The sequence below is a fragment of the Rheinheimera sp. genome (assembly GCF_030690345.1).
Taxonomy (GTDB): Bacteria; Pseudomonadota; Gammaproteobacteria; order Enterobacterales; family Alteromonadaceae; genus Alishewanella.
Genome location: NZ_JAUYGV010000001.1, coordinates 855,970 through 913,640, shown reverse-complemented (window position 1 = coordinate 913,640; position 57,671 = coordinate 855,970). Strand labels below are relative to the sequence as shown.

General features: G+C 50.4%; 50 protein-coding genes (2 of these 50 only partly in view). 36 read left to right on the top strand and 14 right to left on the bottom strand.

Annotated features, from left to right (window positions below; genetic code table 11):
* The 4 genes from Q8O77_RS04350 to Q8O77_RS04335 form a co-directional block, all read left to right on the top strand.
* A protein-coding gene (locus Q8O77_RS04350) for an EAL domain-containing protein (RefSeq protein ID WP_305551642.1) crosses the window boundary here: on the top strand, positions 1 to 2,614 show its 3' portion. Its footprint begins 350 nt before the window's first position; 2,614 of the gene's 2,964 nt are visible here — the last part of the coding sequence; its start codon lies beyond the left edge, outside the window; its stop codon occupies positions 2,612 to 2,614.
* A gap of 14 nt (positions 2,615 to 2,628) precedes the next feature.
* Complete coding sequence (locus tag Q8O77_RS04345) at positions 2,629 to 5,757, top strand: amidohydrolase family protein (protein ID WP_305551641.1); 3,129 nt, start codon at positions 2,629 to 2,631, stop codon at positions 5,755 to 5,757.
* A gap of 11 nt (positions 5,758 to 5,768) precedes the next feature.
* On the top strand, positions 5,769 to 7,073 hold the full coding sequence (locus Q8O77_RS04340; protein ID WP_305551640.1) for an amidohydrolase family protein: 1,305 nt from the start codon (positions 5,769 to 5,771) through the stop codon (positions 7,071 to 7,073).
* Between the two features lie 67 nt (positions 7,074 to 7,140).
* Positions 7,141 to 8,823, top strand: a complete 1,683-nt coding sequence (locus Q8O77_RS04335) for a M28 family metallopeptidase (protein ID WP_305551639.1) — start codon at positions 7,141 to 7,143, stop codon at positions 8,821 to 8,823.
* A gap of 164 nt (positions 8,824 to 8,987) precedes the next feature.
* Here the strand turns inward: Q8O77_RS04335 and Q8O77_RS04330 are convergent, their stop codons facing one another.
* Positions 8,988 to 9,398, bottom strand: coding sequence for a translation initiation factor (locus Q8O77_RS04330; RefSeq protein WP_371133435.1), 411 nt, complete (start codon positions 9,396 to 9,398; stop codon positions 8,988 to 8,990).
* Between the two features lie 148 nt (positions 9,399 to 9,546).
* Here Q8O77_RS04330 and Q8O77_RS04325 point away from each other — a divergent pair, with 148 nt between their 5' ends.
* On the top strand, positions 9,547 to 10,257 hold the full coding sequence (locus tag Q8O77_RS04325; protein ID WP_305551638.1) for a GAF domain-containing protein: 711 nt from the start codon (positions 9,547 to 9,549) through the stop codon (positions 10,255 to 10,257).
* A gap of 41 nt (positions 10,258 to 10,298) precedes the next feature.
* Positions 10,299 to 11,495: an amino acid aminotransferase gene (locus tag Q8O77_RS04320; RefSeq protein ID WP_305551637.1), complete on the top strand. Its 1,197-nt coding sequence runs from the start codon at positions 10,299 to 10,301 to the stop codon at positions 11,493 to 11,495.
* 44 nt (positions 11,496 to 11,539) lie between these two features.
* Here the strand turns inward: Q8O77_RS04320 and Q8O77_RS04315 are convergent, their stop codons facing one another.
* Positions 11,540 to 12,412, bottom strand: coding sequence for an alpha/beta fold hydrolase (locus Q8O77_RS04315; protein WP_305551636.1), 873 nt, complete (start codon positions 12,410 to 12,412; stop codon positions 11,540 to 11,542).
* Between the two features lie 14 nt (positions 12,413 to 12,426).
* Positions 12,427 to 12,798 (bottom strand): DUF6746 family protein, encoded by a 372-nt coding sequence (locus tag Q8O77_RS04310; RefSeq protein ID WP_305551635.1) that lies wholly within the window; start codon positions 12,796 to 12,798, stop codon positions 12,427 to 12,429.
* 428 nt (positions 12,799 to 13,226) lie between these two features.
* On the opposite strand from Q8O77_RS04310, the gene Q8O77_RS04305 reads away from it, so the two are divergent.
* A complete protein-coding gene (locus tag Q8O77_RS04305; RefSeq protein ID WP_305551634.1) occupies positions 13,227 to 13,379 on the top strand; it encodes a hypothetical protein in 153 nt (50 codons plus the stop codon).
* A gap of 162 nt (positions 13,380 to 13,541) precedes the next feature.
* Positions 13,542 to 13,895, top strand: a complete 354-nt coding sequence (locus tag Q8O77_RS04300) for a VOC family protein (RefSeq protein ID WP_305551633.1) — start codon at positions 13,542 to 13,544, stop codon at positions 13,893 to 13,895.
* Between the two features lie 65 nt (positions 13,896 to 13,960).
* Here Q8O77_RS04300 and Q8O77_RS04295 read toward each other — a convergent pair whose 3' ends face one another.
* The gene (locus Q8O77_RS04295) at positions 13,961 to 14,218 is read right to left on the bottom strand and encodes a hypothetical protein (protein WP_305551632.1); all 258 of its coding nucleotides are present in this window, start codon (positions 14,216 to 14,218) and stop codon (positions 13,961 to 13,963) included.
* A gap of 266 nt (positions 14,219 to 14,484) precedes the next feature.
* Here Q8O77_RS04295 and Q8O77_RS04290 point away from each other — a divergent pair, with 266 nt between their 5' ends.
* On the top strand, positions 14,485 to 15,225 hold the full coding sequence (locus tag Q8O77_RS04290) for an ABC transporter substrate-binding protein (protein ID WP_305551631.1): 741 nt from the start codon (positions 14,485 to 14,487) through the stop codon (positions 15,223 to 15,225).
* A gap of 58 nt (positions 15,226 to 15,283) precedes the next feature.
* On the opposite strand, the gene ettA is transcribed toward Q8O77_RS04290, so the two are convergent.
* Complete coding sequence (gene ettA, locus Q8O77_RS04285) at positions 15,284 to 16,945, bottom strand: energy-dependent translational throttle protein EttA (RefSeq protein ID WP_305551630.1); 1,662 nt, start codon at positions 16,943 to 16,945, stop codon at positions 15,284 to 15,286.
* 161 nt (positions 16,946 to 17,106) lie between these two features.
* Here ettA and Q8O77_RS04280 point away from each other — a divergent pair, with 161 nt between their 5' ends.
* From Q8O77_RS04280 to purF, 14 genes are all read left to right on the top strand, one after another.
* Positions 17,107 to 17,460 carry a DUF2750 domain-containing protein gene (locus Q8O77_RS04280; protein WP_305551629.1) on the top strand — a complete coding sequence of 118 codons (354 nt, stop codon included), beginning with the start codon at positions 17,107 to 17,109 and terminating at the stop codon, positions 17,458 to 17,460.
* Positions 17,461 to 17,603: 143 nt separating this feature from the next.
* Entirely contained in the window at positions 17,604 to 18,248 is a 645-nt protein-coding gene (gene folE / locus Q8O77_RS04275) for a GTP cyclohydrolase I FolE (RefSeq protein WP_305551628.1), read from the top strand.
* Between the two features lie 127 nt (positions 18,249 to 18,375).
* Entirely contained in the window at positions 18,376 to 19,005 is a 630-nt protein-coding gene (locus Q8O77_RS04270) for a PepSY-associated TM helix domain-containing protein (RefSeq protein WP_305551627.1), read from the top strand.
* Between the two features lie 33 nt (positions 19,006 to 19,038).
* On the top strand, positions 19,039 to 19,536 hold the full coding sequence (locus Q8O77_RS04265; protein ID WP_305551626.1) for a DUF2271 domain-containing protein: 498 nt from the start codon (positions 19,039 to 19,041) through the stop codon (positions 19,534 to 19,536).
* Positions 19,537 to 19,579: 43 nt separating this feature from the next.
* A complete protein-coding gene (locus Q8O77_RS04260) occupies positions 19,580 to 20,380 on the top strand; it encodes a DUF4198 domain-containing protein (protein ID WP_305551625.1) in 801 nt (266 codons plus the stop codon).
* A 105-nt stretch (positions 20,381 to 20,485) separates the two neighbouring features.
* Positions 20,486 to 21,607: a 4-phosphoerythronate dehydrogenase gene (locus Q8O77_RS04255; RefSeq protein ID WP_305551624.1), complete on the top strand. Its 1,122-nt coding sequence runs from the start codon at positions 20,486 to 20,488 to the stop codon at positions 21,605 to 21,607.
* A 14-nt stretch (positions 21,608 to 21,621) separates the two neighbouring features.
* Positions 21,622 to 22,641: an aspartate-semialdehyde dehydrogenase gene (locus Q8O77_RS04250; RefSeq protein ID WP_305551623.1), complete on the top strand. Its 1,020-nt coding sequence runs from the start codon at positions 21,622 to 21,624 to the stop codon at positions 22,639 to 22,641.
* A gap of 236 nt (positions 22,642 to 22,877) precedes the next feature.
* Complete coding sequence (locus Q8O77_RS04245) at positions 22,878 to 25,439, top strand: FimV/HubP family polar landmark protein (RefSeq protein ID WP_305551622.1); 2,562 nt, start codon at positions 22,878 to 22,880, stop codon at positions 25,437 to 25,439.
* Between the two features lie 65 nt (positions 25,440 to 25,504).
* Entirely contained in the window at positions 25,505 to 26,290 is a 786-nt protein-coding gene (truA, locus tag Q8O77_RS04240) for a tRNA pseudouridine(38-40) synthase TruA (protein ID WP_305551621.1), read from the top strand.
* Positions 26,291 to 26,442: 152 nt separating this feature from the next.
* Entirely contained in the window at positions 26,443 to 27,318 is an 876-nt protein-coding gene (gene accD, locus Q8O77_RS04235; protein ID WP_305551620.1) for an acetyl-CoA carboxylase, carboxyltransferase subunit beta, read from the top strand.
* A 6-nt stretch (positions 27,319 to 27,324) separates the two neighbouring features.
* Positions 27,325 to 28,602 carry a bifunctional tetrahydrofolate synthase/dihydrofolate synthase gene (folC, locus tag Q8O77_RS04230; RefSeq protein WP_305551619.1) on the top strand — a complete coding sequence of 426 codons (1,278 nt, stop codon included), beginning with the start codon at positions 27,325 to 27,327 and terminating at the stop codon, positions 28,600 to 28,602.
* Entirely contained in the window at positions 28,599 to 29,192 is a 594-nt protein-coding gene (locus Q8O77_RS04225) for an SPOR domain-containing protein (protein WP_305551618.1), read from the top strand. The genes folC and Q8O77_RS04225 overlap by 4 nt, the downstream gene beginning before the upstream one ends.
* A 59-nt stretch (positions 29,193 to 29,251) precedes the next feature.
* Positions 29,252 to 29,740 (top strand): CvpA family protein, encoded by a 489-nt coding sequence (locus tag Q8O77_RS04220; protein WP_305551617.1) that lies wholly within the window; start codon positions 29,252 to 29,254, stop codon positions 29,738 to 29,740.
* A gap of 20 nt (positions 29,741 to 29,760) precedes the next feature.
* A complete protein-coding gene (gene purF, locus Q8O77_RS04215; protein WP_305551616.1) occupies positions 29,761 to 31,272 on the top strand; it encodes an amidophosphoribosyltransferase in 1,512 nt (503 codons plus the stop codon).
* A 67-nt stretch (positions 31,273 to 31,339) separates the two neighbouring features.
* Here the strand turns inward: purF and Q8O77_RS04210 are convergent, their stop codons facing one another.
* Positions 31,340 to 31,939, bottom strand: coding sequence for a Yip1 family protein (locus tag Q8O77_RS04210; RefSeq protein ID WP_305551615.1), 600 nt, complete (start codon positions 31,937 to 31,939; stop codon positions 31,340 to 31,342).
* A gap of 199 nt (positions 31,940 to 32,138) precedes the next feature.
* Here Q8O77_RS04210 and Q8O77_RS04205 point away from each other — a divergent pair, with 199 nt between their 5' ends.
* The gene (locus Q8O77_RS04205; protein ID WP_305551614.1) at positions 32,139 to 32,909 is read left to right on the top strand and encodes a tRNA-(ms[2]io[6]A)-hydroxylase; all 771 of its coding nucleotides are present in this window, start codon (positions 32,139 to 32,141) and stop codon (positions 32,907 to 32,909) included.
* 42 nt (positions 32,910 to 32,951) lie between these two features.
* Here the strand turns inward: Q8O77_RS04205 and Q8O77_RS04200 are convergent, their stop codons facing one another.
* From Q8O77_RS04200 to Q8O77_RS04180, 5 genes are all read right to left on the bottom strand, one after another.
* Positions 32,952 to 36,095, bottom strand: a complete 3,144-nt coding sequence (locus tag Q8O77_RS04200) for an efflux RND transporter permease subunit (protein WP_305551613.1) — start codon at positions 36,093 to 36,095, stop codon at positions 32,952 to 32,954.
* A gap of 9 nt (positions 36,096 to 36,104) precedes the next feature.
* Complete coding sequence (locus tag Q8O77_RS04195; RefSeq protein ID WP_305551612.1) at positions 36,105 to 37,346, bottom strand: efflux RND transporter periplasmic adaptor subunit; 1,242 nt, start codon at positions 37,344 to 37,346, stop codon at positions 36,105 to 36,107.
* The gene (locus tag Q8O77_RS04190; RefSeq protein WP_305551611.1) at positions 37,330 to 38,631 is read right to left on the bottom strand and encodes a TolC family protein; all 1,302 of its coding nucleotides are present in this window, start codon (positions 38,629 to 38,631) and stop codon (positions 37,330 to 37,332) included. The genes Q8O77_RS04195 and Q8O77_RS04190 overlap by 17 nt, the downstream gene beginning before the upstream one ends.
* A 52-nt stretch (positions 38,632 to 38,683) precedes the next feature.
* Positions 38,684 to 39,022, bottom strand: coding sequence for a cobalt transporter (locus Q8O77_RS04185; protein WP_305551610.1), 339 nt, complete (start codon positions 39,020 to 39,022; stop codon positions 38,684 to 38,686).
* An 80-nt stretch (positions 39,023 to 39,102) separates the two neighbouring features.
* Positions 39,103 to 40,038, bottom strand: a complete 936-nt coding sequence (locus Q8O77_RS04180) for a sensor domain-containing diguanylate cyclase (RefSeq protein ID WP_305551609.1) — start codon at positions 40,036 to 40,038, stop codon at positions 39,103 to 39,105.
* An 86-nt stretch (positions 40,039 to 40,124) separates the two neighbouring features.
* On the opposite strand from Q8O77_RS04180, the gene Q8O77_RS04175 reads away from it, so the two are divergent.
* On the top strand, positions 40,125 to 41,837 hold the full coding sequence (locus Q8O77_RS04175) for a triacylglycerol lipase (protein WP_305551608.1): 1,713 nt from the start codon (positions 40,125 to 40,127) through the stop codon (positions 41,835 to 41,837).
* Between the two features lie 318 nt (positions 41,838 to 42,155).
* Positions 42,156 to 44,645, top strand: coding sequence for a TonB-dependent receptor (locus Q8O77_RS04170; RefSeq protein ID WP_305551607.1), 2,490 nt, complete (start codon positions 42,156 to 42,158; stop codon positions 44,643 to 44,645).
* Between the two features lie 91 nt (positions 44,646 to 44,736).
* Here the strand turns inward: Q8O77_RS04170 and Q8O77_RS04165 are convergent, their stop codons facing one another.
* A complete protein-coding gene (locus tag Q8O77_RS04165) occupies positions 44,737 to 45,738 on the bottom strand; it encodes a LacI family DNA-binding transcriptional regulator (protein WP_305551606.1) in 1,002 nt (333 codons plus the stop codon).
* A gap of 131 nt (positions 45,739 to 45,869) precedes the next feature.
* Here Q8O77_RS04165 and Q8O77_RS04160 point away from each other — a divergent pair, with 131 nt between their 5' ends.
* The 4 genes from Q8O77_RS04160 (at position 45,870) to Q8O77_RS04145 (ending at position 51,291) form a co-directional block, all read left to right on the top strand.
* A complete protein-coding gene (locus tag Q8O77_RS04160; RefSeq protein WP_305551605.1) occupies positions 45,870 to 46,382 on the top strand; it encodes a gluconokinase in 513 nt (170 codons plus the stop codon).
* A gap of 67 nt (positions 46,383 to 46,449) precedes the next feature.
* Positions 46,450 to 47,844: an MFS transporter gene (locus Q8O77_RS04155; protein ID WP_305551604.1), complete on the top strand. Its 1,395-nt coding sequence runs from the start codon at positions 46,450 to 46,452 to the stop codon at positions 47,842 to 47,844.
* A 22-nt stretch (positions 47,845 to 47,866) separates the two neighbouring features.
* A complete protein-coding gene (locus Q8O77_RS04150) occupies positions 47,867 to 50,251 on the top strand; it encodes a GH36-type glycosyl hydrolase domain-containing protein (protein ID WP_305551697.1) in 2,385 nt (794 codons plus the stop codon).
* A 17-nt stretch (positions 50,252 to 50,268) separates the two neighbouring features.
* Positions 50,269 to 51,291: a Gfo/Idh/MocA family protein gene (locus Q8O77_RS04145; RefSeq protein WP_305551603.1), complete on the top strand. Its 1,023-nt coding sequence runs from the start codon at positions 50,269 to 50,271 to the stop codon at positions 51,289 to 51,291.
* A gap of 40 nt (positions 51,292 to 51,331) precedes the next feature.
* Here Q8O77_RS04145 and Q8O77_RS04140 read toward each other — a convergent pair whose 3' ends face one another.
* Both Q8O77_RS04140 and Q8O77_RS04135 read right to left on the bottom strand, forming a co-directional pair.
* Positions 51,332 to 52,087, bottom strand: a complete 756-nt coding sequence (locus tag Q8O77_RS04140) for a UDP-2,3-diacylglucosamine diphosphatase (RefSeq protein ID WP_305551602.1) — start codon at positions 52,085 to 52,087, stop codon at positions 51,332 to 51,334.
* A 9-nt stretch (positions 52,088 to 52,096) separates the two neighbouring features.
* On the bottom strand, positions 52,097 to 52,591 hold the full coding sequence (locus Q8O77_RS04135) for a peptidylprolyl isomerase (RefSeq protein ID WP_068229883.1): 495 nt from the start codon (positions 52,589 to 52,591) through the stop codon (positions 52,097 to 52,099).
* A 157-nt stretch (positions 52,592 to 52,748) separates the two neighbouring features.
* Between Q8O77_RS04135 and cysS the strand changes: the two genes are divergently transcribed.
* The 6 genes from cysS to Q8O77_RS04105 form a co-directional block, all read left to right on the top strand.
* Positions 52,749 to 54,128 (top strand): cysteine--tRNA ligase, encoded by a 1,380-nt coding sequence (gene cysS / locus Q8O77_RS04130; protein ID WP_305551601.1) that lies wholly within the window; start codon positions 52,749 to 52,751, stop codon positions 54,126 to 54,128.
* Positions 54,129 to 54,585: 457 nt separating this feature from the next.
* A complete protein-coding gene (locus Q8O77_RS04125; protein ID WP_305551600.1) occupies positions 54,586 to 55,407 on the top strand; it encodes a hypothetical protein in 822 nt (273 codons plus the stop codon).
* A gap of 134 nt (positions 55,408 to 55,541) precedes the next feature.
* Positions 55,542 to 55,943, top strand: a complete 402-nt coding sequence (locus tag Q8O77_RS04120) for a hypothetical protein (protein WP_305551599.1) — start codon at positions 55,542 to 55,544, stop codon at positions 55,941 to 55,943.
* 86 nt (positions 55,944 to 56,029) lie between these two features.
* Positions 56,030 to 56,524 carry a hypothetical protein gene (locus Q8O77_RS04115; RefSeq protein WP_305551598.1) on the top strand — a complete coding sequence of 165 codons (495 nt, stop codon included), beginning with the start codon at positions 56,030 to 56,032 and terminating at the stop codon, positions 56,522 to 56,524.
* 457 nt (positions 56,525 to 56,981) lie between these two features.
* The gene (locus tag Q8O77_RS04110; RefSeq protein ID WP_305551597.1) at positions 56,982 to 57,476 is read left to right on the top strand and encodes a gamma-glutamylcyclotransferase family protein; all 495 of its coding nucleotides are present in this window, start codon (positions 56,982 to 56,984) and stop codon (positions 57,474 to 57,476) included.
* 98 nt (positions 57,477 to 57,574) lie between these two features.
* On the top strand, positions 57,575 to 57,671 hold the 5' end (the start) of the coding sequence (locus Q8O77_RS04105; protein ID WP_305551596.1) for a hypothetical protein. 584 nt of this gene lie beyond the right edge of the window; only the first 97 of its 681 coding nucleotides appear in the window; the start codon lies at positions 57,575 to 57,577; the stop codon falls past the right edge of the window.

The window sequence follows — 57,671 nt, the reverse complement described above, 5'->3', positions numbered from 1 at the left end:
TGCCGCAACAAATTACAACAGTCGCACCTCAGCCCTGTTTGAACACACTGCTACTTTATGGCAACAACTGTCGCCGTTACTGCTGCAGGATTTTTTTAATTTCTATTTTATCTCTAAAGAGCAGTTTATCCGCATTGCGCCCGGTGATTGGGCATTGCAGGTAGAAGCCGGGCACGACTTTTCTAAAGACCTGTTTTACCAAGTTGCCACCCCGGAGCAAAACCCCGCCAGACAGCCACGCTGGACACCGCTGTACTATGACAGCATCTGGCAAAAGTGGATGACCAGCTTAATTATTCCGTTGTATATCAACGATGAGTTTATCGGCGTTACCGGTAGCGATTTTGTGTTGGATGATATTCTGGCAGGTTTGCCGCACTCCGGACCTGGCCAGTATCACAGCAAGGCCTTTTTGTTTGACCATCAGGGTATGATTATTGGCTTGCGCCAGCAAAGTATCGCCGAAAATGTGCCGATGAACACCCGTTATAGCGGCGTAACGCTGGATAACAAGGTGTTACAGCAGTTTGCACAGCAGGCGGCGGCTAGCCCTAATCAGCTGTCGCAGCTGTCAAAAGCCATTCCGCAGCAACTGGTGTCAGCGGCATTAGTCGAGCGGATTAACTGGCACGTAGCGGTATATATTGACAAAGCGGTGGTAAAGGCATCGTTAAGTGAATTTCGCAGCAAACTGCTGGTGGTTTTTGTACTGGTAGCGCTGTTAGTCGCGTTGTTGCTGCAACTGGTGATTTATCAATTTGTACTCAAGCGGGTAAACCGCTTGTCGGCGGCTATTTATCGTTTGTCGCGCGGTGACTTGCAAAAGGTAGAGCTTGATCATAAAGCCGATGAAATTGGTTTGTTAAATCAGGCATTTGGCCGTATGTCAGATGAGATATCCGGCCTGGTTAGTGGTTTAAACGCCCGTATTGAAGAAAAGGAGCTGGCAGAGCGCTCTGCCCGCAAGTTAAGTAAAGCCGTGTCTTTTTCCAGCTCCGGCATAGTAATAACGGACCAATTTCTTAGTATTGAATATATTAATCCGTTTTTAACCGAAATTATCGGTAGCAGTGCCGAGCAGTTGCAACAAAAGCCGTTACACAGTTTATTTGCGGAAGAAATGCATCACGTCGGTGAAGAAATTGCCGAAACCCTGAGCGAGCGTCAGCATTGGCGCGGTGATATGTTGTTGCAGCATCAGGAACGTCAGCTGTGGGTGTCGCTGGCAATAGCGCCGATACGTGATGAAAAAGGCGATATCAGCAACTATGTATGCGCCATGCAGGACATCTCGTTTATCAAGCAAAGCCAGAAAAAGATGGAGCAGCTGGCGTACTATGACGTGTTAACCGGGCTGGCGAACCGCAGCTACTTTCGCGATCAGCTTCGCAAAGCTATTGCCATGTCGCACCGTGGCTATTACAGCTTTGCCTTGTTGTATTTTGATTTAGACGAATTTAAACGCATAAATGATACCCTGGGCCACGATGCCGGTGATGAATTATTAAAAGAAGTGGCCAAGCGTTTAATCAGCCGCTTACGCGAAGAAGACACTATCGCCAGGTTGGGCGGCGATGAATTTGCCGTTATTTTAAGCGGCATTAAAGACCGCGGCCAGGCGTCTACCATTGCCGCTAACCTGCAACAGGCGTTTGCCGCCCCGGTAAAGCTGGGTAACCATGAAGTGTCAATCAGCGCCAGTATTGGTATTACCGTGGCGCCGGAAGACGCTTCCGAAGAAGAGCTGTTGCTCAAACATGCCGATTTGGCCATGTATGAAGCCAAGGCCCGTGGCAAAAACATGTTCCACTTTTTCAGCCCTGACTTAAATGAAGCGGCCAATGAGCGGCTGTTAATTGAAAATCAGCTGCGCGAAGCTATTCGTGAGCATCAGTTCCTGCTGTATTACCAGCCGAAAGTAGATATCCGCGACAACACTATTATCGGCTATGAAACCTTGCTGCGCTGGCTGCGGCCGGATAACACCCTGGTACCGCCGCTGCGGTTTATTTCTGTTGCGGAAAGCACCGGGCTGATTGTACAAATAGGCGAGTGGATTATTTGGGAAGCCTGCCGCTTTTTGTCACGCCAACATAGCCGCGGCCATAATATTACTTTGTCGATTAATCTATCCGTGCGGCAATTTAATGATGATAATTTGCCGGAAATTGTTGAACGGATTTTATTGCGCACCGGCGCCAATCCTAAATGTTTAATCTTTGAAATTACCGAAAGTATGCTGATGGGTGATACCGATGCGGCTATTAACCAATTAAATCAGTTAAAGCGTCTCGGTGTGTCTTTATCTATTGATGACTTTGGTACAGGCTATTCTTCGCTTAGTTATTTAAAGCGTTTCCCGGTAGACGAGCTGAAAATAGATCGCTCGTTCGTCAAAGATATCCCGGATGATCGTAACGACATGGATATTGTCGCGGCGATTATAGCCATGGCGCAGAAAATGAATCTGCGCGTAGTGGCTGAAGGGGTAGAAACTGCCGAACAAGTTGAATTTTTAAGAAAAAATGCTTGCTACCTGGTTCAGGGATACTACTTCAGCATGCCGTTAGCGGAGCAGGAGTTGAGCCGGCTGAACTACGTTGTTAACTCTTAATTCAGGAACATGTTATGACTCAAGCCCGTTTGTCGCTGTTAAGCACAGCGCTGTTGACGGTTTTTGCTGCGAGCAGCCACGCCGATCAAACTTCGCCTTTGCAAGGTATCCAGGATAAAACCCCTAATTTAATCGCCTTAACCGGTGCTACTGTGTATACCGAACCCGGCAAAAAGCTGGAAAATGCCACCGTATTAATAGCGGATGGCCGTATCAGCGCTGTAGGCACTAAAGTGAGTGTGCCGGCCGGTTATCAGCAAATTGACGCCAGCCGTTACACCTTGTATCCGGGTTTTATTGACCCTTATACCCAGTACGGCATTGCAGCAGCTAAGCCGGCAAAACCCGGCAGTTACCGCGATGCGCCGGTATATCAAAATGAGCGCAAGGGCGGCAATGCTAATAATGCCGCTATTCATGCCGAGCTGAGCTGGGTAAACGAATTTAAACCTGATGCCAAAGCAGCAGAAGAGTTGCGCAAGCTGGGCTTTACTGCCGCGCAGTCGGCGCGGTTTGACGGTATTTTCCGTGGCCGGGCCTTTGTCAGTGCCTTAGGCGACGGCTTGCCAAACGAGCTGGTGTTAAATGCTGCCGGGCCACAGTTTATGGCCTTTAGTAAAGGCACGTCTAAACAAAGCTACCCGTCATCATTAATGGGCAGTATGGCGCTTATTCGCCAAACCTTAAGTGATGCTAATTGGTATAACCAGGCTTATGGCAAAACCGATGTGCGTTATTTTAACCAGCCGGTTGAATTTAACGCCGCACTGCAAAGCTTGAGCAATATCGGGCAGCAGGGCACGATTTTTGAAACATCAGACGACAGATCCCTGTTACGCGCGCACCTGCTGTTAAACGAATTCAGCCTGGCTAATGCTGCTATGGTGGGCTCGGGCTACGAATATGTGCAACTGGACGCGGTTAAAGCGATGGACCGCAAGCTGATCCTGCCACTGAATTTCCCTGCCGCGCCGGCAGTGCAGCAGCTATCCGACCAACTGGATGTGAATCTGGCGGATCTGCGCCATTGGGAACGGGCGCCGGCTAATGCGGCAGCCCTGGCTAAAGCCGGAGTGCCTTTTGCGCTGACCACCTTTAAGTTAAAAGACAAAAAAGATTTTTGGCCTAATTTGCGCAAAGCCGTACAGCACGGGTTGTCTGCCGACACCGCTTTGGCAGCGTTAACCACAGTGCCTGCCGGCATTGCCGGTGTAGCGGATAAACTGGGTAAAATTGCGCCGGGTTATCAGGCCGACTTAGTGCTGGCCAGTGGCGATTTATTCGCCGACGGCGAAATTGTTGCGACCTGGGTACGCGGCCAACAACACAGTATTAAAAGCGTGACACCGGTTGAATTTGCCGGTGATTATCAGTTAGCTGTTGCCGGTAAAGCGCTGCAGATTACCCTGAAGGGTGAGGCTGATAAACTCAGCGGCAGTGCGGTGTTACTGGCCGGTGCAGCTGATGCCAAAGCGGTTAAGCTTGAACACGTGCACAGCCAGCAGCAGCAACTGCAGTTTAACCTGAACCTGTTTGAGCTGACCGGGGATAAGCAAGTAGCGCAGTTTAGCGGCCAGCTGCTGGACAATCAGTTAAGCGGTAAGTGGCAATTAAGCGGCCGCACTGAAGTGGCAAGCGCACAGCGCCAGGCACTGGCTGCGGATAGCAAAAATGCGGCGGCAGAGGCTAAAGCCGATATCAGCTTTATATCGCAGTTAACCTTTCCTAACCGCGCCTACGGCTTACCTGCCTTAGCCAAACAGCAAAACGTGCATATTAAAAATGCTACGGTATGGACGGCAGAAAAAGACGGTGTGCTGCAAAATACTGATGTGCTTGTGCGTAACGGCAAGTTCGACAAGATTGGTAAAAACTTAAGCACGCCACGCGGCTTTGATGTGATTGACGCCACAGGTATGCACCTGACACCGGGCATTATTGACGAACATTCGCATGTGGCGATTGAAGCCGGCGTTAACGAAGGTACCGATGCGGTAACCTCTGAAGTGCGCATTGGTGATGTGTTAAACCCGGAGGATATTAACCTGTACCGTGGTTTAGCCGGTGGTACTACTACCGCGCAACTGTTGCACGGCAGTGCCAACCCGATTGGCGGCCAGGCGCAGGTTATTCAGTTCCGTTGGGGCGAAAATGCCTCAGGCCTGAAAATGCAAGCGGCGCCACCGAGCATTAAATTTGCACTGGGTGAAAACGTTAAGCAGTCAAACTGGGGCGATGCCTTTACCGAGCGTTATCCGCAAACCCGTATCGGCGTTGAAACCACTATCCGTGATGCCTTTGTCGCAGCAAAAGAGTACAAAGCCAAACTGGCCTCGTACAACAAGCTGTCGAAGCGCCAGCGTGAACAGGTAGCGGCACCGCGCATCGACTATCGTTTAGAGGCCCTGGTAGAGATTCTGGATAAACAGCGCTTTATTCATACTCACTCTTATGTGGCGTCAGAAATTCTGATGCTGATAGAGCTGGCCGATGAGATGGGCTTTAACATCACCACCTTTACTCACATTCTGGAAGGTTATAAAACGGCAAAAGAGATGCAGGCCCATGGCGCCAGTGCATCAACCTTTGCTGACTGGTGGGCCTATAAGATGGAAGTGCAGGATGCTATCCCGACCAATGCCTGTTTAATGGCAGAGCAGGGTATGAACGTCAGTATTAACTCGGATGATGCCGGCTTACAGCGCCGCCTGAATCAGGAAGCGGCCAAATCGGTAATGTACTGTGGTATGGATGAGCACGACGCGCTGAAAATGGTGACTATTAATCCGGCAATGCAGCTGAAAATAGACAGCGTAACCGGCTCAATCAAAGCCGGTAAACAAGCGGACTTTGTGTTGTGGAATACTCACCCGTTATCGGTATACAGCCAGGCACAACAAACCTGGATTGACGGTACCAAGTACTTTGATATCGATACTGATAAGCAGCTGCAGCAGCAACTGGAAAGCGAGAAAGCGGCCCTGGTGCAAAAAGTGCTGAGCGCCGGTGATAAAGCCAAAGCCGGTGATAAAGACGCTTATAAACAAGATGAACCCGAGTGGCACTGTGAAGATCAGGGCGACTGGTGGAATATCGGTAGCCATATTCACGGCCAGGCCCATAACCACAACCATAGCCACTAAGGAGCTGCAGCATGAAATTTAGCAAAACCTGTTTAAGCCTGTTGGCTGCCTTAGCCGCCAACCTGAGCGCCACTACTGCCATGGCACACGATATGGTGCCCGGCAAAGCCCAAACTGCGCCGCTGTTATTAACCGGCCTGACGATACACACCGTAACCGACGGCGTTAAAGCCGACAGCGATGTATTAATCGTGGAGGGTAAAATTGCTGCCGTAGGTAAGGATTTAACTGCACCGCAGGGCGCTACTGTGTTGGCGCTGGATGGCAAGCATTTGTATCCCGGCTTAATCGCGCTGGCGAACCAGCTGGGCTTAATTGAAATTGAAGCGGTACGGTCAACCGATGACTCAACCGAGGTGACACAAACTAACCCGGATATTAAAGCCAAGCTAGCGTACAACGCCGACTCTGAGGTGATCCCGACCATTCGCAGCAACGGCTTTGCCTACAGCATGGTGTACCCGGCAGGCAGCATGCTGATGGGGCAATCAAGCTTAATGCAACTGGACGCGTGGAATTATCAGGACGCGGTAGTAGCTGATGGCACCGGCTTACACGTACGTTGGCCTAACGCCAGTACACTGGGCTCGCGCTGGAACCCGAAACCGGCTGACGAAGTACGTAAAGCCAATGCTGAACAGCTGGAGAAACTGCAGCAATACTTCAAAAACGCCAAAGCCTATTATGACGCTGAACAAGCAGGTTTAAACAAAGGCGTAGACTCGCGCTGGCATGAAATGCTGACCGTGTTTAGTGGCAAGCGGCCGCTGTTTGTGCATGCCGATGACGAGCGGCAAATACGTCAGGCGATGTTATTGGCCAAAGAGTACGCCCTGCAACTGACCATTGTTGGTGGTCGCGACAGCTGGCGCATGGCCGATGAACTGGCGGCCGCTAAGGTTGCGGTAATTTATACCGCTCCTTACGGTTTACCCAGCCGCACTGACGAGAACTACAGCCAGGCGTTTATAGCGCCGAAAACTCTGCAGGATGCCGGCGTGCAGTATGCGTTGTCGCTGGACGGCTATTGGGATACGCGCAACCTGGTGTTTGCTGCCGGCCAGGCTATCAGTTATGGCTTAACGCCGGAGCAAGCGTTACGTTCTGTTACCATTAATGCCGCGCAAATTGCCGGTGTTGCCGATAAAATTGGCAGTATAGAGGTGGGTAAAGCGGCCAGCCTGGTGGTGTCTGAAGGCGATATCTTCGACTATCTGAGCCATAAGGTAACCCATCTGTGGATTGACGGCCGCGCGGTAGATTTAAACAACCGCCATAAGCAACTGCACGATAAATATCAGCAGCGGATAAACTAAGGTTAAGCTGTTGCCGTAATGTCAGTGCCAGCTTTAGTGCTGGCACTGCTGTTTTTAAGGAAAACCAATGAAGAAAAACCTAATCGCGGGCGCTCTGGCCTTCACTGTTATCGTCGGCTGCGCCGGCACCACTGCATCCAAACCAGGCGCTACTGTTTCTACCGCCAATGCACAGGCGATAGAAGCACATATGCAGTTTCTGGCCGCTGATGCGTTGGCTGGGCGGGAAACCGGCAGCAACGAGCACGAAATTGCCTCGTTATATATTGCGACGCAACTGCAGGCTTTAGGCCTGAAACCGGCCGGCGATAACGGCAGCTATTTGCAGCGCGTACCACTGCGTAAAGCGCGGCTGGCGCAGGACAGCGCTAAGTTTACCTTGCATGCAGATGGCAAAAACACTGAGCTGAGCTATCCGAAAGCCTTTTTCACCGGCCCGAGCATGCAATTTGCCGAAACTAAAGTTACCGCGTCGCTGGTGTTTGCCGGCTATGGTCTGGTATCAAAAGAGTTCGGTCTGGATGATTATGCCGGGCTGGATGTGTCGGGCAAAATTGTTGTGCTGTTAACCGGCCGGCCGGACAGCTTGCCAAGTGAGGAAGCGGCGCATTTAAGCAGCCTGAAAACTAAATTGGCGGCAGAGCGCGGTGCTGTGGGCATTATTACCGTGCATACCCCGCAGCAGGAAAAAGTGCGGCCCTATGCCAGCAGCCTGCTGTATTTAAATACGCCTTCGATGGAATGGTTAGATGCGACCGGCACACCGGCTGACAGTTATCCGAATTTAAAAGGCGGCGCCTATGTACATCATGAGGCTGCTGCGGCTTTATTCAGCAACGCTGCCACGTCGCTGGCGGATATTTTTACCCAGTTAGACAACCAGCAAAGCCCTGTAGGCTTTGAGCTTGGTGTATCGGCTACCTTAAGCCGTAACAGCAGCCATGAAGATATCTCCAGCCCGAATGTGATAGCAGTGCTGGAAGGTTCTGACCCGGTATTAAAAGATGAGTATGTGGTGGTTACCGCGCACTCTGATCATATAGGTTACAGCAACGACTTACGTAACGACGATAAAATAAACAACGGCGCTATGGATAACGCAGCCGGTGTCGCCATACTGCTGGAAACCGCGCGCTTGTTCGCTCAGTTACCGGAGAAACCCAAACGTTCTGTCTTGTTTGTGGTGGTAACCGGTGAAGAAAAAGGTCTGCTCGGTGCTGATTACTTTGCCAATAACCCGACGCGGCCGATTGATAAACTGGTAGCCAACGTTAACCTGGATATGCCGGTATTATTGTATCCGTTTGCCGATATGATTGCCTTTGGTGCTAACCATTCGTCGCTTGGCAAGGTGGTTGAACAAGCCGCCGCTAAAGAAGGCATAGCCCTGAGTGCCGACCCTATGCCGGAGCAGGCAATTTTTACCCGCTCAGATCACTATACACTGGTGAAAAAGGGTGTGCCGGCGGTGTTTTTAATGACCGGTTTTAAATCGAAAGATCCAAACCAGGATGGCGGTAAAGTTTGGGGCAGCTTTTTTGCCAAGCATTACCATAAGCCGTCGGATGATATTCCAAGCTTGATCAAGGATTACGGCGCTATCCGTTATGATGCCGGTGCGGTATTTGCCGATATTAACTTTAATATTGCGCTGGATGTGGCTAATACTGAACAGCGGCCATACTGGCTAAAAGACAGCTTTTTTAACGGCGTTTTTGGCCAGCCGTATAACCGTGAAGCGGTGAAGTAAGGTTTTATTCAACAATACTGATATAGAGAACCGGTTTGCTCTAAGCTAACCGTTGAAGCCCCGAACGGGCTGAGACGAGCCCCCAGGGATGGGTTTACGGCGTGTTAGCGTGAGCAAACCGGTTCGGCTTTACTGCGCAGGTGTTTGACGTTCAGGATGTAGCATCAACCACCGGCCCATTTGGTTTTAAAGCCCTCAGCTTGCAGCAACTGCTCTACCAGCTCGCGCTTATCACCCTGAATTTCAATCACGCCGTCTTTTACCGCGCCACCACAGGCACATTTCTTTTTCAGTTTCGCCGCCAGCAGCACCAGCTCATCATGTGGTTTAGCAATACCGCTGATAGTCAGCACTGCCTTACCACCGCGGCCTTTAGTTTCGCGCCTTATGCGCACAGCACCATCAGCAAACGCTTCTGCCACTGCTTTAGCGGGGGGCTTAGCGCTGATTTTTCCGCTGTCGGTGCTGTACACCAAATTGGCATCGTCTTTTACTGCCGTTTTTGCATCAGTAGTACTGCCTTGCGGCTTAAGTTGGGCCTGCCAGTCGGCCAATGAAATTTTATTGCCTGCCATAAGTTGGGTCTGTTGCTTTACAATAGCGTCAGCTTAAACATCCGCAGCAGTGGCAGCAACAATTTCCTTAACTTGTACTGTGTTGGCTTGGCTTTTTAGCCGCTTCTGGTAAAATGCCTGTCAAATTTTAGAAATCTGGATGGCTATAATGTCGCAAGCTGATATTTCTGTGTCTGAGTATCTTAACCGTGCCGGGTTAGCTCAACACTTGGGCGCCGTTACTGTGACTGCCTTTGTCGAAACGGTGCAACAGTGGCAACTCAAGCTGCAGCACTTTTTACAGCATTCCGGCTCAGCACAAGTGCAGTGGCAGTACAAAGTGCCGGAGCTGGGTGAGGGCGGTGCCTGTTCACTGTTTGGCCAGCTGGCCGAAGAACCCTATGATTTAACGGCTATTCTGGGTGGACGCAGTGAGCATAATCAGCTGGCGCTGCAAGCGCTGAGTAATATAGCGGCATTTTATCGCGAACATTCAGGGCTGGACTGGTTTGGTATTTATCAGGCGCGGGCCAATATTGACGCTGAGCCGGTGCTGGTAAAACTGGCCTATTATGGCGCAGCGTCACGGGCTGAGTTTCCGCTTAACAGCGAATTCGCCAAAATCAGCAATAACAGTACTGTTGGTTTAAGCGGTAAAGCCAAAGTAATTAACGACGTAACAGCCTATTTGGGTGGCGGCGGTGAATATTACACCTGTGACCCTAAAGTGCAGGCTGAAGCCTGTTTGCCTCTGTTTGACCAATCAGGCAAAATAGCCGGCATTGTCGATGCCGAAGATTTTAATAAAAACGTATTTACTGCGAATGCTATGGCATTGTTGGTGGCGGTGTGTTTAACCGTACCGGCATATTTACCTTAAGCGCAGCCTTTTTCATGCAACTTTAACTCAGGTAGAACATTATGTTTGCTCAGTTACAACCGGTGGCCACCGATCCGATTTTAGGTTTGATGGCAGCGTACAAAGAAGACCCGAACCCGAATAAAGTCGACCTTGGTGTAGGTGTATATAAAGACGAGCAAGGCCACACGGCAGTACTGAAATGCGTAAAAGAAGCCGAAGCGCTGCGCCTGAAGCAGGAAGACAGCAAAACCTATATCGGTATGGCCGGTGATTTAGGCTTTAACGCTCATATTGAGAAGCTGGCATTTGGCATTGGCCATAAAGTGCTGCTGGCCAACCGTGTTACCACGGCGCATACGCCAGGCGGCACCGGCGCACTGCGGGTAGCGGCAGAATTTATTAAAAAGGCTAACCCGAATGCGACTATCTGGGTAACCAGCCCTACCTGGGCGAACCATATTTCTATGTTTAAGGCCGCCGGCCTGAATGTAAAAGAATATACCTACTACGATTACGACACTAAAGGCCTGAACGAAGAGGCAATGTTTGCCGATTTAGCTACAGTGCCGGCCGGTGATGTGGTGCTGGTGCATGCCTGCTGTCATAACCCCAGCGGTATGGATTTAACCTTCGCCCAGTGGCAGCGTTTTACTGAGCTGGCCAAAGAGCGTGGTTTTACACCGTTAGTGGATATGGCTTATCAGGGCTTTGGCAGCGGGCTGGATGACGATGCCAAAGGTTTACGCCACCTGGCAGATAACGTTGATGAGATGATCCTGTGCAGCTCGTGCTCGAAAAATTTTGGCTTATACCGTGAGCGTATCGGTGCGGTATCAATTGTTGCAGCTGACAGCAAAGTGGCCGACGTTGCCAGAGTAAACCTGCTAAGCGTAGTGCGCAGCATTTATTCAATGCCACCGGCACATGGTGCCATTATTGTTGCCAATATTCTTGATAGCAAAGAGCTTACTGCGCTTTGGCACGAAGAGCTGGCCGAAATGCGTAACCGTATTAACAGCTACCGTCAGCTGATCATCGATAAACTGGCAGCTGAAGGTGTTACTCAGGATTTCAGCTTTATTACCCGCCAGCATGGCATGTTCAGCTTCTTGGGTATTAACAAAGCACAAATTGACCGCCTGCGTAGCGAGTTCAGCATTTATATGGTGGGTTCCAGCCGGGTTAGCATTGCCGGGTTAAACCACAGCAATATTGATTACTTTGCTAAATCTGTCGCCACGGTGTTGAAAGGCTAACTACCTAAGCTACAAAGAAAAAACCGCAGTTCGCTGCGGTTTTTTTATGCTGCTAAAAAGCGCTGAATATGCTGTGCTACCACAGCAGCTTGCGTCATATGGCAGTGATGGCCGCCGCTGACTTCTGTCAGATGCAATTGCCGATAATGCCTGGCAAACTGTTCAGCTCTGCTGGCGAAAGGGCTGTCGTTGGCGATAAGCCCCAGCACCGGACACTGTACGGCGGATATCAGCGATTTGGCTTGCTCTGCGCTTAAACGATACACCGAGCTGTGGCGCAGGCGCATATCTGCACGCCAGCTTACGCCTTGCTCTGTGGTACTCACGCCTGGCGCTGCGGTAATAGTACCGCGCTCAGCCAATAGCATGGCTTCGGTTAGGCTAAAGTCGCTTTGTTTTTGTCTGGCGGCTGCGGCATCTGCCACGCTGGCATAATAAGGCTTACGTGACGGCGCTTTTAAGCGTGAATTAATACCGTCGCGCAGCTGCTTTGCTGCGTTTGCGGCATCATCAGTAACAAAGCCTAAGCTGTCTATCAGCACCAATTTGGCCACCAGCTCAGGAAAAGCCGCCGCCAGGGCTGTTGCCACCATAGCGCCCATAGAATGGCCGATAATGCTCAGCTGTTGCCATTGCTGTTGGCGGCACAAGGCCACCAGATCCTGCACCCAATCAAAAAAATAATAATGGGCATCAGCGCTGCGATGGCCGGAGTGGCCGTGGCCCGGGAATTCCAATGCCAACAACGGTTGCTGCGGTAAATGCTGCGCCAGCGGTATAAAGCTGGCGGCATTATCCAGCCAGCCGTGCAGACACAACACCGGCTGGCCGGGCTCAAGCTGATAGTCTTGATTACTCAGCGCTGCCAGTATTTGCTTGCCGATGCGAAATTGTTGCGCAAACTGCAGTTGTGCCATCACGGATAAACGGCTTATTTCACCAGCGTCTGCGCGGCTTTAATATAGGCATCACCACGCGCTTTTGCTGTGGCAGTATCCATATGCTCAGACGCAACATGCACTTCTTCCAGTACGTCTTTCAGTTTACCCGTTTCGGCATGAATTTTCTCCAACGCTACTTCGATGGTGTAGGTTAGTTCATGTATTTCTACCATTGCCAACGGTGTCAGTTCACCGGCTAATACTGTTTTTAATTTCTGATTATATTCACTGAAATTGGCAACGGCCTGCTGCAAGGTGTCTGACGGCTTACCTTTATAATGGTCCGGCCGCTCGTCAGCCAGTGCAACAACAGATACTAACAGGGCACTACCTAACATCACAGCAGATAACAGAGATTTCATACTAAACTCCAAAAATGTAAATGAGAACGCTTCGCAATTAATTTAGCATATAAGCCTGCCGCAGCATACTGCTAAACGTAAAAAGCTGTGCTTTTTGCTTTATCGGCGTTTAATGCTGAATTTTTGATTAGAATAACTAACTGGAATATCTGCTTTATCATTCAGTTTTTACTGCATGAATTCTATGTTCTATATGCCTCTATGTCATTTTTATTGCATAAATAGCTATTTTAAAAGCAGTAAATAGCGCTTTGTTGTATGGAAAGCTGAAAGGTAACACTCAGCCTGGTTGAATGCAAAATGAAGAGTAGATGATTTATCGATTAGTTTTACTTATGCCTGGGTGGTAATTTATCTCGTTCGTGTGCTGTGCAAAAAGTCGGCATAATGTGCAACATATAAGCAGGGCTTAAATACAGAGGTGAAGCATGACGACGTTAAATACCACAGCAGCGAAACACAATGTTACCGTTAACAACAGTAATGCCGTTGGTCGTGCTTTGCTGGTTCGTAAATTAAACCGCTTGCTGGCGCAGATGGGCCGGGCATTGAATACCGCCAGTCTGGTTCGCAGCAAATAAGCTCAGCGCTGCTGCAAGTAGCAGCCTGTTGCAGCCAACCTGTTGCTACCGCAAAGCCACGCCGTGTAGAAGCCGCGTGGCTTTTCTGTTTTAGTCGCTTGTTAGAGTTTCGCGCTTGCATTAGAGTAATATCCGGACATAACAGAAGCGGGAGCCCGGGATATGAGCGGACATGAAAAAATTAACTATGTAGAGCTTCCGGCCGCGGATCTGGCGGCAGTGAAAAAGTTCTATGCACAGGTATTCGGCTGGGTGTTCGCGGACTATGGTCCGGATTATATTGCTTTTGCTAATTCCGGCCTGGATGGCGGTTTTTATCGCTCAACAAAGCAGTCGTCAACTGCGCAGGGCGCGGCGTTGGTAGTGTTGTATAGCAAAGATTTGGCAGAGACAGAGCGTAAAATTGTTGCTGCAGGTGGCAATGTCGTCAAGCCGGTGTTTTCATTCCCCGGCGGGCGTCGTTTTCACTTCAATGATCCGCATGGTAACGAATTGGCAGTCTGGTCAGAGCAATAGCAGGATGTCGCTTACGCCGTATGCCGGCGTAAGCGAGCGCTGAATATACTGCATAATACCGGCCTTTATTGCTGCTTAGTTGTTACTGCAGCTGTAGTTTGGGCAACATTTTGTTCAGCCTGTTCGCTACCGACGGCAAAAAGCAGCTCGGCAATAGTTTGTTCCAGTGCAGTTTTCGCTTGTTGTTTAATATTGCTGCTTAGCTCAGTCAGCTGGTTGCTGACAGTTTCGGTTAAGGTGTCGGTAATAGTGTTGGCTTGAGCCGGTGCAGCAAAGCCGACAGTGATAACAACAGCCAGAGTGAGAGCAGATAAGGTTTTCATACTTTGTCCTTGGGTTTCAGGTTAGGGTTAACAACACTCTGACTATTACAAGCACTGTGCCACTTTTTACCAATCATGCAATTGCTTGAATTAAATCAATTTTATTTTTTTGCTGTTGCGTTTTAGCGTTTGCTTAATGCTAGCTGAAAATTGAATTTAGCGAAATTGACTAAAAATTAGCTAATTTTGTTATAGATGCGGCAGCTGGCGGCAAAACAGAACTAAGCTATGCTTCAACACATAGTTTCTGTTGGTTCAAGAGCCTTATGTTGAAGTTGTTTTTGTTAGTTGTCAGTTGTTTGAGTTGTAATGTGGCGGCGAAAGCTTCATTGCGTGTGGTTACCGAGTTGTCGCCGCCGCACCAAACCCTGGTGGCGGGGGAAGTAGCCGGGTTAAGTACCGAACTGGTACGGGCGACGTTAGCCAAAGCCGGTGTAACAGCGTTAATAGAGATATACCCGTGGGCCCGCTCTTTTCGTATTGCCCAAAGCCAACCTGATGTACTGATATATAATATGGCGCGTACCACAGAGCGTGAGTCACAGTTTCACTGGATAGGTACTGTTGCGGCTTATCAGTTGGGGTTTGTTGCGCTGAGTCATCGCAGTGATATCCGTATCAGCTCGTTAAAGGATGCCGCCGGCTATACCATAGCTGTGCAGCGGGATGATTTAGCGGCCAACTTTCTCATGAAAAACGGCTTTGAAACCGGCGTACAACTGGTGCTGGCGGCCGATATTGCCGAGTCCTGGCAGCTGTTGCTGAATGGTAAAGTAGACCTGGTGATTGACGATGCCGTAGCCTTAACTGCAATGGCTGAGGCATTGGGTGTACCGCGCAAGTACCTGCATTTTGTTTACGCTATACCGGAACTGGCACAACACACCTGGCTGGCTGCCAGCCTGGAAACATCAGCGGAGTTGGTGAAGCGGCTGCAGCAAGCCCATAGCGAGGTAGCCGCCACGGAGCGCTATAAGCAGATAATGTCGTCCGGCTATCTTGAGTAAACTACTTTGTCAGGCTAAAAAAACGCCCGTTATTACGGGCGTTTTACATTGATTTACATCAGATTTTTTTGTATTTAATCCGGTGTGGCTCTAAGGCTTCAGCCCCATAAGTGGCTTTTAACCAAGCTTCATAATCTGAGTAGTTACCCTCAAAGAAATTCACTTTGCCTTCATCGCGGTAATCCAGAATGTGAGTGGCGATGCGGTCAAGGAACCAGCGGTCATGCGAGATAACCATGGCACAGCCAGGGAAATCAAGCAGAGCATTTTCCAGCGCCCGCAGCGTTTCTACATCGAGATCGTTGGTGGGCTCATCCAGTAATAACATATTACCGCCGGCTTTGAGCAGGGCGGCTAAATGTACGCGGTTACGTTCACCACCGGATAACTCGCCGATAAACTTCTGCTGATCATTGCCTTTAAAGTTAAAGCGGCCAACATAAGCGCGGCTTGGGATCTGGAAGTTACCGATTTGCAGCATATCCTGACCGTTGGAAATTTCCTGCCAGACAGTGTTTTTCGGGTTCATACTGTCGCGGAACTGATCCACACTGGCCAGCTGCACGGTGTCACCAACGCTGATATCACCCGAGTCAGCTTGCTCTGCGCCACTGATCATTTTAAACAGCGTGGATTTACCGGCGCCGTTCGGGCCGATAATACCCACGATGGCACCTTTGGGAATACTGAAGCTTAGATCATCAATCAGCAAGCGGTCGCCAAAGGACTTACGCAGGTGATTAACTTCCAGCACTTTGTCACCCAGGCGTGGCCCCGGCGGAATAAACAGCTCGTTGGTCTCGTTACGCTTTTGAAATTCCTGGCTTTGCAGCTCTTCAAACCGTGCCATCCGCGCCTTACTCTTGGCATGGCGGCCTTTGGGGTTAGTGCGCACCCACTCCAATTCCTGCTTAATAGAGCGCTGGCGGGCATTTTCAGCTTTTTCTTCCTGTTGTAGACGGGCATCTTTTTGCTCCAGCCAACTGGAGTAATTGCCTTCCCACGGAATACCGTAGCCACGGTCCAGCTCTAAAATCCAGCCGGCAACATTGTCGAGGAAATAACGGTCGTGGGTAATGGCTACCACGGTACCCGGGTAATCGTGCAGGAAGCGCTCCAGCCAGGCGACAGATTCGGCGTCCAGGTGGTTAGTCGGTTCGTCCAGCAGCAGCATGTCCGGCCGTTCCAGCAATAAGCGGCAAATAGCCACGCGACGGCGTTCACCACCGGACAGGTGCTCAATTTTGGCATCCCATGGCGGCAGGCGCAGTGCATCTGCGGCGCGTTCGAGGGTGTTGTCCAGGTTATGGCCTTCTTTGGCCTGAATTAACGCTTCCAGTTCGCCTTGTTCACGGGCTAAGGCATCAAAGTCGGCGTTCTCTTCGGCATAGGCTGCGTACACTTCATCTAACCGCGTCAGGGCGTTTTTTACGTCGCTGAGCGCTTCTTCGACAATTTCCCGTACTGTTTTAGCCGGGTCTAATTGCGGCTCTTGCGGCAAATAACCAATTTTGGTGCCGGCCAACGGTTTGGCTTCGCCTTCAAACTCGGTATCAACACCGGCCATAATGCGCAGCAGGGTAGATTTACCTGAACCGTTTAAACCCAGTACGCCTATTTTAGCGCCCGGGAAAAAGGATAACGAAATGTCTTTTAAAATAGTGCGTTTAGGTGGAACCACCTTAGAAACGCGAAGCATAGAATAGATATATTGAGCCATAATCGGGCGCTTATCCTTAACTGAAACAATGCCGCAGATTGTACGTTATTTTTCGTCGCCAGGGAAAGCCAGGCGCCCGGTAAACAAGATAAAACTCGCTTTTACGCCGTGCTTTCTGGTCTAATAGCAACCAATTCCTTTACCTGTGGTGGAAAGTAAATATGAGTCAATTTGCACAAGATCCGAATTTTCAGCGTTTCGTTGAAGAAGCCAAAACCAATGGCGTAGTTTATGTATTAGCCGAAGGTGAAGACTTACTGGTAGTTGAGTCAGTTGAATTTGAAGAAACCGACGTTATGCCGTTCTGGTCTGACGAAGCGGCGGCCAAAGCGCATTGCTCAGAAGAGTGGGCGGTATATAAGCCGGAAGCTATTGCACTGGATGTATTTTGCGACGGTTGGTTAAAAGAGATGTATGACGATGGTGTATTAATTGGCCTGAACTGGGACGAAAGTTTGAATGGCCCTGAAGTGGAACCACGCGAATTGTTAGAAGCCCTGTCTTTGGTGCAATAAGCTGTGTTGGCCGGGCGTAGCATGCTGCAAAGGCATATAGTGCAGCAGCAACGTCATAAAAATGGCAAAAAACTGACTTTATCCGTAAACTAGCGGCTAAGGCGGCACGTACTAGTGTTATCACAGCCGGTTTGGAATTAGTTATGTTATCAGAAGAAGCAATATTGGTACGCAGTGCGTTGGAAGCGCGTGGGTTGGAAACGCCTATGCTGGACAACGGTTTGTCGCGCGACCAGAAGTACAACAAGATAAGCAGCCTGATGAGTGAAGTGGTCAGCACTTTGGGGCTGGACTTGAGCGATGACAGTTTAAGTGAAACGCCGCACCGCATTGCAAAAATGTATGTCGACGAGATTTTCGGCGGTCTGAACTATACCAATTTCCCCAAAATTGCACTGATTGACAATAAAATGCAGGTGCAGGAAATGGTAAAAGTAAAAGATATAAGCTTTACCAGCACTTGTGAGCACCACTTTGTCACTATTGATGGCTACGCCACTGTGGCTTATATCCCGGAAAAACGCATTATAGGTTTATCTAAAATTAACCGCATAGTGCGCTTTTTTGCTCAGCGGCCGCAGGTACAGGAACGTTTAACACAACAGGTACTGGTTGCCATGCAAACCTTGCTGCAAACCGACAATGTTGCGGTGACGATGGAAGCGGTGCACTACTGCGTAAAATCGCGTGGTGTAATGGACGTAAACTCCAAAACCCAAACCACGGCTTTGGGTGGCATCTTTAAAAACGATGGCCGTACCCGCGCCGAGTTTCTTGCCCGTTATTAATGCTTTAGCTGTACGCTGAATAAGGCGCCTGATGGCGCCTTTTTTTATGGCTGAATAGCAGGTTTAGTTGCAAATGCGAATTGTTATCAGTATTATGCCGGTCAGGTTTTTTGTGGGTTGAGTGGTAATGACTGAGTTTCGGCGCGGGCCTGCGCTAAATAAATTAATGCGTGTGATCCACAGCTACAGCTCGATGTTGGTGCTGGTATTGTTGCTGTTTTTTGCCATTACCGGCATTACATTGAATCATCCGGACCTGCTTTACAGCAAAGCCGGACAGCTTAGCTCGCAGCAGGTACTGAGTTTACCCGAGCCACTGCGCTACAGCAGTTTGCCCGAATCTGAACCACAGCAGGCACAAATCGCTGCGCAGTTTCGTGACTGGCTAAGCACTGAACATCAGGTTAAGGCGTCAGTGTTCAGCTATATGTTTGAACCGGATGACATGGTGCTGGAGCTGGATTTTAAGCGCCCGGCCGGTTATGCCACCGCCATTGTCGATTTCTCCGCCAACACCGCAGAGCTGGAGCTGGAATTTAACGGTTACCTGGCACTGCTGAATGATTTGCATAAAGGCCGTAATGCCGGCACCAGCTGGATAGTGCTGATTGATGTAACGGCGGTAGCCTGCATTATTTTTGCCCTGACCGGGTTTTGGTTGATTTTAAAGCAGCCATCAAGGCGCAGCATGGGCAATAGTCTGGCCATGTTGGGTATTTTTATCAGCTTGTTTGCTTATATTTTGTCGTTGCATTAGCGCCGGTGACGGCGCGTTAACAGAGGAACCACTATGAAGTTAACCTGGGCGTTGTTAGTCGTTTGTGCCACTGCAGTGTGCTGGCACAGTGCGGCAACCGCAGCACAAAGTAACATTAAACTGGAATTGCCGGCCATAGAAACCAGCCAGTATCACCGGCCTTATGTGGCGGTATGGGTGGAAAATGCACAACAACAACCGGTAAAGCTGATTGCGCTGTGGGTAGAAAAACCGGACTGGTTAAAAGATTTACGCCGCTTTTGGCGCAAAATCGGCCGCAGTAATACCGCCCTGGTTGATGCAGTCAGCGGTGCCACGCAAAAGCCCGGCAGCTATACGCTGCAATGGGACGCTAAGGATGACAGCGGCGCAGCGCTAAGTGCAGGCCGCTACACACTTTTTGTTGAGGCTGCACGTGAGCAAGGCGGGCGCAGTCTGGTCAAGCATGAATTTAACCTGCCAGCACAAGGCGCCGTTATTGACATAGCGGCAGAGGGTGAATTAGGTGCTGTTAAAGCCACTATTCGTTAAGCGCGGTTACACCGCATTCAGAGTTTAAAAAGGACGCTTCACTATGATAAAAACAGCCGCAGTTTTACTATCTACCTTATTGGTTAGCAGCAGTATCAGTGCTCACACCTTATGGCTGGTGCCAAGCCATTACGTATTGTCGAAGCATGACAGCTGGGTAAGCGTGGATGCCTCTGCCGCCAATATGACCTTTGTACCGGATAAAGGCATTGGTTTAACCAGCCTGAAACTGTATTTGCCGGATGGTAAAGTGCAGGATGTGACTTCAGTGTATCAGGGCAAGCGTAAATCGATGGCAGATGTACAACTGGCCGGTGATGGTACTTACAAGCTGGAAATGGCTAACCCGCTGCGCTTTTTTACCAGTTATGAGCTAAACGGTGAGCGTAAACGGCTGATGGCCAATAAGCAGGAGCGCACGGCGCAACTGCCTGCAGGCGCCACCAAGGTAGAAACCACACAGATGCGCAGCCGCAACTTTGCTTATATTACGGTAAACAGCCCAACCGATACGGTAGTAAAACTGCAGGGGGCCGGGCTTGAGATCAGCAGCAATCTGCATCCGGCCGATGTGGTAGCCGAAGAAAGCCTGGAGTTAGTGTTTAACCTGGATGGTAAACCCCGCGCCGGCGTAAAAGGTGTGTTGTCGTATGAGGGCGAGCTGTACCGCAACGATGCCGGCCGGGTTGAGTTTGAAACCGGCGCTGATGGCCGTTTTAGTTTTACGCCACAAACCGCAGGGCGTTATTTAGTGGAAGCCTCCTATGCTGCAGAGACGGCATCAACGCTGGCCGACAAGGTACGCGAGTCCGTCACTTATACCTTTGAAGTAGCGCTGCCTTAACGCAAAACGGCGTCAAACTAACAAAGCCAGCCAAATTCAATAGGCTGGCTTTGTGCTATTTGTTACACTGCCGGCCATCTTTTCAGGCGTTAGCAGGACCGGGTAATGCGCATTTTTGCCGATGAAAACATGCCGTTGGTGCAACAATTCTTTAGTCAATTTGGTGAGGTTACGCTGTTCGACGGCCGCAATGTCAGCGCGGCGCAATTGCAGAATGCTGACATTTTATTAGTGCGCTCGGTGACTAATGTGAATGCGCAGCTGTTGCAAAACAACACCAGGCTGCGGTTTGTCGGTACCGCCACTATTGGCATGGACCATATTGACCAGAGTTATCTGGCTGCGCGCAATGTCGCCTTTTCCAGTGCGCCCGGTTGCAATGCGCAGTCGGTGGTGGAGTATGTGCTAAGCAGTTTGTGGTGCTTAGCGGATAAATATCAGTGGCAGTTAGCGCAGAAAACCGTAGGTATAGTCGGCGTTGGTAACATCGGCAGCCGGTTGGCCAGGGCGCTGCAGGCGCTGAATATTCGTGTGTTGCTGTGTGATCCGGTGCGCGCACGTCACGAAGCCGGTTTTAGCCATACCGATTTTACCGCGCTTTGCCAACAAGCCGATATTATCAGCTTTCATACCCCGCTGATTAGCAGCGGCAGCGACGCTACCAAACACTTACTGAATGCGCAGAACTTAGCGCTGTTAAAGCCGGATTGTGCGCTGATTAATGCCTCGCGTGGCGCGGTGATAGATAACCAGGCCTTGCTGCAGGACCTGAGCACCGCCGCTCAGCGCCGTGCCGTGGTGTTGGATGTATGGGAAAATGAGCCCGACATTCTTACTGCACTGCTGCCTTATGTTGATATTGCTACCGCACACATTGCTGGCCATAGTATCGAAGGCAAAGCCCGCGGTACCGAAATGCTGTATCAGCGCTGCGCCGCCTTACTGCAACAGCCACTACAACAACAGCTACAGCAGTTATTACCGGTACCAGCGATGGAAAAACTGCAAATTAGTGCAAATTTTGGGCTTCCGGATGTCCAAAACTTAGCAAGACTGTTATATGATGTGCGGCGTGACGATGCCATACTGCGGCATTATTTGCACAGCAAGGGCTTTGACTGGCTTCGCAAGTCATACCCGCCGCGGCGCGAATTCAGCTCGTTACAACTGTGTGGCAAGGTCATTCCGGACTTTTTGCCGCAATTAGGTTTTAGCCTCGCACAATAACAAGAGGAACTGTCATGGCTTCGCAATATAATGTTGCCGTTTTGGGTGCAACAGGTTTGGTAGGACAACATTTAATTGAAATTCTGGAACAGCGTGATTTCCCGGTCGGGCAGCTGTTTCCTTTGGCCAGCAGCCGTTCTGCCGGCGGTACCGTGACATTTAAAGGCAAGAAAATTAAGGTTATTGACGCCGAAACCTTCGATTGGTCACAAGCGCAAATTGGCCTGTTCTCTGCCGGTGGCAGTGTATCGGCCATTTATGCCCCTAAAGCCGCTGATGCCGGCTGTGTGGTGATCGACAATACCTCGCATTATCGCTACGAGCCGGATATTCCGCTGGTGGTGCCGGAAGTAAATGCCCATGCCATTGCCGACTACCGCAACCGCAATATTATTGCTAACCCGAATTGCTCTACCATTCAGATGCTGGTGGCGTTAAAGCCTATTCATGATGCGGTGGGGATCAGCCGGATTAATGTCGCGACCTATCAGTCGGTCAGCGGTGCCGGTCAGGATGCGGTAGAAGCGCTGGCCCATGAAGCAGCACAGCTGATGAACGGCCGGCCGATAGAGAAAGAAGGCCGGTTTGCCCGGCAGATTGCGTTTAATGTTATTCCGCAAATTGATGTGTTTATGGACAACGGCTACACCAAAGAAGAAATGAAAATGCACTGGGAGACGCAGAAGATTTTCGGCGACGACAGCATTTCTGTTAACGCTACTGCTGTGCGGGTGCCGGTGTTTTTCGGCCATGCCGAAGCGGTGCATATTGAAACCCGGATGCCTATCAGCGTAGAGCAGGTAAAAGCGCTGCTGGCCGACGCGCCAGGCGTAGTGTTGCTGGAAAACAATGCCGATTTCCCTACCCAGGTGTGCAGTGCCGCCGGTAAAGATGAGGTGTTTGTTGGCCGGATCCGCCAGGACTTATCGCACGAAAACGGCATTAACCTGTGGGTAGTGGCAGATAATATCCGCAAAGGCGCGGCCACCAACAGCATCCAAATTGCTGAGCACTTGATCCGCGACTACCTGTAATTGACCCGTTTGTAATATCGCAGGGCTTCACTACGAAGCCTTTGCTTCCTCTGCAATGAACTTTCGATATATCAACAGCTTTTTTAAGTGCTGGTCAGAACTGCGTCTGTGCTTTATATTTTCACTAACGGTTTGCCTGTCATAGTTGGAACGTTGTTTGCAATACAACTAAAGCTTTTAGCAGAAGCTGCCGATTTCTTTATCTAAATACGCCGGACTTGGGGTAGGGACCATTAATGCCTTTGTTATTTGTTTTCATTGTTGCAGCGCTTGTCAATTTTTCGTCACCGGTATTGGCGCAGGAAGGCACTACCCAAATTCGTGGCCCGCGCAGTAGTGATGCGCCGCCACCGCCTTTAACTATAGGGCCGCTAAGCCCGTCTGATACGCTATGGCAAGTATCGGAGCGCATCAAGCCGGAAGGTAATATCAGCCTGTATCAGGTGATGTATGCGGTATATCTGAAAAATCCCGACGCCTTTATTGACGGTAACCTGAACCGCCTACGGCCGGGTTCAACACTCACACTACCCACCGAAGCTGAAATACAGCAGGTTGACCTTGCCATCGCCAGACGGAAATCTGAGCAGGACGATGTTATTTGGGCAGAGCGGCAAAAAGCTGCCGCTGCGCGCCGGGCAAATACCACAGTGGCAGCGGCAAAGCCGGATCCACAGTGGCAGGCCGAGCTGGAACGTATTGGCCGCCAGCAACGCGATGACTTAGACGGTTTACGCAGTCAGTTTGCCGATTCTATGCAGCTGATTGAAAGCATCGCCGATGAGAATTTACAGTTGAAAACCAGCCTGAGTCGCGTGCAGCAAGAGTTGGAACTGATTAAAGCGCAGCTGGGTGAAGACAGCGAGTTACAGCAACAAATTGAGTTGCTGTTAACGCAACAGGCGGAACTGCTTAAGGCCCGCGCGGAAGAGGAAGCGCTGAAACTGCAACAGCAACAAAGCAGTAACTGGCAGCAATGGTTTAAAAATCCGTTGGCGTGGATATTGGCTGCTTGCATACCGGCATTGTTGATTTTATTCAGTATTTTGTTATGGGTAAAAAAGCGTGGCCGTCGTACGGAAGATGTTATTCAGGCCGCCACTACCGAAAAGGCGGTGGATCCCGGCTATCATTCGCCGTTGCCACCGCTGGATGAAAGCAATGACCTGGATGAGAGCCTGTTTGAAATAGACGACGCGCTGCTTGAAGATGCCTTTAATGATGGCAACGAATTTAATGACAGCACAGCCGTTGACGACGACATGTTGCAGTTTGATGATGGCTTGTCGTTTGAAGATGACAGCTTGTTGCCGGCGGTGGATGACAGCTTAGCTGACGATATTTTGTCAGAGCCGGATCTGGCTGACATCACAGCTACAAAGGACGACTTTGATGCGGATAATATTTTATCTGACACCGATTTATCCGCCTTGCTGGCCGCAGAGGATGATGATGACAGCATAGTTGAGCTGGCGGATGATACTCTAATTGCGGACTTAAGCGATGAGCCGGGTGACGGGCTAAATGAAGCACAAGCGGAAGTTGTAACAGACAGCGTTGATGACGATGATATGTCTGCTTTTGATGAAGTGGATATCGACGAGCTGATTGAAGAGATCGATTTTGACGCTGAAGATGTGCTGCCGGACGAGGATGCGCAAGTCGCAGCAGAGCAGCGGCTTGCGCCGGCAACGGCTGCAACCCAACAGGAACAGCAATTGGCTGAGTCTATGGCGGCAGTGGAAGAAAGCACTCCGGCACAAGCTTACAGCTTTGACAGCTCGGAGTTGGATGAATTTGCCGAAAGCCTGGTAAATGATGGCGCCGGCGATGCAGAACAAACGGCGGTTGATACTGATAGCGACGATGATGATGCCGCGCTGTTAAGTGCTGAACTGACAGAATTATTAGAGCAGGTGGAAGACAGCCGGCCGGCAGTTGCGCCGGCTGAGCCAGAGCCAGAGCCAGAGCATCAGGTAGCTGGGCAACAGGATGTCGAGCAGTTGCAGGAGAACGAACTGCAACAAGATGAACTGTTGGCTCAGGACATGTTATTGCAGGACGATGAGCCAAACGCCGACACGGATATTGAAGACAGCACCCTGGCGGCGCTGGATTTAACCGCGACAGAGGATGACTCTGTTGTCAGGCCGGGCGAGGCGGCGCTATCGGTGGAAAATCCCAGCAAAATTTTGCCGGAATATCCGCAACTGGAGCTGACCGACGATGACCTGCTAAGCGATCTTGAGCTGTTGCCGGCAGACGATGAGGCTGTTACTGATACTGCAACAGCGGCACAGGATGAGATACCGGAGATAGAGCTGGACCCGTTGCCGGATGCACAGTTTGATTCTTTAATGTCAGAGCTCGAAGCTATGGCGGATGTTATAGAATCGGATGATGCCGGTGCAGTGCAGGATGACGACGCTGCGCTGCTGGTGGACGATTTAACTGCAGCGCAACAAGACTCCGGCAGTGATTTTAATTTCGCTGAAGATGATTTTGTGGAAATAGATAAGCTGCTGGCCGATGCCGGACAGCAGGAGCAGGACACCCAGCGTTTTGACAAGCTGAATGTCGATGTGGGCCTGAATGATTATGCCGCTATTATCGGTGAACATGAGCAACGTGATGTGGACACTGAAGATAACGGTTATGCCGCCAAGCTGGATTTGGTCCGCGCCTATATTGAGATTGATGATCGGGAAAGTGCTGATTTGCTGCTGGACGAAATACTGGCATCAGACGTGCCGGACAACATTAAAGCCGAAGCGCAGAAACTGAAACAGGAAGATTAACGCCGGACACTGCATAAACACAGCGCTTGCGGTATAATCGCCGCCGTTTATTAACTGGGGGTGGCATGCGCATAGCACTGGGTATTGAATACGACGGGTCGGAATTTTACGGTTGGCAGCGTCAGCGTGAAGTAAACAGCGTACAGCAAGAGCTGGAGATTGCTTTGTCTTCGGTGGCCAATCAACCGATAGAGCTCAGTTGTGCCGGCCGCACGGATGCCGGCGTACATGCAACCGGCCAGGTAGTACATTTTGATACCAGCGCCATGCGGGACAGCAAAGCCTGGGTTATGGGCACTAACAGCCGCTTACCCGATACGGTTGCCGTGCGCTGGGCGCAACCGGTTGCAGACGATTTTCATGCCCGCTTCAGTGCCACCGCCAGGCGCTATCGTTACATTATTTATAACCATAAGTACCGCCCGGCTATTTTACGTGCCGGCTTAAGCCATTATCACCAGACGCTGGATATTGACCTGATGCAGCAGGCTGCGCCTTACCTGCTGGGTGAGCAGGATTTCAGCTCATTTCGGGCCATGCAATGCCAGTCGCATACGCCATTTCGTAATGTGCACCATCTGACTATCGAACGCCGCGGTGACTTTATTGTACTGGATATTAAAGCCAATGCGTTTTTGCATCATATGGTGCGCAATATTACCGGCAGCTTATTGGAAGTAGGCATGAAGAACCGCCCGCCACAGTGGATCGGCGAATTACTGGCAGCAAAAGATCGTAATCTGGCGGCGGCTACCGCTAAACCCGGTGGTTTATATCTGGTCGATGTCGACTATCCGGCGCGTTTCGGCATACCCAAAGTTGCGCCCGGGCCATTGTTTCTGCCAGGCTAAGCACGGTAGCAGGCGGCACTACTAAGACCAGTTTTCTGTATTCGGCGCTGTAGGTTTTGTGCTTTAATAGCGCCGGTTTACTGAATTTCGGCGTTTTTTAACGTTTTTACGGCCTGGCGTAGTCGCAGAGTCGTTAGCTATAGGACATATTTATGAGTTGGTTAGAAAAGATCCTGCCCAGAACATCCTCTTCTTCCGCGCGTCGAAATATCCCGGAAGGTGTCTGGACCAAATGCACGTCATGCGATGCTGTGTTATATAAAGCTGATTTAGACCGTAATTTAGGCGTATGCCCCAAATGTGATCATCATATGCGGGTGTCGGCGCGTGCCAGGTTAACCGGCTTCCTTGATACCGGTAATACTAAAGAATTGGCAGCAGAGCTGGAGCCGCAAGATTTACTGAAATTTAAAGACAGTAAACGCTACAAAGACCGCATTGTGGCGGCGCAAAAAGCCACCAATGAAAAAGATGCCATGGTCGTTATGCACGGTACTTTAAAAGGTATGCCAATAGTGGCGGCGTCGTTTGAATTCGAGTTTATGGGCGGCTCTATGGCCTCTGTAGTAGGGGCGAAATTTGTTGCCGGCGTTGAACACGCATTAAAGCACAAAGTGCCTTTTGTCTGTTTTTCTGCCAGCGGCGGCGCACGGATGCAGGAAGCGCTGTTTTCACTGATGCAAATGGCCAAAACCAGCGCGGCATTAGCGAAAATGAGCGAAGCCGGCCTGCCGTATATTTCTGTGCTGACCGACCCGACCATGGGCGGGGTATCAGCCAGTTTGGCGATGTTAGGTGATGTGAATATCGGTGAGCCTAAAGCCTTAATCGGTTTTGCCGGCCCGCGGGTTATTGAACAAACCGTGCGGGAAAAGTTACCGGAAGGCTTCCAGCGCAGTGAATTCTTACTGGAACACGGCGCCATTGATATGATTGTTGACCGGCGCAAAATGCGCGATACAATTGCGCGATTAGTCGCTAAGTTTATGCAGCTGCCTGCTCCGGTGTCGGAGCACGACGCCGCTTAAGGGTTTATGTCAACTGCAATACTGAACAGCCAATCGTGCCATAGTCTGGCCGATTGGCTTTGTTATATCGAACAAAGCCATCCTATCCATCAGATTGAACTTGGTTTGGAGCGCGTGCTTGGCGTAGCGCAACAGGCTGACTTACATCAATTGCCGGGCAAGACCATTCTGATTGGCGGCACCAATGGTAAAGGCACTACAGCACGCTGTCTGGAACAATTATTGCTGGCGCAGGGCTTTAGCGTTGGTGTCTACAGTTCACCGCATTTGCTGCGCTTTAATGAGCGTTTACGGCTTAACGGCAGCGATGTGGCTGACGCAGACTGGGTCAGTGCTTTTGCTTTTATTGAGCAGCTGCGTGGCGATACCGCGCTGACGTACTTTGAATTCACTACCCTGGTAGCTTTTCGCTTGTTGCAGCAGCATCAGGTGGATTTTTGCCTGATAGAGGTTGGCTTGGGCGGGCGGCTGGATGCCACTAATATTGTAACGCCTGCTGTCAGTGTTATTACCACTGTCGATTTGGATCATCAGGATTGGCTGGGTAACGACAGAGAAACGATTGGCCGTGAAAAAGCCGGCATTTTCCGCAGTGGCGGCACTGCAGTAATAGGTGAGTTAGACCCGCCGCAGTCCGTATTGCAGCACAGTGCCGCCTTAAAGTGCCACAGCGTGGTAGTGCAGCGGGATTATCATTACAGCGAGCAGGCAGACAGCTGGCAATGGCACAGTGCCGGTGTAGCCTATACCGCCTTGCCGTTACCGGCGATGCCGGTGCAAAATGCGGCCTGCGCGCTGGCCGTATTGCAGCAACTGGCATTGTTGCCAACGCCGCAGCAATTAGCCGCGGTATTAACCGGTCTGACCCTGCCGGGGCGCATGCAATGGCTGCAACAGCAGCCGGCGATTATTGTTGATGTGGCACATAATCCGCAATCGGCGCGCTACCTGGCACAGCAACTTCGCCGGTTAAAACCGCGCTTTGGTCGCGTACTGGCGCTAAGCGGCATGTTAAAAGATAAGGATATTCAACAAACTCTGTTACCCTTGACGACATTGTTTGATCAATGGCATCTTGTAAGCCTTGGCGGCGCCCGTGGTGCCAATGCCTCGCAATTGGCAGAACAGCTGCCGCAGGGTACAGCCAATGTGGTATTACATGAGGACGTGCTAAGCGCTTATCAGGCGGTTAGTGCAAGGTTACAGCCAGATGAATTATTGGTCGTGTTTGGTTCGTTTTTCACTGTGTCTGCTGTGTTGGCAGACCATCAGGAGGCAAAGTGACACCCGCATTTAAACATCGTTTACTGGGTACAGTGATACTGGTGCTGGCCGGTATTATCTTCCTGCCGGACTTGCTGGATGGTGAAAAGCAGGTGGTAAAAGATGATTTTAAGGTGATCCCCGCGCGCCCTGAGTTTAAAGGTGTGCAACAACAAGTGACCAACAGCGATGCTCTTGAGCAGGTTCGTACTGAAGTGACGCCAGCTGTTGTTGACGAACAACCGGTTGATGTTGCCACAGCAGACAAACCCTTACCGTCGCAGCAGTACACTCAAGTTACAGCGCCGGTAAACAGGCCGGCAGCAACTAAACCGGCCAATGTGGCGCTTGATCAGGCGGCTTGGGTGGTGCGGGTAGGCAGTTTTAGTAAAGCCGAAAATGCCAATGCCTTAGTGGCTAAATTGCGCAAGGCCGGTTTTACTACCTTTACCCGAAATATTACCAACTCTCAGGGCGTGAGGCTTACCAGCGTGCTGGTAGGGCCTGAGCTTAGAAAAGAGCGGCTGGAGCAGCAGTTACCCAAATTACAACAGTTGACCGGTATCGAGCGTCTGAATGTAATGAGTTATCAGCCGACCGAAAATAATTAGCCAAGCAGTCACTCAGTTTGGTAGAATGCGCGCCGTCATCAAACAACCTTTGGTAGCAAATGGTCTGGGTTGATTTTGCCATTATGGCAATCATAGCGTTATCGGCTGTTATCAGCCTGGTCAGAGGCTTTGTTAAAGAAGCCATTTCACTGGCCGTTTGGATCCTGGCCTTCTTTATCGCCAGCCAATATTATCCGCATTTAGCAGGTTTATTTACCTCGATGCAGGACGAAACCCTGCGTAATGCTTCTGCCATTGCCATCTTATTTATCAGCAGCCTGATCCTTGGCGCTTTAGTTAATTTTCTTATCGGTAAACTGGTGCAATCAACCGGCTTATCCGGCACCGATCGCGTGTTGGGGCTGGTGTTTGGTGCCTTACGCGGCGTGTTGGTGGTGAGTGCCGTGCTGTTTTTCACTGATGCCTTTACCCCGGTTTCAAGCACCGGCTGGTGGCAAAACTCAGTATTAATCCCCGAATTTGGTTTTATCATTGAATGGTTCTTCGAGTATTTGCAGCACCATTCCGGTTTTATGCAAAAGCCCTAGCGTTGGCGAGGAAAAAATCCATGTGTGGTATTGTTGGTATTGTTGGAAAATATCCGGTTAATCAGGCACTGTACGATGGTTTAACAGTGTTGCAGCATCGCGGCCAGGATGCGGCGGGTATTGTTACCGTGGATAACAACACGCTGCGTTTGCGTAAGGCTAACGGCCTGGTAAAAGACGTATTCGAAGCCCGGCATATGGAACGTTTGGCCGGTACTATGGGTATTGGCCATGTGCGTTATCCTACGGCGGGTTCATCCAGTACCGCTGAAGCACAGCCGTTCTATGTCAACAGCCCGTTTGGTATTGCCTTGGCGCACAACGGCAACCTGACCAATTCACACATTTTAAAAGAAGAAATATTCCGTGTCGCACGTCGTCACGTTAATACGACTTCTGATTCTGAAGTATTACTAAACGTATTGGCGCATGAGCTGCACAACAGCGGTGTGATGGAGCTGCAGGCTGAGCATATCTTCCGCGCCGTGGCCAATGTGCACCGCAAAGTAAAAGGCGGTTATGCCGTAGTCGCCTTAATTATCGGCCATGGTTTACTGGCATTTCGCGACCCTAACGGCATTCGTCCGTTGGTAATGGGCAAACGTGAAACTAAGTTGGGTACCGAGTATATGGTGGCCTCCGAGAGCGTGGCGCTGGATGCTGACGGCTTTACCGTACTGCGCGATGTGTCACCCGGTGAAGCAGTGTATATTACCGCAGACGGTGAGCTGCATAGCTTCCAATGTGCCGAAAACCCCAGTTACACACCGTGTATTTTTGAGTATGTGTACTTTGCCCGGCCGGATTCCACCATCGACAATATTTCCGTGTATGCCTCACGCGTAGCTATGGGCACTATGCTGGGACAAAAAATTAAGCGTGAATGGGCCAACCTGGATATCGATGTGGTTATTCCGATCCCGGAAACCAGCAACGACGCAGCTTTGCAAATCGCCACTGTGTTGGGTTTACCGTATCGGCAGGGCTATGTGAAGAACCGCTACATCGGCCGTACCTTTATTATGCCTGGCCAGGAAGCGCGGAAAAAATCGGTTAAGCGTAAGCTCAACGCCATTAAGCAGGAATTTAAAGATAAAAACGTGCTGTTGGTGGATGACTCTATAGTACGCGGCACCACATCACAGCAAATTATTGATATGGCACGTGAAGCCGGTGCGAAAAAAGTGTACTTCGCTTCTGCGGCACCGGAAATTCGTTTCCCTAATGTGTATGGTATTGATATGCCATCAGCCAATGAGCTGATCGCGCATGGCCATGATGTTGACAGTATTTGTGACATTATCGGCGCCGATGGCCTGATATTCCAATCTCTGCCGGATTTGATCGAAGCAGTGCGGATGGAAAATCCGGAAATTAAACGCTTTGAAACCTCAGTGTTCGACGGCAATTACGTCACCAACGACATTGACCAGGATTACCTGAACCGGCTGGACCAAATGCGCAGCGACGGCGCCAAAGCAAAATCCGGCGCGGCCATGGCAACCAATCTGGAAACCTATAACGAAGGTTAAACTGCTGCAACAGCTACAAAACCAAAAGGGAGCCTCAGGCTCCCTTTTTTGCACTTGCTACAACCAGTTAATGGGTAAACATCGGGCCGAAGCCGGAGCTCCATAAAATAGCGGTGGCAGTCATAATACATACCAGCAAAATTAAGCCACAGGTGACAACAGAGCTGGCGTAAATAAAGCCGCGCTCTTCCGGAATATGCATCAGTATCGGCACGCCAACATATAACAGGTATACCGAATACGCCAGGCCCACCAGGCCGACAGTCATCACTACCCACAACTCCGGGTACAAACCGGCAAAACCAACCATAAACAACGGCGTAGAGGTATAAGCCGCCAATTCTAAGGTTTGGGTGTAGGTAGGTTCGGCGCCAAAGGTATGCGCCATCCAATGTGCCAACAGCGCCAGCGCGAACACGCCGCCAATTAAGGCAATATACATGGCTATAGATAACATCAGCGCGCTGTCATGGGTAAGCATAATGCGGTCACCCACACCTATGCTCCAACCCAAATGCACGGCAGAATAGTAGGCACATACTGCCGGGATCAATGCCACCAGCAAAATGTGGATCAGGCTGTAACGAAAACTTTCATGTCTTGCATCTATCGTATGCCACTCTTCTTTCGGGTGCGCATACAGTCCCCATAAGTGATTCAATATCATAATTATTATCCTTGTCACTACGTCTGCACAACTTTAGCTATCTTTGATAGCCGTTGTATCAGTTATGGCCAATATAATGCACTTCGTCAAGCATATTGTTTGAAATTTGACCGGCGTTTTATTGTGCTTACTCAGCAGCTTGGTGTCAGCAGTGCTATTGGCTATAATACGCGCCGGTTTTAATAACAGAAGTACAGCCATGCTAAGCGCTGAGATCAGTCAATTACTGGGCCCGGTACAACAGTTTTTACAGTGCGATACCCCTGCACAGTGGTTAAATATGGCGGCAAGGCCGGAACATTTAGCCGTGTTGCTGCAGGACCATATGATCTGTGAATTAAAGGCCGCGCAATCGGCAATGTACCTGATCCGCCGCTATGCCGCCGATGAACAAAGCGGCGACGCCTTGCTGCAATGGCTGAAACCCTATGAAGACTTTACCTATCGCCAGCAGGGCGATTGGCAAGCATTGGCAGGGCTTAGCCTGAAAAAATCCATGTTGGCCAAAGGTAGCAGCCCGCACGCACAAGAGTTGATAGATAAAATGGTGTTGCTGATCAAAGAAGAGCTGCATCATTTTTATCAGGTACTGGAAGTAATGGCAAAACACGGCATTCAGTATGAGAAAATCAGCTCCAGCCGCTATGCCAAAGGCCTGCTGCGCCATGTGCGCACTTATGAACCGGCAGCGATGGTGGATAAACTGATTTGCGGCGCTTATATCGAAGCCCGCTCCTGTGAGCGCTTTGCTAAATTAGCGCCGTCTTTACCGGGCGATATTGCTGAATTTTATATCTCGTTGCTGCGCTCTGAAGCACGGCATTACCAGGATTACCTGACGCTGGCGACAGAAATCGCGGCTGAGGATATCAGTGCGCGTATCGCGTTTTTTGGCCAGGTGGAAGCAGAGTTAATTTTATCGCCGGACAGCGATTTTAAGTTTCACAGCGGCGTACCGGTTACCGCATAAAAAACACCACCCAACCGGGTGGTGTCTGCGTTTTAGCGTTGGTTATTGCGCTGACTTCTGCGCCCGCTGATGCACCAGGCGGTACAGGGCCGGCAGCAGCAACAAGGTCAGCAGGGTAGCGGACATAATACCGCCGATTACCACTGTGGCCAGCGGCCGCTGTACTTCGGCGCCGGTACCGCTGTTAAACGCCATCGGCACAAAACCGAGGCTGGCTACCAGTGCTGTCATTAATACCGGCCGTAAACGCTGCAGCGCACCTTGCTCAATTGCCGCCAACAGCGCAATGCCCTGGCTGCGCAGTTGCGTAATCATCGCCAGCATTACCACACCGTTAAGTACGGCGATACCGGATAAGGCAATAAAGCCGACCGCGGCGGATATCGACAATGACATATCGCGCAGCAACAGTGCCGCCACACCGCCGGTTAATGCCAGCGGTACGCCGCTAAATACCACTAAAGCATCTTTGGCTGAGTTAAGCGCACTGAACAGCAGGCCAAAAATCATGAGTAAGGTTAGTGGCACCACCCACATTAAGCGGTTTGTCGCCGATTGCAGTTGCTCAAAGGTGCCGCCATAACCCAGCCAGTAACCGGCCGGCAACTCAAGTTTATCTGTCATCAGCTGCCTGGTTTCGTTGATAAAACTGCCAAGGTCGCGCCCTGAGACATTGGCGCTGACGACGATATTACGTTTAGCACTTTCGCGGTTTATCTGATTAGGAGCCTCAATCTCGTTAAAGTGAGCGACTTCACCCAGCGGCACATAGGTAAGCTCATTACCGCTTGTGCCGGATATACCCGGTAGTGCCAGTGGCAGACGTTTTAACTGCTGAGGGTCGCTTCTGAGGCTCTCATCGGCTCTGATGATCAGCTCAAACGCTTTATCGCCCTCGTAAATAAGCCCGGCGCGGATGCCGCCAACCATGGTTTGGATGCTGTGTTGCACGCTTGCGACATCGATACCCAAAAGTGCCAGATGCTCACGGTCCGGTTCAATTGACAACATCGGTAACCCTGTGGCTTGTTCCATGCGCACATCCACTGCACCGGGTACTGTCGCCAGTAGTGTAGTAGCGGCTTCGGCAAGCCTTGCCAATTCAGTTAAATCATCGCCGTAAATTCGCAGCGCCACATCACTGCGTACCCCGGCTATCAGCTCGTTAAAGCGCATTTCTATCGGCTGGGTAAACTCGTAGTTATTTCCCGGTAAGGCTTCAACGCTACTGCGCAGTAATGCCACAAAATCTGCTTTGCTCATTCCCGGATTAGGCCACTGCGATTGCGGTTTTAGTATCACAAAGGTATCGGCGACATTAGGTGGCATTGGGTCGGTGGCAATTTCGGCCGTACCCAGCTTGCTAAATACCCGTTCTACCTGGGGCAGGGCTACAATTTCACGCTCCAGCAGCAGTTGCATCTGTAGCGATTGGTTTAAGCCGGTACCCGGGATACGCAGCGCATGTAAGGCGACGTCACCTTCATCCAACTGCGGCATAAACTCACTGCCAAGCTTACTGCCTTGCCAGAATACCGCCGCCATCACCAACAGCGCCGCGCCGATAAAGAGCATGGAGTGGCGCAAGCTCTGCCGGAGTAAGACCGAATAGCCACGTTTTAATATGTGCATCAGGGGTGAGTCTTGCTCCTTCACTCTGCCACGAACAAAAATGGCAACCGCGGCGGGTACAAAGGTAATGGCTAACAGCACAGCACCAGCCAGGGCAGCAATAACGGTAAAGGCCATCGGATGAAACATTTTGCCTTCCACACCGCTTAAAGCAAAAATAGGCAGAAAAACCAGCATAATAATCAACACGCCAAATACGGCCGGGGTAAATACTTCCCGGGTGGCCTGATACACTTCACTTAAACGCTCATCAAGCGTTAATAGCCGGCCGGTTCGTTGTTGAGCTAAGCCTAAACGGCGCAGGCAGTTTTCTACTACGATTACGGCGCCATCGACCATTAAACCAAAGTCAATAGCTCCTAAGCTCATCAAATTGCCGCTGACTTTATTGATGGTCATTCCGCTTATAGCAAATAACATGCTTAGCGGAATAACCAGAGCCGTGATCAGCGCGGCGCGAATATTGCCAAGAAAAATAAACAACACCACTATGACTAATACGGCGCCTTCGAACAGGTTTTTTTGCACCGTAGCAATAGTTTTGTCGACCAACGTAGTGCGGTTATACACTGCCCGGGCGCTGACGCCCTGCGGCAATGAGCGATTTACCTCATTTAGCTTTTCTGCCACCGCTTGTGACACTGTGCGGCTGTTTTCACCCATCAGCATAAACACAGTGCCCAGCACCGTTTCTTCGCCGTTTAAGCTGGCCGCGCCGGTACGCAATTCTTTGCCTAAATAAATCTCAGCAACATCATGCAAGCGCACGGGACCATCATCGCGTTTGGCAATAATCAATGCGCTAATATCATCAAGGGTGCGCAATTGCCCTGGTGAGCGTATCAGCCACTGTTCACCGCGCTGTTCAATATAGCCGGCGCCAACATTGCTGTTGTTACGGGCAAGGGCAGTGGCAATATCGTCCAGTGTCAGTTTAAACGCCAGCAATCTGGCGGGGTCGGGCGCTACCTGGTACTGACGCTGGTAGCCACCGATGCTGTTTACTTCGGTAACACCTTTAACATTAACCAGTTGCGGCTTGACTACCCAATCCTGCAAGGTGCGCAGATCTTCAGGCGTATAAGCCATGCCATTGTCTTTTACTGCATCAGGCGCGGCGCTTAGGGTGTACATAAATATTTCACCCAGGCCGGTGGCAACAGGGCCAAGGGTTGGGTTGGTGTCTGCCGGTAAATCAGCCCTTACCGCTTGTAAGCGCTCTGATACTTGCTGGCGTGCCCAATAAATATCGGTGCCGTCATTAAACACTACCGTAACCTGTGACATGCCATAGCGTGACAGCGAGCGGCTGTATTGCAGTTTGGGTAAACCGGCCATGGCATTTTCAATAAGCACGGTTAGCCGTTGTTCTGCTTCCAGTGGCGAATAGCCGGGCGCCTCAGTATTAATTTGCACTTGCACATTAGTGATATCGGGCACCGCATCCATCGGCAGGCGCTGCGCGTTATATATACCAGCTACAACAAGCAGTAAGGTAAAGCCCAGCACCAGATAGCGACGCTCAAGGGCAAACTTTAACAGGGTATCAATCATAACGCCCTCCTAGTGATCATGGCTGGCGCCGGATTTAAGCACGTCAGCTTTAAGCACAAAGCTGTTGTCTGTGGCGTATTCCGTACCGGGTTTAAGGCCTGACGTTACTTCAATGTAATCATCATCTTCATGGCCAAATTGCAGCATACGTACTTCAAAGGTATTGCCATAACGGGCAAATACCACCGGCATATCGCGAAAGCGCTGAATGGCACTTTTTTTCACTGCCAGCGCGACCGGTATCTCCGCCGTTAGCACTTGCGCTTTAATATGCATGCCGGGACGCCAGTAACCACTGCGGTTGTCCAGCACCGCCCTTACCCGCGCGATATGGCCTTCGGTCATTTGCGGCGCGATGTAACTGATAGTACTGCCGACGCTTTCACCAGGGTGCAGGCTGGATACCGTAACCGGCATGCCGACACGCAATTTGCTGATATCGTCGGGAAATGCTGAAAGCTCGACATAGACTTCGCTGTAATCAACGATGCTAAATAACACCTCGTCGCGAATGAACTCCCCGCTGTTAAAGAAGCGTTCGGTAATGATGCCGTTTGCCGGAGACACTATGTCATACATTTTTAATGTCGCGGCATTGCTAACACGGGCTATGCGCTGGCCCTTACTGACGCTATCGCCTTGTTGTACTAATACTTCTGCAAGCGTGCCGGGATAGGGCGCTCTTACCTTAAAGCCGGCGGTAGGGGGAGTACTGATAACGCCGAACAAATGGGTTTTTTGGCTCAATACCTGCGCTGTGGCGATATCGGTACCAATGCCACTTAACGTTAATATCCTCTCGTTTAGTTCCACCCGACCTTCAAAGCTGTCGTAGTGCCAATGGTATTGTTCGCCCTGATAGCTGACGTCAATATCGACACTGTAAGAGTGCGGTTCAGCAATGCTGATATCCCCCACCAGATACTGTTGCTCCGGGGTAAAGCGGATATTGTCTTGCCGGCCATCCAGCCGCTGCAGTGTCACTTGAGCTTTTATGGCGCCGGGCGCTACCGCTTCGCCGTCAACATAGGCATATAAACGCATTTCCGGCGGTATACCTGTTTCGAAAATAGTCACTTCAAGCGCAAAATCAGCCTCCGTTAATAATTTGCCGCCATTAGGGCCTTGCGCTTCCTCAGTTGCATGTTCATCGCCATGCTGGTCATGATTGCCTCCGGCCTGTGCCAGAGCGGTACACAGCAGTAATAACAGCGCCAGCAGGCTGGCGGATAAATTAAAGGTTTTGTTCATAGCGATGCTCCAATACAACGACCGGCGTCGCAGTATTTAAGGTAATGGGTTGGCCGGTCAGGCGTTCCAGTTCCAGTAAGGTAAGGTGAAAGCGGCTCTGGCTTTCTATAACGTCGCGCTGTGCCAGTGCCAGCTCTTCTCCGGCAGATAACAGGCTAAGTAAATCTATCTGGCCTTGTTGATATCCTTGCAGACTTAAGGTGTGCAACTGCAGGGCTTCAGGCAGCAACCTTGACTGAATAACTTGCACGGTAGCGCGCAGTTGCTCCAGTGCCCGCCATTGTTGCTGCACCAGCAGCGACAAAGCGCTGCTGCTTTGCTGTTGCTGTGTCGCCAGCAGTTCTTGCTCTGCGACCAGGGCCTGACGTTGGCCCGCCAAAGGATCGGACAACGTAAGCGGCATACTAAAGCCAAATACCAAGGCATTGTCGTTGTTAGCTTCGTTACGCCGCAGCCCGGCCGACAGACGGATATCAGCTTTGCTGTTAGCCTCGGTTAAGCGCAGTTGGCTTTGTGCCACACGTTGCAGCGTAATAAAGCGTTGCAGAGCGCTACTTTGCTGCAGTTGCTGTTGCAGTGATGCCAGCGCAGGCACCGGCGGCAAGGTTGTTAAATCGCCGGTTACTGCAACAAAATCCGGCGCGCTGTTCCAACCGGCAGCCAACAGATATCGCTGGCTTTCTATGGCTTGTTTAATATCAGTCAGCTCTATTTCACTGCGTATCAGTCGCAGTTTAATCCGGCTTATATCGGCATCCGGCAGGTTGCCAGCCTGGCTGCGACGTTCTGCTGTGGCGAGCACTGCCTGTTCCCTGCTGATTTTATCGCTGGCCCACTGTTGTAAATTTTGTAGCCGTAACAGCTGTAAATACTGTCCGGTCGTGTTTGCCAGCGCCTCAAGCCGGGCCAACTCATAGTTATCACGCTGCAGTTGGCTTTGATGTTGTGCCAATTCAACCCGGCGCTGTCGTTTATCGCCCAGTTCAATTTGCCGGCTAAGGCTGAGCGTAAGCTCTGCACCCGCCAGGCCGCGGCTGTCGCCGGTACCCGACACATTCTCCAATGAGACATCCAGCTCAGGATTAGGGCTAATATTTGCCTGCAACTGCGCTGCTTCTGCCATCCGTAGCTGATACGGAAAGGCTTGTAGTGTAGCGTCATGTTGCAAGGTACGCTGTAACGCCTGCGTCAGCGTCAGGGCTTGCGGTTCTGCAGCTAGTGTAAAAGGTGCAGCCGAATAGCCGATAGCTGCCAGTAATGCCGGCAGCATTAATGTCATACGCATGGGTATGCTCCTGTTAGTTAATCAGTAAAGTAAATATGATAAACGGGCAGGATCAGACGTTGGGGGGCGGTACCGGTGGTGAGTAACTTACAGGCAACAGCGATGATTGCGGCGCCAGGCTGCGCGCAGCACCAACAGCAGTTAAATTAACGCTGTGGATATAAGAGATGGCACAGGTAACATGTGCATGGGCAGAATGGTGTTCATCAGCGCTGCTGTCGGCATTGTCCACGCTTTGCTGTGTGGTCGTTGTCGCATGGGCGTTGTAAATATAAGAGGTATAGCTATGCTCGTGTTCAGGCACATGCACAACCAATGCATCGCATGCCATTACAGCATGGTTTAGCATTACGGCCAGCAAAATAAATAACCTGAAGCTTTTAAGCAGCATAGTGTCCTCTGAAGTCAGCCGCTATGCTACAGCGTCATGATGTTGGCAACAAGCGAAAATATCCGGCCGTGCTGTATGCGTTACAAAATAACGCAGTACTCTGCCACTATCACTTTATTGCGGCCGCTGTGTTTGGCCTGATACAGCGCGGCGTCGGCATCGGCGTACAGTTGCTCAAAATTGGTTTTGTCACGCGCCAGCGCTATACCAACCGACAGCGTAATGCGCAGTTCGCGGCCGTCAATATGCAGTTTTTCATCGGCGATCTGCTGGCGCAGCCGCTCCGCTACTTCAACCGCGGTATCGCGATTTGTTTGTGCCAGAAAAATACCAAACTCTTCACCGCCAATACGGCCGAAAATATCGTATTCACGCAAGGTACTTTTCACCAGCCGCGCGACCTGGCGCAGCACTTCATCGCCGGCCTGATGGCCGTATGTGTCATTAACGTTTTTAAAGTGGTCGATATCCAGCAGAAAAAACGCCATCGCACAGTGCTGGCGACTGCAACGGGTAATTTCAGCCTGTACTGAGGCAACAAAACTACGCCGGTTAGCAATTTGAGTCAGTTCATCCGTCAGCGCCAAATCGGTTAACTTGCGGGTATGTTCGTTTAAATGCTGTTCGACAATTTTTTGTTTGGTAATGTCTTTGGTTTGCAGCAGCATCTCACCGCCTGGCAGGGTTTGTTCGGAGAATAAGAACCAGCGGCCGTCGACTAAATCGACTTCAAACAAGCGAAAGTCGCGCGAGCGCCGCAGTTGCTGTACGCGGCTAAGCCAGCTGTCGATATTATCGGCATCAATGCGCGGGCCTTTTTGGGTACGAAAAGCGCTGTGCATAATAGCCGCAAAGCTTTGACCAATCAGCTCGGCTTCGGGGCGGAAAAACACTTCCAAAAAGGCTTTATTGGCACAAAGCAGAATGTCGTCAGCAGAGAAAATGGCATAGCCATCGCGGCTGGTGTCAGCAAACTCGGCCAGTTTAGCGGCAAATTGTTGGAATGAGTTTTTCATGCAACACAACCCGTTACAGAACAGTGCTATAGTGCTAAGCATAGCGGAGATTGGCTGATGTTATTCAGATAATTGCAGGAGCCTTAATGCTGCAACAAAACTACCTAACCAGGTGCTTGCTGCTATTTATTCTGCTGCTTGCCGTGCAGGGATGTAGCCAGGGCAAGTATATTTACTGGAAAACGCCTTTGCCGGCACCGGTTGAAGCGGTAAACGGTTTGCTGGCCTATCAGTACATAGCGTTAAATCAGCTTAGCGACAGCGCTGTGCCGGCTTATTGCCTGCAACTTAGCACGCAGCGCTCACCCGGCTATCAGCTGTTTTTGTTGCAGCTCAGCTGTGCACAACGCTGGTTAGCACTGCCACTAAACACCGCCGGGCAGGCTGATGCCATGGCCTACTACAACCGGGCTTTACTACCGTTAGTGCGGGCAGCAATAACAGGCCGCGATACCAGTGCGCTGAATTTGCAGCTTAAACTTGAGCTGGATCCCGATGAAAACGGCCTGGCCTTTGAGCAGTTGTTTTTGGCGGCTGATCTACAAGCGTATGACCCTTTTATGCTGCGCCAGCAGGATAATGGCTTAGGCATTGCTGTAGTAGGGCAGCGTAAAAATACCGGCTCTGAGTTGGATCGCTATTTTCCGCCGGAGGGCATCTTTCGCCCGCTCACTGTGATGCCGGTAAAGCTGGATTTCAGTAACCCCGTGCTGCCGGTGCTGACATTGCGCGGCGTTTATATGCAACAGCAGCAACACTGGCCTGTTGCTGCACAGCAATACCCGCTGAACTACGATCCTGCTTCGGCCTATTTGTGTCTGGTAGAAGTGGCAGTGGCCGATCAGTTGGAAAAAACCGGCCTGTTTAATGCGGACAAAGTAGAAGACAAGCTGGGTATCTATGCCATAGAGCCGCTAAGCCGCGATAAGATCCCTGTGCTGATGATCCACGGTTTAAATTCCAGCCCGTTAATATGGCGCCGTTTAAGCTGGGCGATATTTTCCAACCCGCAGCTGGCGGCACGGTACCAGGTGTGGCATGCGTTTTATCCATCCGGTCCGCCGCCATTTTTTAATGCCATGCGTTTAAGAAAACGTACCGATGAACTGCTGCTGCATATCTCGCCGGATTTGCAGGCCGTTGCCGCTAACAATATGCTGCTGGTGGGGCACAGTATGGGCGGCATTATCAGTAAAACCTTTGTGCAAAACAGCGGCAATACTTTGTGGGATGCCACTTTTTACCGGCCGGCGGCTGAATTAGCGGTGGATGACGACACCCGCCGCACCTTGGAAGATATTTTTATCTTTACTGCCAAACCCTATGTAAAAGGCGTAGTGTTTATTGATACGCCGCATCGCGGTGCTGCTACTGCCGATGGCTGGATTGGACGGCTGGCATCAATGATGATTACGCTACCAAAAGCCATGAAGAGCGTGTTTAACAAGATGTGGCTGGCGCTAAGCAACGACGATATTAAACCGGCCATGCGCGGTTATATGAGCGGCTTTGGCCCGAACAGTGTTGATGTACTGTCTCCGCGTCACCCGCTGGTACAGCAGTTAACGCGCTTACCGCTACAAGCACCGGTGTATTCGGTTATCGGTAATGATGAGCCGGCGCGCTGTAAAGCGTTCGCCTCATGCCCGGGCTTAAACGACAGTGTGGTGCCCTACAATAGTGCACATTTGGACGCTGCGCGCGATGAAATTGTCGTGCCGTCAGAGCATAATTCTTATCAATCACCCCAAGCTATTGAATTTATTTCAAATATCCTCGCCTCAACGCCTTTGCAGTAGCAACGGCCAGCAATCCTGTTAGCACTGCAATATGACAACTGGTGGTGCAAGCGCGGTTTTTTCCTTGACAAGGCGGCTGCTTTAGCACTAATTTAGGCCGCATTATCAATTGATGGTTGCGCAATCATTTTGCTTTGGCTGCTGATTGAAGTCATAAGCTGCAGTTTACCAGCTGTATTTCAATGGCTTTAATCAGTCGGTTAAGTATTGATTTTGTTGCGTATGGTAGCGCAAACAAGTTTGTTGATAACAATAACCGCGCCTTGTGTTATGCACCTGAGCTGCGGAGATAATCAGATAACAGGGGAGCTAAAGACTATGTTGAGTCAGCCGGGTAGCAAATTAAAGCAAAGTTATATTCTTATTTCAGCGGCCATATTAGCAACGGCCAGTGTTAATGTGTCGGCGCAAAATGTCGCTGAACAAAGTGCCGTTGAAAAAAGTGCCGTTGAACAAAGCAGCGAAGCACGGGCGATAGAAGTTATCCAGGTAACTGCCACCAAGCGGGTAACCACCATTCGCGAAACCCCGCTGGCGGTAACGGCATTTGATCAGAATGCGCTGGACGATAACCACGTTATGCAGTTGGACGATTTACAGGGCGCAGTACCCAGTTTGCATATTGCGCAAAACGGCACGCAAAATACGCCTATGGTGTATTTGCGCGGTATCGGCTCGTCGGATCAAACCGAAAGCGGTGACCCGGCAGTGGCCTTTCATGTTGACGGCGTGTATTCCGCCCGCTCGCAGGGCGCATCAGCACTGATGTTTGATTTGGAAGGCGCTGAAATTCTGCGCGGGCCTCAGGGCACCTTGTTTGGCCGTAACGCCACCGGCGGCGTGGTTAACCTGCACACTGCCAAGCCGAAGCTGGATTACTTTGAAGCCAATGCTGAATTTACCCTCGGCAACTTTAACCGGCGCGCCACCCGCGCCATGGTTAACTTACCGCTGACAGATACGCTGGCTATTCGCGTGGCCGCAGCGGTGGATAAATCGGAAGGTGTGGTGGATATGGCTCCGGGCTCTGCCATGGGCAGAAAATATGGCTCTACCGATTTAGCTGCCGCGCGTTTTAGTGCCTTATGGCAACCGAATGACAACTTTGACTGGTTTCTGTCGTATGAAAACTTTACCGATCAGGGTACCGGCCATATCCCGACGGTAAGTGGCGGCTCAGATCGCGAGGCTTATATTCAGGAGCCGGGTTTTAATGATTTTGTTATTGACAGCCTGCGCACCCGGCTAAATTACAATTTCGACAGTGGTATTACGCTGTCGTATATCGGTGGTTATACCGATTCTTCCCGCGAGTCGGTGTGGGAGCGCAGCTGGAGCCCGGATAAGTATGAGTGGGGCGGCTGCGTGGAGTGTACCCACGAAGCTACCCAGCATGAACTGCAAATTAAAAACGAAGACAGCGCGCGTTTGCAGTGGATGGTGGGCTACTTTTACTTTAAAGAAAATAACGCCACCATTTTTGATATTGTGCACCCGGATGTGGATTACGAAGGTGGCAGCACACCAAACCCGAATTTATGGTCTACCTATCGTCAACCGGATCGCGGCTTAAAATCGAACAGTATTTATGCCCAGAGCACCTATAAAATTACTGATGCGTTTCGCGTCAGCCTGGGCCTGCGTTACACCGAAGATGAGCGTTGGGATGTTGGCGGGCGCAATATTATGTGCCCGGATGTGAAGCGCACCGAAAACCTGCCGCTAAACAGCGATTACGTTGGCCTGCTGGACCCTGACAACCTGCTAAATGGCCTGGCACCAAACAAATTTCTGGTACAGCCCGGCCAGTGCTGGGTCGATACCTATAACGACACCAGCCCAAGCTGGGATAAAACCACCGGTATGGCACGGTTAGAGTGGGATTTCTCACCGACAATAATGCTGTACAGCTCTTATGCTACGGGGTTTAAATCCGGCACTATTCAGGATGGCGGCCGTTATACCGGCACCGGCCCGTTTACGCAGGCCGATTTAGACGCCATTATCGCCGGTAATAACAATGAAGCGGCTGGCAGCCATGCTTATGTGGCGCCGGAAGAAAATACCAGCATTGAGCTGGGCTTAAAGGGCGCCTTCCTTGATAACACCCTGCAGCTGTTTGCCGCGCTATTTACCACCGAATATACCGACTTACAGGTAACCAGTAATGTTACCACTGAAACTGGTGCCGACTTGCTGCGCAAAACCAACGCCGGTAAAGCCACGATTAACGGTTTGGAAGTCGAAGCCAAGTGGCTGGTGGGCCGCAATGGCGAACTGAACGGTACTATGGCGTATCTGGATGCGAAGTATGACGAGTTCCTGACGACCGATTCCAGCTACGGTGCAGATGGCATAGCCTTTAACCCGTCAGCAGGTAACCCGAATCTGCCAAACCTGCTGGATTTCAGTGGTAACCACCTGGTGCAGGCGCCGGAATTCAGTATGTCGCTAAGCTACGAGCATTTCTTTGAGCTAAGCAATGGCGCTACAGTGCGGCCACGCTTACGTGGTAGCTATTCATCAGAGATCTGGTTTGACCCGGCTAACCGTGGCGACCGGCCGGAAGGTTTCCGTGATCTGCCTTATGCTGCGGATATTGACCGTCAGGATGCGTATACCAAGCTTGACGCCAGCCTGGTTTATCAACCATCTGCCGGCAACTGGAGCCTGGAAGCCTTTGTCAATAATCTGACTGACAAAGCAATAAAAAGCGATCAGGGCCGCTGGAACAGCGAACCGGTAGCTAACTATATGTGGCAGTCGCCGCGTACCTTTGGTGTGCGGGTAAAAGTAAGCTTCGACTAACTAAGCCGGAATAGCCAAACCGGAATATATTAGTAAAATTAGCCATAAAAAAAGCCGCTGACTCCAGCGGCTTTATTATTTATGCAGCAGCTCAGGTTGAGCTGCGCACCCTGATGCTGTAACCAACATCCACCGGTGCTACCGCATGGCGGCCCTTGCCGGCGGCGCTAAATAACATCTCTACCGCCTGGCGGCCCATCTCCACGCGTGGTGATGCTACAGACGTAATCGCAGGCTCTACCAGGGCCGAGGCTTCCAGGTCATTAAAGCCACAAATGGCGATATCTTTGGGTACATTTAAATTCATCCGTTTGCTTTCAAACAGGGCGCCCAGCGCCAGGTCATCATTACAGCAAAATACCGCATCGCACTGGTTATCGGATTCGGCAATCACGGCCTGTAATAACTGGCCGCCAAGTTTAATCGACGACGGCTGCACTGTAGTTTGAATAAAGCTGCGACACGGCTCCGGCCAATCAGCTATAGCTTGTTTAAAGCCCGCCAGCCGCTGCTGGGTGCGCGGGTCCATCCGGGCGCCGACAAAGGCCGGTGCGCGATAGCCTTGTTGCAGCAAATGTTTCGTCATATCGTAACTGGCCTGATAATGCGAAAAGCCAATATTCATATCTATTGGCTGATTGGTCAGCTCCATTATCTGCACCACCGGAATATCGGCCTGCAACAGCAATTTGCGCGCGTAATCGGTTTGCGCGGTACCGGTAACAATAAAACCTTCCGGCGACTGGCTAAGCAGGGTAGCAATCAGCTGCTCTTCTATCAGCGGCGAGTAATGGCAGTCGCCCAGCAGCACTTGCAGGTTTTTTGCTTTAACTGCCTGATAAATACCCTGCAGTACATCGTTAAATACAATATTGGATAGCGATGGAATAATCACCGCCAGCACGCCGGATTTTTTTGATGCCAGTGCACTGGCGGCATGGTTGCGGATATAGCCGATATCATGAATGGCTTTCTCCACTTTATGGCGTAATTTGTCAGATACCTTGGTTGGATCTGTCAATACCCGCGATACCGTGATGGCGCTTACACCGGCAACTTTGGCAACGTCTTTTAAATTTGGCTTTGGGCTCATAAGCTTAGCTCTGCAATCTTTTACATGACAATACTGTATTGCCGGTTGTTAGTCAAAATGGTTGCGCAATCATTGGTGCTGGTTTAAGCTCTGAGTCAACAAGCAACACTAACAGGAAACAGCAGCTTCTTATGCGCGCTACAGTAAGCAGAACTATTGTGATTATGGGCGTAGCCGGCAGCGGCAAGTCAACCGTTGGCCAATTACTGGCGCAGCAGCTGGGCTGGCGCTTTATTGAAGGCGACGATTTTCACAGCCCCGAGGCCAAACAAATGATGGCCGCCGGCATACCGCTGGCAGAGCATCTGCGCGAAAGCTGGGTACAGGCACTATGCAGTGAGCTTAGCGCCTGCAAAGCGGCAAAGCAGCCTTGTGTGTTAAGTTACTCCGGCTTAATTGCCCGCCATCGCCAGCAAATTCGCAGCAGTGCAGATAACGCGCATTTCTTTTATCTGCAGGGTGATGCCGCTTTGCTGGCACAGCGGCTGGCGCAGCGGCAAAACCATTTTATGCCACCGGCTATGCTGCAAAGCCAGTTGCTGACCATGCAAAGTTGCGACAATGAAGGTGATATAACCATACTGGATATCACGCTGCCGGCAGAGAAGCTGGTACAGCAGATAACACAGTTTTTAGCAGCGTAAAGCGACACCTGATTGCGCTATCATATTCAGCCGCAGAGCTGATGCCATAACAGTGGGATAACAGGGTATGACAGTTCCGGCTTCACAAAACACAGCAACGCAAAATACCGCCACAGCGGTACCGTTGCGCGAAAAAATCGGTTACGGCCTCGGTGATATGGGCTTTAACTTCTACTGGGCCAATATTTCAGCCTTTTTGCTGATTTATTACACCGATGTGTTTGGTATCTCCGCCGCTGCGGCCGGTACCATGATGCTGGTAACCAAAATAGTCGATGCTTTTACCGATCCGTTAATGGGCGCTGTTGCCGACCGTACCCGCAGCCGCTTTGGTAAGTTCCGGCCCTATTTGCTCTGGCTGGCGCTGCCGCTGGCTGCTGCCGGCGTGCTGACTTACAGCACACCGGATTTGGGCGAAACCGGTAAACTGGTGTGGGCTTACGGCACCTATACGTTATTAATGCTGGTGTATACCGCCATTAATATTCCGTACTCGGCATTATCCGGTGTCATCACCAGCGACAGCCAGCAGCGAACTACCCTGGTCAGTTTTCGCTTTATCGGCGGTTTTAGCGGCGGTATCCTGGTTACCTATTTAACGCCCAAGTTAGTGCCGTTGCTGGGGCAGGGCGATGAGGTGCTGGGCTGGCAGCTGACGATGCTGGTATTTGGTATTGCCGCCGCCTTAATGTTTTTAATTACCTTCCTTACCACCAAAGAGCGTATCGCGCCGCTGAGTCTGCAACCTAATGCGGTGCGGCAAGATTTAATCGACTTAAAAAACAATAAACCCTGGCTGGTGTTATTTGCGCTGGCGCTGATCATTATGGTGACCATTACCATGCGCGCCGGCAGCGGCGTGTACTACTTTAAATATTATGTAGAGCGGCCCGATTTAGTCGGCGAGTTTTTATCCTCCTATATGCTGGCATTGGCACTGGGGGCTGCCGCCACCCCGCTGATGACGCGCTTTATCGATAAAAAACGCCTGATGGTATTACTGATGTCCTTAGCAGGGATGCTTTCCATTAGTTTGTATTTTGTACCGGCGGATGCGGTAGGCGTTATTTTTGCGCTTAATCTGGCGATTGGTTTTGTGCTGGGGCCCAAATCGCCGCTGGCGTTTTCGATGTATGCCGACACGGCCGATTACAACGAATGGCGCACCGGACGCAGGGCCACGGCGATGACCTTTGCTGCTGCGACCTTTTCGCAAAAGCTCGGCGGCGCTATTGCGTCGGCGTTAATCGGCTGGCTGCTGGCGGCTATTGGTTATGTTGCCAACGAGCAGCAAAGCAGCGGCTCGCAAACCGGCATAGTGCTGCTGATCTCGGTGATCCCGGGGGTTATAGCGCTGCTGGCGGCTTTTGTTATGCGCTACTACAGCCTGGACAACCAACAGCTGGAAAAAATTCAGTTTGATCTGCAACAGCGCAAGGCGCAGGCCGGCGCATTAAGTTAATTTTACCCGGAGTATTACTTTGATGGCAGCCTCTGGCATGCAACCTGGCGACAACGGTCAGCGTTATGACTTATTCAGCCCGACAACGATGCCGCTGGCGGCGGCGTTTTTATGGAACAAGCAATTAATGGTGCAACTTAACTGCCGTGGCTATGCCACCGCGCAGTTTATGCAACCGGAGCCGGCCAAGTATGCCCATGCGCCGAACCTTGAAGCAAAAACCTTTATGCAGCCGGAGCAGCCGTATTACGCGCATCACCCGGGCCGCTTTGTGTATATTAAAGATGAGCAAAGCGCTGAGCTGTTCTCGGTACCCTACGAGCCGGTGCGCAGCAAAGCCGACAGCTTTGTGTTCTCTGCCGGTAAAAGTGATATCCGCTGGCAGCTGCAGCAGCAGGGTTTGCAACTGGAATGGCAGCTATGCTTAAGCCCGGATCAGCCGCATGAGCTGTGGCAGCTTACGGTGACTAACCTCAGCGCAACACCACGGCAGCTCAGTATCTACCCGTATTTTCCGGTTGGTTATATGTCGTGGATGAACCAGTCGGCAAAGTTCGAACCGGCGCTAAACGCCATAGTGTGCTCATCGGTAACGCCGTATCAGAAGTACCCCGATTACTTTAAAAACAAGTTGTTAAAAGATAAAACCTTTTTATTGGCTGAGCAGCTGCCAACCAGCTGGCAATGTGCGCAGCAAGCCTTTGAAGGCGAGGGCGGCCTGCATGCACCGGCTGCATTGCAGCAAACCGAGCTCGACGGCGGCGATGCCTTATACGAAACTCCGGCTTGTGTGATGCAATACCGGTTGCAACTGGCAGGCGGTGCACAGCAGCTTTACCGTTTTGTATTTGGCCCGGCGCTGGATGAAAGCGAGATTGCCGCTGCCCGGCAGCGTTACTTTTTAACGCCGGATGGCTTTGCTAAAGCACAGCAGCAGTACAGCGATTATATTGCACAGGGGCAGGGCTGTTTACAGATTGAAACACCGGATACCGCGCTGGATAACTTTGTAAACCACTGGCTGCCGCGCCAGGTGTATTACCACGGCGATGTAAACCGGCTAACCACAGATCCGCAAACGCGTAATTATCTGCAGGATAATATGGGCATGAGCTATGTGCGGCCGGAAGCATTTCGCACAGCGTTACTAACGGCGCTGGCGCAGCAACACAGTAGCGGCGAAATGCCGGACGGTATTTTGCTGCACCCCGAAGCCGAGCTGAAATATATTAATCAGGTGCCGCATACCGACCAATGTGTCTGGTTGCCGGTGTGTTTAACGGCTTACCTGGCCGAAACCAACGACACTGCCTTATTGCAGCAACAGATCACCTTTGGTGACAGTGCAGAGCAAGCTAGTGTGTTTGAGCATATTTGCCGCGCTATGAGCTGGCTGCTGCATAAACGTGATGCGCGTGGCCTCAGTTTTATTGAGCAGGGCGACTGGTGCGATCCGATGAATATGGTTGGCTACAAAGGCCGTGGTGTATCGGGCTGGTTATCACTGGCGGCTGCTTATGCGCTTAACTGCTGGGCCGATATTTGTCAGCAGTTGGGAGAACAAAACCTTGCTGAGCAATACCGCAGTGATGCCCACAGTTTTAATCAGGCGGTTAACCATTATTTGTGGGACGGCAAATGGTATGGCCGCGGCATTACCGACGACAATGTGGTTTTTGGCGTCAGTAAAGATGCCGAGGGCCGTATTTACCTGAACCCGCAAAGCTGGGCCATGTTAAGCGGGGCGGCCAATAGCGGGCAACTGCAACTGATGCTGGCGGAAATTGATAGCCAATTAGCCACCCCTTACGGCGTGCAAATGCTGGCACCGGCCTATACCGCGATGCGCGACGATGTTGGCCGGGTTACGCAAAAGCATCCTGGCTCGGCCGAAAATGGCTCGGTATATAACCATGCCGCGGCGTTTTATTTGTATGCGCTGTACCAGATTAACCAGCCGGACAAAGCCTTTGCGGTACTGCGACAAATGCTGCCTGGCAGCACAGCGCAAGACTGCCTGCAACGCGGCCAGTTGCCGGTGTTTATCCCGAATTATTATCGCGGCGCTTACCGGCAGTTTCCGCGTACCGCCGGGCGTTCCAGCCAATTATTTAATACCGGCACCGTGCACTGGGTGTATCGTTCATTAATCGAGGGGTTGTTTGGCGTAAAAGGCTGCGCCGAAGGCTTATTGCTGCAGCCGCAACTGCCTGGTAATTGGCCGCAAGTGAAACTGACACGGCAATTTCGCGGTGCAGAGTTTAGTATTGTCATGCGCCGGCAAAGCGGCATCAGCAAGCCACAGCTCAATGTCGATGGCCGCTTATTGGCCGAACCGCTAATTACCGACATTGTCGCCGGCCGGCATTATCAGGTCGAGCTGTTGTTGCCTCAGCAAGTTAAATAACCGCATAAGGAACTGCTATGATCCGCATTGGTTTATTAGGCGCTGCCCGTATCAGCGATAAAGCAATATTTCAGCCGCTTAAGCAACTGGACGGCTTTGTGCTGCAGGCCGTGGCGGCCTCATCAGTACAGCGGGCGCGGCAGTATGCCGGCGCGCATGGCATCTTACATGTCGCCGACAGTTATCAGGCCCTGTTGGAACGAAGCGATATCGACCTGATTTACAATGCGCTGCCACCGTCTGAGCATGCGCACTGGAGCATAATGGCGCTTGAGCACGGCAAGCATGTTTTATGCGAAAAGCCGTTTGCGCTGGATGAAACCGAAGCTAAAGCCATGGTGCAGGCGGCTGAAGCTTCCGGCAAACTATTGCTGGAGGCCTTTCATTACCGCTTTCATCCGTTGTTTGTTGAGGTAATGCGCCTGGTGCAGGCCGGTACTATCGGCACTATCAGCCATTTGCGGGCGAATTTCTCGGTGCGGATCCCGTATTTTGCCGGCTCGCTGCGCCACGACGCGGCGCTTGGCGGCGGTGCCATGATGGATTTAGGCTGTTATCCGCTGCATTGGGTGCGCACTGTTATGGGCGCAGAATCCGGCCAGGAGCCGCAAGTGTTAAGCGCTAACTGTATTACTGCCGGGGCAACAACAGGCGGTGGGCAGATTGATCTCACCATGCAGGCGCAGTTGCAATTTGCCAATGGCATTATTGCTGATATCGGCAGCAGCATGGCAGAGCATTTAAGCCGCACACCCGATACCAGCCTGGTATTGGAAGGCAGTTTAGGCAGCATTGAAGCTACCGGGCTGATTACGCCGCAGCTGGGCAACAGTATTAAACTGATTACTGCCGGCTCAGAGCGGCAATACAGTGTGCCCGGCCACAGCACCTATTATTATCAACTGCAGCATGTACAAGATTGCTTGCAAGGCCGTGCCACCGCCTTAACCGGCGGTAGCGATGCCATTAATAATATGCGCCTGCTGGAGCAGATTTATCAGCATGCTGGGCTGCTTAGCCGTGGTAGCTGTCGCCGTTAGCCGCGGCAAGTGCCGCCGCAATGAGTTTGTCGCAGTGGGCTTAGTCTGCCAAGGCATTAAAATACAGCTGCCACTGCTTGGCGCTGACTTTTAAATAACTGCTTTGGCTATACCAGTCTCCCAGTACATAGCGCTCTGCCGCTTTACCGTTAACCTCCAGCTGATGTACCGCCGGGCGGTGGGTATGGCCATGAATAAGTTTGCTGACACCATATTCAGCCATCACTCTGGGCACCTCGTCCGGTGTAACATCCATAATCTGCTGTTGTTGTGATTGATTTTGTTCAGCATAGCGGGCTTTATGCATAGCACTTTTGCGCCGTGCCTTAGCGGCGATACCCTGGCGAAAGCTAACCGGGGTTTTTAGCAACAACCACTGCCACCACGGCTGGTTCCACCATTTGCGGAATTTCTGGTAGGCAATATCCAGTGTGCACAGGCTGTCGCCATGCATGATCAGCGTAGGCGTGCCGTACAAGTCGATAACCTGCTGCTGTGGCAGCAACTGCATACCGGCGCGGTTGGCATAGCCCTGGCGTAAGACGAAATCGCGGTTACCGTGAATAAAGTAAACCGGCACCTGAGCGCTAAGCGTGGCTAATGCCGTTGCTACGGTATCCAGCAGCGGCTCGGGGTTGTCATCACCAATCCAGACTTCAAATAAATCGCCGAGAATATACAGCGCATCAGCGTGAATGGCTTGCTGACGCAAAAAGCGCAAAAAGGCGGCGGTAATATCGGGCCGATCTGCCGCTAAGTGCAGATCGGCGATAAACAGCGTGTGCTGCTCTGACATCAGCAGCGCTTAAGCGTGTAGTTCGGCTTTTTCAATCACAACCGGTTTTACCGGCACGTCGCTGTGGCCGGCGTTGCGGCCGGTGGCGACTTTTTTAATCTCGTCAACCACGTCCATACCTTCAACCACTTCACCAAATACACAGTAACCCCAGCCGGAGCCGGTTTCAGAGCTGAAGTTTAAGAAGTCGTTATCGGCGATGTTAATAAAAAACTGGCAGGTGGCAGAGTGCGGGTCGTTAGTACGTGCCATCGCAATAGTGCCTTTTTTGTTCGGCACTTTGTTGTTGGCTTCGTTTTTAATCTGGCCCTTGGTGTCTTTTTGCTCCATATCGGCAGTAAAACCGCCGCCCTGGATCATAAAACCGTTAATCACACGGTGAAAAATGGTGTTGTCGTAAAAACCGTCTTTTACGTAGCTGATAAAGTTTTCTACCGTGGCAGGGGCTTTGTCGGCAAACAGGTTTAATTTAATTACGCCGTAATTGGTGTGCAAGCTAATCATAATAGGGTGTCCTTAGTTCAAAGTGGCGCTATTCTACCGCACGCCGAGCAAATCATAAAGCAAGGATAGCCGCGTTACAGTGCCGGTGATACACTAACGCGCTGGTGCAGCAGCTGCACTGGTTCAGCGTTTTTAGTCAAAGGACTTAGAGGAAGACATGTTACATATTTATAATACCTTAAGCAGAAAAAAAGAACTTTTCACCCCAATTGAACCCGGTAAAGCAGGGCTCTATGTCTGCGGTATTACTATTTATGACTACTGTCATGTCGGCCACGCCCGCACCTATGTTGCCTTTGACGTTATAAACCGTTACCTGCGTTTTTTAGGTTACGACGTAACCTATGTGCGTAATATTACCGACGTAGACGACAAAATTATTAAGCGCGCCGCCGAGAACAACGAAAGCTGCGACGCACTAACTGAACGCTTTACCAAGGCCATGCACGCCGATTTTGCTGCCCTGGGTTTAATGCCGGCCGATATAGAGCCGCGCGTTACTACTCATATGGCCGAGATTATTCAGATGATTGAACAGCTGGTTGCCAAAGGCTATGCCTATGTAGCGGCCGATGGCGATGTGTTGTTTGACGTTAGCAAATACGAAGCTTACGGCGAGCTTAGCCAGCAAAACCTGGAGATGCTGCAATCCGGCTCGCGGGTAGAAGTGGCCGACAACAAAGACGATCCGCTGGATTTCGTATTATGGAAAGGTGCCAAGCCGGGCGAACCGTTCTGGCAATCGCCGTGGGGCAATGGCCGGCCGGGCTGGCATATTGAATGTTCTGCCATGAGCGCCAAGCATTTAGGCCAGCATTTTGATATTCATGGTGGCGGTTCAGATTTACAGTTCCCGCACCACGAAAACGAAATTGCCCAGTCTACCTGTGCCCATGGCCACAAGTACGTAAATACCTGGATCCACACCGGTATGGTGCAGGTAGATAAAGAGAAAATGTCTAAATCTTTAGGCAATTTCTTTACGGTAAAAGACGTATTGGCAGAATATAACGCCGAGGCGGTGCGCTACTTTTTATTATCCAGCCAATACCGCAGCCAGCTGAACTACTCGGCAGAGAACTTAACACAGGCGCATGCTGCTTTAGGCCGCTTATACACCGCGCTGCGTAATGTAACGCCAAGCCACAGTATTGACTTAAACAGCCCGTACATTGTGCGCTTTAAAGCGGCAATGGATGATGATTTCAACACCCCGGAAGCCTTACCGGTATTGTTTGAACTGGCGCGTGAAGTAAACCGCTTTAAAGAAACCGAACCGGCCAAGGCCGCAGAACTGGCAGGCTTGTTAAACTTATTAGCCGGCGTACTGGGCTTGCTGCAGGGCGATGCGGAGACCTTCTTACAATCAGGCGCATCAGATGATGATGTCGCTGAAATAGAAGCACTGATTGCTAAGCGCAACACCGCCCGCGCTAACAAAGACTGGGCAGCAGCAGACGCCGCCCGCGATGCGTTAACGGCCAAAGGTATTATCGTAGAAGATAAAAACGGCGTAACCAGCTGGCGTAAAGGCTGATTTAATAACGTTGATAAAAAAACCGCCTGTTGGCGGTTTTTTTATGCGTGAACCTTGCAGCAGGCAAGGCAAACAAGCTGGTTAATGTTTTGCTGAAATAGGCTGTGTTTACATATATGTAATGCCTGAGAGCAGGTTATGCTTTGTTAGACGGGTTATCCGTATTTGCCAGCGACGTACCTGTAAGTTGTTGTAAGTTCGATATAAGCGGTGTAATGTTTATTACATTAAATTGATAAAGGCGGAAAAACCATGTTTAAATGCGGACTTTTCCGCTGAATAAGTGATAGCAAATATCTTAACTTTGAATCGCGTGATGAGGAAAATCTGAAATGGCACAAATGAATTATCTCAAGCTTTTCGTAAGTACTTAGTTTTTGGTGCAGTATTTGGCGTAACCGTTACCTTAATTGTTTGGCATTCGCTCAAACTTTTTCAGTAATACATCAAGTTATGCGTGTTGCTAACAAACGCCTGTACAGCACATTCTCGGCGTCTGCGACGCTCACAAGTTCGCGTGCATGCACGGGGCGTTATATTTATTTGGGAAATTGTGGTGTTTACTAAGAAGAATTTTAAAGAGCAAAGGATCGAGCTTGGGCGCTTGAGAACGAAATTTCAATATGAGACAAAATATCTTGTCGAATACCTTTCCTTTACTTCTGATCTCACTGAGAAAAAGAATCAACAGTTATCGGATCAAATTTTTTCTGATAGCGAAAGTGATCCTGAAGCTGAGGCTATTCTTCAGCAACTTTTTGAAAAAGAAAAAGATGCGCTATTAAGTTATTATCACAACTCAGGGATTGTTCTAGTTTACACAGTTTTTGAAAGCGTCTTGTCGGACTTGTGCAATGAAGTCAAAGAGTTTACTGGTGCAGGCTTCTCCAATAATTGCTTATCTGGTGGTAATTTGATTGGAAAATCAAAGCTATATTTAGAGTTGGTTTCTGAGTTACCATTTGACCTGATTCAAGGGGAGTGGGCAAGAATTGGGCAGTTTCAAAATTTGAGAAATATTATTGTTCATCAAAATTCTTGTTTCGTAGGTAGCCAACAATCAGTTGATAAGCAAAAGCATAGAGTAAGTAATAATTTTCATGCCATCAAAATATCAGAAGTATATCAAAGATTTTATATACTTGATGATGCACTAGTTGTCGAGTTTGTCGATTTGATAAAGCGCTTTATTAGCAAAGTGATCGACTATTTGGAGTCAGTGGATTTTTTAATTGAACATAAAGAATCAAATGTCAATTTGGAATGTGTGCCGTTCTAAATATAATAACGTGTTTAATGAAGATTCATAACGCGTGGTATTTTCACTATGCGTTGGTTTGTTTTTTTAAAGTGGTTTGCAGAGAATTAGATATTGCGTTGCTCATCCCCTTAACAAGGCGTTGTGGTTAAAGTATGAAAACTCATACTATTGATTCAACTTACAGACAGTTTTATGTTGCCGATGCAGGATTAGATCCTGATGCACCTGAAGATTGGAGTGATCAACATGTGCTTCAGAGGTTCAACGCCCTTGCCAATATCGTTGCGTTGTGTCCTGAGGGAGATATATCCGCAAGAGTGAAGTCTTTTGCTCCTGGAGAAAAAGACCTGAGTGAGCTAGAGCCAGAATTTGAGGTGAAAACTCAAATAACTATTGTGAGTGGTCGGTTAGGTATATTTGGTTGGCCAAGAGAAACGCTTGAGGAGTATTGTGTTGAACTCGGTAAGTACTTGATTTATTTCCGAGGTTACAATCTTTGTCAGGTTGACGAAGAACGTGATTTTTATACCGTAGAGTTTGAGTATACCGCATAACAAGGCCCAGCATTTCGCAGCCTTTGGCTGCCGGACTCGCTACGCTTGCCGCTGTGAGCGGCGTTAAATTTTAGTCGAGACCGAGGATGAAGCCAGTAGTTAAAGTAAGATCTACAGATCAAGATAAGTGGCTGAACTCCATACTGGATGTTATTACTAATCTTGATTGTAACGACCACTTTTCGAATCATCTTGGGCAGCCGCAGCACGCTCAGAAGGTTATTGTTACCAATTTCCAAAAGTCCTTATGTCAACGCTTGCGGGATAGCATGCCTGGTTTGAGGTGGACGATGGAGTATGCTCCATCTAAAAGACTGAAGGATTCAATTGATATCTATGGCGAGTCTGAAGACTTTGTAGTTGCCATAGAGCTTGATAAAAACCGAGCAGACCAAGTAGCTAAGAAGTTTGTGTCTCGAGTAGCGCTATTGCCAGATGAAAAAGTATATTTTTTATCCATCTGCTATCCGGGTACTAAAAGAATGAATTTGAATGAGTGCGTGAAATATTTTGGCTATTGCTCAAACCTTGCTAAACGGATGTCAGGTGTGTATGCAGGTTTGGTCATTGGGGAAATTTGACACATATGAGCCTTCACGGGGTCAATAGGTAAAACTGCTCTTCTGTGGCCATGTTAGCGGCCAGTCTGTTGTCCGTCAGAAAGATATGCTGCGTCATCTGTCATCATGGTTGCCGGGTGATAACCTGCAACAAACACTTAAGCAGCAAAAGGCATTATCGTTGAAGATAAAAACGGCATTACCAGTTGGCGTAAAGGCTGACTAAGCAACTGTGATAAAAACCCGCCTGTTGGCGGTTTTTTTATGCTTTAAATCTGCAGCAGGCAACGGCTTACAAGTTGGTTGATGTTTTGCTGAAATAGGCTGTACTTGTCGTCTACATCACCTGTCCCTATAAGTCATTGTAAGTTCAGAAGAAGCGGTGTAGTGTTCATTATACTAAATTGAAAAATACGGAAAGGTCCGTCCTTGAATTTGGATTTTTCCGCTTGGTAAGCGTTAACTGTATGGAGGCAGCGTGAAGTATTTCGCTTATGGATCAAATATGTCGCTTCCAAGGCTGAAGGCGAGGGTTCTAAGTGCTGAACGATTAGGGGTGTTCACTCTTGTCGAGCATACTCTCCGTTTTCATAAGGTGAGCAAGAAAGATGGTTCGGGAAAATGCGATGCATTATTTACCGGAAATCGTGATGACTTTGTTATTGGCGCACTCTTCGAAATATCAGATGACGAGAAAAGCGTACTAGACAGGGCTGAGGGGCTGGGGTATGGCTATGAAGAAAAGCGGATTTCAGTATGTGATTCCGATGGGAACACCCATGAAGCTGTTACCTACTATGCAACGAACACAGATGCGTCGGTGCTGCCTTACTCTTGGTATTTACATCACGTCATAAATGGCGCGAAAGAAACGGGAGTTCCATCTGCGTATCTAGATGCCCTGTCAGCCACAAACAGCCGAGAAGATCCTGATAAGAAAAGAGATGCAGCCGAACGTGCGATATACAGTTAACAAACGCAGCTACTGCGGCGACTTTTCCGTTGAGGCTTTACGAATCCGCGCGTGCTGCGGGCGTTATGCTTGGAATTGACACTTAGAGCGATTAGAAAATGGAAAAAAGTCAAATCACACCAGAGAAGATCACGAAACCTATTCAGCTTCTTGGTGCATGGCTAGTTGGTCTGCTAACCGTAGATAGCGCGTTTC

What these genes read in the sequence shown, in the direction of transcription:
- Q8O77_RS04170 (WP_305551607.1), top strand. Translation starts at nt 42,156, where the DNA reads ATGTTGAGTCAGCCGGGTAGCAAATTAAAGCAAAGTTATATTCTTATT.
- Q8O77_RS04195 (WP_305551612.1), bottom strand. Translation starts at nt 37,346, where the DNA reads ATGAACAAAACCTTTAATTTATCCGCCAGCCTGCTGGCGCTGTTATTA.
- Q8O77_RS04335 (WP_305551639.1), top strand. Translation starts at nt 7,141, where the DNA reads ATGAAGAAAAACCTAATCGCGGGCGCTCTGGCCTTCACTGTTATCGTC.
- Q8O77_RS04295 (WP_305551632.1), bottom strand. Translation starts at nt 14,218, where the DNA reads ATGAAAACCTTATCTGCTCTCACTCTGGCTGTTGTTATCACTGTCGGC.
- Q8O77_RS04310 (WP_305551635.1), bottom strand. Translation starts at nt 12,798, where the DNA reads ATGAAATCTCTGTTATCTGCTGTGATGTTAGGTAGTGCCCTGTTAGTA.
- Q8O77_RS04150 (WP_305551697.1), top strand. Translation starts at nt 47,867, where the DNA reads ATGGCAGCCTCTGGCATGCAACCTGGCGACAACGGTCAGCGTTATGAC.
- Q8O77_RS04120 (WP_305551599.1), top strand. Translation starts at nt 55,542, where the DNA reads ATGAAAACTCATACTATTGATTCAACTTACAGACAGTTTTATGTTGCC.
- Q8O77_RS04340 (WP_305551640.1), top strand. Translation starts at nt 5,769, where the DNA reads ATGAAATTTAGCAAAACCTGTTTAAGCCTGTTGGCTGCCTTAGCCGCC.
- accD (WP_305551620.1), top strand. Translation starts at nt 26,443, where the DNA reads ATGAGTTGGTTAGAAAAGATCCTGCCCAGAACATCCTCTTCTTCCGCG.
- truA (WP_305551621.1), top strand. Translation starts at nt 25,505, where the DNA reads ATGCGCATAGCACTGGGTATTGAATACGACGGGTCGGAATTTTACGGT.
- folE (WP_305551628.1), top strand. Translation starts at nt 17,604, where the DNA reads ATGTTATCAGAAGAAGCAATATTGGTACGCAGTGCGTTGGAAGCGCGT.
- Q8O77_RS04210 (WP_305551615.1), bottom strand. Translation starts at nt 31,939, where the DNA reads ATGATATTGAATCACTTATGGGGACTGTATGCGCACCCGAAAGAAGAG.
- Q8O77_RS04315 (WP_305551636.1), bottom strand. Translation starts at nt 12,412, where the DNA reads ATGGCACAACTGCAGTTTGCGCAACAATTTCGCATCGGCAAGCAAATA.
- cysS (WP_305551601.1), top strand. Translation starts at nt 52,749, where the DNA reads ATGTTACATATTTATAATACCTTAAGCAGAAAAAAAGAACTTTTCACC.
- Q8O77_RS04205 (WP_305551614.1), top strand. Translation starts at nt 32,139, where the DNA reads ATGCTAAGCGCTGAGATCAGTCAATTACTGGGCCCGGTACAACAGTTT.
- Q8O77_RS04250 (WP_305551623.1), top strand. Translation starts at nt 21,622, where the DNA reads ATGGCTTCGCAATATAATGTTGCCGTTTTGGGTGCAACAGGTTTGGTA.
- Q8O77_RS04320 (WP_305551637.1), top strand. Translation starts at nt 10,299, where the DNA reads ATGTTTGCTCAGTTACAACCGGTGGCCACCGATCCGATTTTAGGTTTG.
- Q8O77_RS04280 (WP_305551629.1), top strand. Translation starts at nt 17,107, where the DNA reads ATGAGTCAATTTGCACAAGATCCGAATTTTCAGCGTTTCGTTGAAGAA.
- Q8O77_RS04330 (WP_371133435.1), bottom strand. Translation starts at nt 9,398, where the DNA reads ATGGCAGGCAATAAAATTTCATTGGCCGACTGGCAGGCCCAACTTAAG.
- Q8O77_RS04270 (WP_305551627.1), top strand. Translation starts at nt 18,376, where the DNA reads ATGACTGAGTTTCGGCGCGGGCCTGCGCTAAATAAATTAATGCGTGTG.
- Q8O77_RS04185 (WP_305551610.1), bottom strand. Translation starts at nt 39,022, where the DNA reads ATGCTGCTTAAAAGCTTCAGGTTATTTATTTTGCTGGCCGTAATGCTA.
- Q8O77_RS04260 (WP_305551625.1), top strand. Translation starts at nt 19,580, where the DNA reads ATGATAAAAACAGCCGCAGTTTTACTATCTACCTTATTGGTTAGCAGC.
- Q8O77_RS04325 (WP_305551638.1), top strand. Translation starts at nt 9,547, where the DNA reads ATGTCGCAAGCTGATATTTCTGTGTCTGAGTATCTTAACCGTGCCGGG.
- Q8O77_RS04165 (WP_305551606.1), bottom strand. Translation starts at nt 45,738, where the DNA reads ATGAGCCCAAAGCCAAATTTAAAAGACGTTGCCAAAGTTGCCGGTGTA.
- Q8O77_RS04140 (WP_305551602.1), bottom strand. Translation starts at nt 52,087, where the DNA reads ATGTCAGAGCAGCACACGCTGTTTATCGCCGATCTGCACTTAGCGGCA.
- Q8O77_RS04245 (WP_305551622.1), top strand. Translation starts at nt 22,878, where the DNA reads ATGCCTTTGTTATTTGTTTTCATTGTTGCAGCGCTTGTCAATTTTTCG.
- Q8O77_RS04115 (WP_305551598.1), top strand. Translation starts at nt 56,030, where the DNA reads ATGAAGCCAGTAGTTAAAGTAAGATCTACAGATCAAGATAAGTGGCTG.
- Q8O77_RS04190 (WP_305551611.1), bottom strand. Translation starts at nt 38,631, where the DNA reads ATGCGTATGACATTAATGCTGCCGGCATTACTGGCAGCTATCGGCTAT.
- purF (WP_305551616.1), top strand. Translation starts at nt 29,761, where the DNA reads ATGTGTGGTATTGTTGGTATTGTTGGAAAATATCCGGTTAATCAGGCA.
- Q8O77_RS04180 (WP_305551609.1), bottom strand. Translation starts at nt 40,038, where the DNA reads ATGAAAAACTCATTCCAACAATTTGCCGCTAAACTGGCCGAGTTTGCT.
- Q8O77_RS04145 (WP_305551603.1), top strand. Translation starts at nt 50,269, where the DNA reads ATGATCCGCATTGGTTTATTAGGCGCTGCCCGTATCAGCGATAAAGCA.
- ettA (WP_305551630.1), bottom strand. Translation starts at nt 16,945, where the DNA reads ATGGCTCAATATATCTATTCTATGCTTCGCGTTTCTAAGGTGGTTCCA.
- Q8O77_RS04300 (WP_305551633.1), top strand. Translation starts at nt 13,542, where the DNA reads ATGAGCGGACATGAAAAAATTAACTATGTAGAGCTTCCGGCCGCGGAT.
- Q8O77_RS04255 (WP_305551624.1), top strand. Translation starts at nt 20,486, where the DNA reads ATGCGCATTTTTGCCGATGAAAACATGCCGTTGGTGCAACAATTCTTT.
- Q8O77_RS04305 (WP_305551634.1), top strand. Translation starts at nt 13,227, where the DNA reads ATGACGACGTTAAATACCACAGCAGCGAAACACAATGTTACCGTTAAC.
- Q8O77_RS04135 (WP_068229883.1), bottom strand. Translation starts at nt 52,591, where the DNA reads ATGATTAGCTTGCACACCAATTACGGCGTAATTAAATTAAACCTGTTT.
- Q8O77_RS04345 (WP_305551641.1), top strand. Translation starts at nt 2,629, where the DNA reads ATGACTCAAGCCCGTTTGTCGCTGTTAAGCACAGCGCTGTTGACGGTT.
- Q8O77_RS04175 (WP_305551608.1), top strand. Translation starts at nt 40,125, where the DNA reads ATGCTGCAACAAAACTACCTAACCAGGTGCTTGCTGCTATTTATTCTG.
- Q8O77_RS04160 (WP_305551605.1), top strand. Translation starts at nt 45,870, where the DNA reads ATGCGCGCTACAGTAAGCAGAACTATTGTGATTATGGGCGTAGCCGGC.
- Q8O77_RS04220 (WP_305551617.1), top strand. Translation starts at nt 29,252, where the DNA reads ATGGTCTGGGTTGATTTTGCCATTATGGCAATCATAGCGTTATCGGCT.
- Q8O77_RS04200 (WP_305551613.1), bottom strand. Translation starts at nt 36,095, where the DNA reads ATGATTGATACCCTGTTAAAGTTTGCCCTTGAGCGTCGCTATCTGGTG.
- Q8O77_RS04155 (WP_305551604.1), top strand. Translation starts at nt 46,450, where the DNA reads ATGACAGTTCCGGCTTCACAAAACACAGCAACGCAAAATACCGCCACA.
- Q8O77_RS04265 (WP_305551626.1), top strand. Translation starts at nt 19,039, where the DNA reads ATGAAGTTAACCTGGGCGTTGTTAGTCGTTTGTGCCACTGCAGTGTGC.
- Q8O77_RS04290 (WP_305551631.1), top strand. Translation starts at nt 14,485, where the DNA reads ATGTTGAAGTTGTTTTTGTTAGTTGTCAGTTGTTTGAGTTGTAATGTG.
- folC (WP_305551619.1), top strand. Translation starts at nt 27,325, where the DNA reads ATGTCAACTGCAATACTGAACAGCCAATCGTGCCATAGTCTGGCCGAT.